The organism is Salinicola sp. LHM (genome assembly GCF_034479735.1).
Lineage (GTDB): Bacteria > Pseudomonadota > Gammaproteobacteria > Pseudomonadales > Halomonadaceae > Salinicola > Salinicola salarius.
In genome coordinates this window covers 2,697,633-2,754,203 of sequence record NZ_CP140261.1, presented here as the reverse complement: position 1 = coordinate 2,754,203, position 56,571 = coordinate 2,697,633, and the positions used below count along the sequence as shown (strand labels likewise).

Genomic DNA, 56,571 nt, shown 5'->3' with positions numbered 1-56,571 from the left:
TGGCATCGGTAGAGATCATGCCGCCGATCGTGGCGCGGTTGGAGGTGGAGAGCTCCGGGGCAAAGAACAGCCCGTGGGGCTTGAGCGCGGCGTTCAACTGATCCTTGACCACGCCGGCCTGAACCCGCACGCGGCGGTTCTCGACGTCGATCTCGAGGATCCGGTTCATGTAACGGGAGACGTCCACCACCAGCCCGTCGGTCAGCGACTGGCCGTTGGTGCCGGTGCCGCCGCCACGCGGGGCGAGCACGATGTCGCGGTGCGCCTCGCGTCCGAGCAGGCGGGCGATCAGTTCGAGATCGGCAGCGTCGCGCGGGTAGAGAACCGCCATCGGCAAGCGCTGATAAATGGAGTTGTCCGTCGCCAGCACGGTACGGTTGGCGGCATCGTCGGCGATGTCTCCCCGGAAACCCGCATCGGCCAGCTCCGCGAGGAACCGGCGATAGCGCTCGGGCAGGGTGAGATCGGCACTGGCCGGATCTAGGCGTGTAATCATCGTCATGCATCAAGCCATCACGTCGGGCCGGTCGGGCGGCCGTCGCCGGACGGATTCCATCCGGCAGGTTATCGGTTCTTGGCGCCGGGGCGCTCGAGGGCGGATAGTTTAGCGCGCCAAGCGCGGCAGCGACACGAATCCCCGGTGGCGCATGGTGCCGGGATGGGGTTTTCCCTACAATATCTCCCTCGCAAGAGTGACCATCGAGACGTTACCTGCTGTCCTGCGTCTTCGGTCAGTCTCCTGTCGTCACGGTTTTCGATTTCAAACTGTCTATTTCAAACAACGGAACCCAGTCATGCTCGATCCGAAGCTGTTGCGTAGCGATCCGCAGTTCGTCGCCCAACGCCTGGCCCTGCGGGGCTTCACTCTCGACACCGAACAGCTCGAGTCGCTCGAGTCCCGGCGTCGCGAGCTGCAGACGCGGACCGAGCAGTTGCAGAACGAGCGTAACGTGCGTTCCAAGTCGATCGGCAAGGCCAAGGCCGCCGGCGAAGACATCCAGCCGCTGCTCGCCGAAGTGGGTCAGCTCGGCGATGATCTCGACCGCGCCAAGCGCGAGCTGGGCGAAGTGCAGCAGGCCTGGGACGATCTAGTGGCCGGGCTGCCCAACCTGCCTCATGAAGACGTTCCCGAGGGAGCCGACGAGAGCGACAACGTCGAGCTGCATCGCTGGGGAACGCCACGCGAATTCGACTTCGAGGTTCGCGACCATGTCGATCTGGGTGCCCGGTTCGGCTATCTCGATTTCGAGATGGCAACCAAGCTGACCGGCTCGCGTTTCGCCGTGATGCGCGGGCCGATCGCTCGTCTGCACCGGGCGCTGGCCCAGTTCATGCTCGACAAGCAGACTCGGGATCATGGCTACGAAGAGTGCTACGTGCCTTACATGGTCAACGCCGAGACGCTGACGGGCACCGGCCAGTTGCCCAAGTTTGGCGAGGATCTGTTCCGACTGAGCGACAGCGACTACTACCTGATCCCGACGGCCGAAGTTCCGCTGACCAATTTCGTGCGTGACGAGATTCTCGATCACGCGTCGTTGCCGTTGAAGTTGACCGCCCACACCCCGTGCTTTCGCAGCGAGGCCGGCGCCTACGGTCGCGACACCCGGGGCATGATTCGCCAGCACCAATTCGACAAGGTCGAGATGGTTCAGGTGGTCGACCCGGCGACCAGCTACGACGTGCTCGAAGAGATGCGCGGTCATGCCGAGGCGATTCTGCAGGCGCTGGAGCTGCCGTATCGCGTGGTGACGCTGTGTACCGGCGACATGGGCGCCAGTGCCACCAAGACCTACGATCTGGAAGTGTGGCTGCCGAGCCAGGCGACCTACCGGGAAATCTCCTCCGTTTCCAACTGCGAGGATTTCCAGGCGCGGCGAATGCAGGCGCGCTTCCGCAGCCCGGATCAGAAGAAGCCGCAGCTGGTGCACACCCTGAATGGCTCGGGCCTGGCGGTGGGGCGCTGCCTGCTGGCGGTGCTGGAAAACTACCAGAACGCCGATGGCAGCATCGATGTGCCGGCGGCGCTGGCGCCGTACATGGGCGGGATCACTCGCTTCAACGCCGACTGATTCTGTCGCCGGCGATCCTTCATAGCCAAATGGCATGAGGGATCGTTTGGTTATAACTCTACAAAAAAGCGTTACTTCATCGTGCGCATGGGAAACCGTACACTTCATCCATCGAGGATGGCGTTGCCGGCTATGCTTCAATTCTATGCTTTAGTCCTATGCTTCAGCCGCGCGTTCTTCGACCGGATACGCTTCAGCCCGACGCGCCACGTTCTTCTTCCCGACCAGCGGCCCGACTCGTGACAGACTCGCTCACTCTTCAATACGACCCCGCCTGTCTCGATGTGCATCTCATCGGTGGCGGCAGCGAAGCGCTGACACTGGCGCAGCGTATCGCCGGGCTGGTGCCGGCGGTGATCGTGCACGCCAATTCGGCGATGCCGGCCCTGGCGCGCCTGTGCCAGGCGCAAGGATGGAAGGTGGACGACGCGGAACCGGTGCCCGCGGCCGGTCAGCTATGGCTGGTCGCCAGTGGTGACGGCGAGCGCGATCGTCGAATGGCGACGCTGGCGCGGCAGGCAGGCGTGGCCGTTTTCGTGCCTTCTCATCCAGCGCTATGCAGCGTCCGGCTGCCGCCGAGAGTGACCGTTCAGGACGCGGCGGCACCCGCCGGCATGCACTGGCAGCGGGGGCATGTCTCGTTGGTCGGCGCCGGGCCGGGCGATCCGGAACTGCTGACGCTGAAGGCGCTCAAGCAACTGCAGCGCGCGGACGTGGTGATTCACGACCGGCTGGTCAGTCAGGAGATTCTGGCGCTGGCCAGGCCGGAGGCGAAGCGCTTCTATGTCGGCAAGGCGCGCTCCCGGCACAGCGTGCCGCAGGAGGGGATCAATCAGGCGCTGGTCGATTGGGCGAAAGCGGGCAACCGAGTGGTTCGCTTGAAGGGTGGAGACCCATTCATCTTCGGTCGCGGCGGCGAAGAGCTGGAGACGCTGGTCGAAGCCGGAGTCGATTTCGACGTGGTGCCGGGGATCACCGCCGCGTCCGGCTGCGCGGCCTACGCCGGGATACCGTTGACCCATCGCGATCACGCCCAGTCGGTGCGCTTCGTCACTGGTCATCTCAAGAACGGCAGTTGTGACCTCGACTGGCCGGCACTGGCCCGCAGCGGCCAGACTCTGGTCTTCTACATGGGCCTGGGGGCGCTGGATCTGATTCGCGAGCGGCTGGTGGCGCACGGGCTCGATGCCGCCACGCCGATGGCGCTGGTCGAGCAGGGCACGACGGCCAACCAGCGTGTGCATCTGGGCACGCTCGGGCATCTGCCCCCGAGCCTCGATCAATATCAGCCAAGACCGCCGACATTGATCGTCGTCGGCAGCGTGGTCGCGCTGGCGTCTCGCCTCGACTGGTTCCAGCCGAGCGACAGCGGCAGCCTCGGCTGGGTCGAAGGCAAGCATCCCATGCCGTTATCGAAGGCCGATAGCGCCTGAAGAGTGCTGGCCCCGCCATTTACTCCGAACCCGTTACCCGGCATGGTATTTTTCTCCGATTCACGATGAGAGGGTGAGGGTGCCTGTGCGCGTACTATTTGCAGCCGAGGAGGATGCCTGGGCCGGCATTCTCGCCAAGTTCCGGCAGGCTCTGCCCGATGTCGAGTTCGTGGCGGCCGGCGGATACGAGTTGAAGACCCTGGCGGGTTTCGATGCGCTGATTCCGACCATGAGTCGCGTGGATGCGCCGCTGTTGGCGACGGCCGACCGCCTCAAGCTGATACAGCAGATCGGCGCCGGCCTGGAGGGCGTCGACCGGCAGGCGGCCGAGGCGCGGGGCATCGAGGTCGCCAATGTGCCGACGGATATCTCGGGCAACGCCGATTCCGTGGCGGAGCTGGGCATCTGGATGATGCTGGGGCTGGCCCGACAGGCGAAGCGAATTCCCGAGTTTCTGGCCGACCGCCAACTGGGCGGACCGATCGGGATGGGGCTCAAGGGCAAGACAGTGGGCATCGTGGGGCTGGGGGGCCTGGGCCAGGCGCTGGCCAGGCGGCTGCACGCTTTCGACATGACCCTGCTGGGGATCAAGCGCCACGCCGATCCCGCGGTCGCCGAACGGCACGGGCTTGCCTGGTTGGGCACGCTGGAAGAGCTGCCGACGCTGCTGGCGCGGGCGGATTTCGTCGTCTTGACGCTGCCGGATACTCCGCAAACCCATCATCTGATCGATGCGACCTCCCTGGCGACCTTCAAGCCGGGCAGCTTTCTGATCAACCTGGGGCGCGGCGGGCTGGTCGAGCGGGATGCGCTGTTGCAGGCGCTGCGTTCGGGCCGGCTGGGTGGTGCCGGGCTCGATGTGTTCTGGGAAGAGCCGCCCGACCCCGCGGATCCGATATTCGCCCAGAACGTGATCGCGACGCCGCATGTCGGCGGCATGACCGATGTCTCGACCCAGGGTATCTTCGAAATCGCCTGCGATCGGCTGCGCGCCCTCGCGCGCGAGTGTGGCTGACCCGGGTCTTCTTGCTCTTCAGACCGAGAGCGATATTGGCGGTTTTTGCCGGCGGATCAAGCGGATAGAAGACAAGCCGTCGTTGACGCCATCTCTCGGCCCTTCGACAATAAGCCTTCGCGACGGGGAGGAGCGCATGAACGTTGAGCAGTTGGATATCCGAAGCCATATGGCGCAGTTCGCGCCGTTCGACAATCTCCCCGATGCGTTGCTCGATCGCATTGCCGGCGAGGTCGAGATTCGCTACTTCCAGGCTGGCAGCGAGCTGCTGGTCAAGGACCAGCCGATCGACTCCCTGTGGTACATCCGTAGCGGCGCGGTCGAGATGTATCAGCGCAGTGGCCGGCTGTTCAATCGCCTGAGCGAGGGCGATATCTTCGGCTACTCGGATCTGATGCGCAGCAACCGCCGGGTGCGCTACCCGGTCAGCGCGATCGAGGACACGCTGATCTATTTCATCCCCGGCGATGTCTTCGAGACGATCTGCGAAGAGGACGACGACTTCGCCGAGTTCGTGGAGACCGGTGGCCAGCGTCTCAAGGTGACGGTGGAACAGCAGCGCGACGACAGCGGCCTGATGACGACCCGGGTGCGCAAGTTGATCAGCCGGCAGCCGCAGATGGTCGAAGCCTCCACGTCCCTGCAGCAGGCGGCCCGGCAGATGCGCGATGCCAACGTCACCTGCGTGTTGGTGGTGGACGTCACCGAGACGCAGTCCGCTTATACGTTCACCGGGCGTGACGGCCGATACTGGCAGCTCAACGGTATTCTCACCGATCGCGACTTCTGCACCCGCGTGCTGGCGGAGGGCAAGTCGTCCGACACGGCAGTGGGCGAGGTGATGTCGCGAAAGTTGATCGTGACCCAGTCCGACGAGTCGGTCTACGAAGCGATGCTGAGCATGCTGCGCAACCAGGTTCACCATCTGCCGGTGCTGCATCGTCGCCAGCCGGTCGGCGTGCTGCATCTTTCCGATATCGTGCGTCACGAGACCCACAGCAGTCTGTTTCTGGTCAACAACATCTTCGTTCAGAATACGCCGGAACAGCTTGCGAGGCTGTCGCCCGAGGTTCGCACGGGATTTGTGCGCATGGTCGCCGACGGCGCCAATTCGGAGATGGTCTGCCGGGCGCTCGCAACAATTGGCCGGGCTTTCACGCAGCGCCTGATCGAGCTGGCGGAAGCCGAGCTGGGCCCGGCACCGATACCCTACTGCTTCATGGTGCTGGGGTCGATGGCGCGGGAGGAGCCGACCATCAATGCCGACCAGGACAACGCGCTGGTTCTCCATGACGACTACGATCCCGAGCGGCACGGAGAGTATTTCGAGGCGCTGGCCAGGTTCGTCTGCGATGGCCTCGACGCCTGCGGCTATCCGTACTGCAAGGGCGACGTGATGGCGACCAATCCGCGCTGGCGAAAGCCGCTGGCGGTCTGGAAGCAGTATTTTACCGAGTGGATGGACGAGCCCAACGGCGAACGGCTGCTGCACAGCTCCATCTTCTTCGACCTGGCCCCGGTGCATGGCGAGGCGCCCATGGTCGAGTCGCTGCAGGATCTGATCGCCGAACTGGCCCCTCAGCGCCCGGTGTTTCTCGCGGCGTTGGCGCGCAATGCCAAGAACCGGACACCGCCGCTGGGCTTCTTCCGCAAGTTCGTCATGGAGCAGGATGGCGAGCACCGCAAGTCGATCAATCTCAAGCGCCGTGGCACCGCGCCATTGACGGATCTGGTGCGCGTCCATGCGCTGGCCTGCGGCTCGAAAGCCCAGAACAGCTTCGCCCGTCTCGACGATATCGCCCAGACGAAGCTGTTGGCGGACGGCGTCACCGAGCGTCTACGCTATGCCTTCGAATTCATGTCGATGGTGCGCATTCGCCATCAGGCCGATGCAATCGAGCGGGGCGCCGAGCCCGACAACAGCATCGATCCGGAAAATATCGACAGCCGTGAGCGTCATCATCTCAAGGATGCCTTCGAAGCGATCAGCAACGCCCAGAAATTTCTCTCCTTCCGCTACACCATGCCGTCCAGGCAGGGGGCGTCGAAGGGTGCTGCCCAGTCGGGCGGCAAGGCCTCGTCCCGGAGTCTTCGCTGATGCCGCGCCTGGGTTCGAACGGAAGCACTCGGCCGAACTGGCCCGACTACATGGCGGCCCGCGCGCAACAGACCCGTGTGCCGCGGCTGGCCAGCTTCTTCGCGCAGGGTACGCTGGACCCCGACATGCCGATCGGCGAGGCGCCGCTGGTGGCCATGGACTTCGAGACCACCGGTCTCGATGGCAGTCGCCATGACATCGTCAGCGTCGGCGTGATGCCGTTCACCCTGTCGCGAATCCGTCCCGCGGATGGCAAGTACTGGGTATTGTCGCCGCGGCGCCAGTTGAGCGATGAATCGGTGGCCTTTCATCACATCACCCACGCGGAAGTGGCGGATGCCCCCGATTTTGCCTCGATCATCGACGAGCTGCTGGCCCTGCTCGCCGGCCGGCTGGTCGTGGTGCACTATCGCCAGCTGGAGCGGACTTTCCTCGATGCCGCGATTCGGGAACGGCTGGGCGATGGCCTGCTGATGCCGATGATCGACACCATGTCGCTGGAAGCACGGATTCATCGCCAGTCCTGGTGGGCCAGGCTGCGGCGCTGGGCGGGGCGGCCCATGGCCTCGATTCGTCTTCACGAGAGTCGCCAGCGCTACCATCTTCCCGCCTATACCGGGCACCACGCTCTGGTGGACTCGCTGGCCACGGCGGAACTGCTGCAGGCCCAGATTCTCTATCACTACGATTGGGACACGCCGGTCAGCGCGCTATGGCGGTAGGCCGGCACGAGCCGGGAAGGGATAACGAGACTTCAACGCAAAACGGGCGGCTCCATGAGCCGCCCGCTTTTTTCGATTCACCGTCTACGATGCCATCAATAGCGGGGTTCGGAACGCAGCCCCTGAATGATCGCATAGCATGCGGCCAGCAGAACGATGGTGAACGGCAGGCCGGTAGCAATGACCGCGGCCTGTAGTGCCGTCAATCCGCCGCCCAGCAGTAGCGCGATGGCAATGGCACCTTCGATCAGCGCCCAGAACACGCGCTGCGGCTTCGGTGCGTCGACCTTGCCGCCGGCAGTGATCGAGTCGATGACCAGCGAGCCGGAGTCGGAGGAGGTAATGAAGAACACCATGACCAGAATGATGCCGACGAACGAGGTGATCGTCGTCAGCGGCAGCTGGCCCAGCATGGTGAACAGCTGCAGCTCCAGCGCGGCATTCTTGACGCCTTCGAAGCCCTGGTTGGCAAGCTGGTCGATCGCGGTGTCACCGAAAGCCGTCATCCACAGAACGGAAACGACGGTGGGCACCAGCAGCACGGCGATCAGGAACTCGCGCACCGTACGACCCCGGCTGACGCGGGCAATGAACATGCCGACGAACGGTGACCAGGAGATCCACCAGGCCCAGTAGAAGGCGGTCCAGCCATGGACGAAGTTGGTATCGTCACGGCCGAACGGGTTGGAGAGCGCCGGCAGGTTCGTGATGTAGGACACCATGTTCTCGAAGAAGCCGGTAGCGATCAGCAGCGTCGGGCCGACGATGATCACGAACAGCAGCAGCAGGAAGGCCAGGCCCATGTTGATCTGCGATAGGCGCTGGACGCCCTTGTCGACACCCAGCATGACCGACGTCAGCGCAACCAGCGTGATACCGATGATCAGCAGCACCATGGTCACGTCGGTATTGGGGATGCCGAACAGGTAGTTGAGGCCGGCGGAGGCCTGGGAAGCACCGAGACCCAGAGACGTCGCCAAGCCGAACAGCGTGGCGAACACCGCCAGGATGTCGATGACGTGACCCGGCCAGCCCCAGATCCGCTCACCCAGAATCGGGTAGAAGATCGAGCGCATGGTCAGCGGCAGGCCCTTGTTGAAGGAAAATAGAGCCAGCGACAGCGCGACGACCGCGTAGATGCCCCACGGATGCAGGCCCCAGTGGAAGATGGTGGCAGCCATGGCCAGGGATTGCGCGGCGGCCTGATCGCCTTCTGCGCCCCCCAGCGGTGCCCAGGAATCACCGGAAATGGACGTGCCGAAGTGCGTGATCGGTTCGGAGACGCCGTAGAACATCAGCCCGATACCCATGCCCGCTGCGAACAGCATGGCAAACCAGCCGGCATAGCTGAAATCCGGTTTGGCATGCAGGCCACCGATTCTCACCTTACCCAGCGGTGTGAAGATCAGTACGACGGAAACCAGCACGAAAATATTGGCGGCGAACAGGAACAGCCAGCTCAGGTTGTCGGTCAGAAAGCCTTTCGCCCCGTTGAACAGCGGGCCCATCTGATCCGGCAGCGCCAACGTGATGATGACGAAAAACAGAATCAGCAGCGACGAGATCGAGAAGACCTTGCCGTGCAGATCGACGTTGAAACCAAACTTGTTGGTCTGGATATTGTCCTGCCCAATCACATAATCGGTATCGATGAGATTGGCGGGACCCTCGGGTGCCGGTATGCCTTCTTGCGGCGCATCCGGCTGATTGTCGGTGTCTTGAGCCACTAGCCGTCTCCATTCTTTGATGAGTCTATTCAAGGTCGCACTCGCGTGGCGAATGGCGACGATCCCTTGCGCTCCCTTGCGTCGTTCGGGCGTCATGCCAGAGAGCGCTCGGCCGGTGGGCAGAACTCTCAGTCTGACGTATCCGCGGGAACACGCAAGTTGCCAATTATCCTGAATCAAGTCGGTCGTTCCAACCGTCTCGAAGTAATCTTAGCGCTTCCTGCCGCAGATACGGTGAAAGACGTCGCCAATGGCAGCGTTCGGCACGGGAGGGAAGGCCGGATGCAGTATGGGAAGCCGATAAGCGCAGGCGCTTTTCAGGCAAGGTCTAGACCAAGGTCAGAGTGAAGGCCGCCGCTCTTCTCCCTTATAGTCATGGCCATATTGAAACGAATGTTTGAAGCCCGCCGGGAGAGTTCCAATGGCCGATTATCGTGCACCGCTCGAAGACATGCGCTTCGTTCGCGACGAAGTGTTCCATGCCGAGCAGGAATGGCAGGCGATGCCGTCCACCGCCGAACTCAACGCCGAACTCGCCGATGCCATCCTCGAAGAGGCCGGGCGCCTCGTCGAGGCCGAGCTGTTTCCGCTCAACCAGCGCGGCGACGCCGAAGGGTGCCTTTTCGAAGGCGGCAAGGTAAGGACGCCGGCCGGGTTCAGAGAGGCCTTTCTCGAACTGGCACGAGGCGGCTGGTGCGGACTGGGAGGCAATCCCGACCATGGCGGGCAGGGTCTGCCGAAGCTGCTGACCCAGGCTTTCGACGAAATGCTCTATGCCAGCAACGCGAGCTTCGCGCTCTATCTGGCGCTCAACAACGGCGCCGGACTGCTGCTCGATGCCTACGCCGACGAGGCCACCAAGGCGCTCTATCTGCCGCGGCTCTATGCCGGAGAGTGGCTGGGCACCATGTGTCTGACCGAGCCGCACTGCGGCACCGACCTGGGGCTCATCAAGACTCGCGCCGTGCCCGATGGCAGCGGCGGCTATGCCATCACCGGCAGCAAGATCTGGATCACCGGCGGCGAGCATGACCTGACCGAGAATATCGTGCACCTGGTACTGGCCAAGTTGCCGGATGCGCCGGCAGGTGCCAAGGGTATCTCGCTGTTCCTGGTGCCCAAGCGTCGCGTACACGAAGATGGCTCGCTCGGCGAGCCCAACGGTGTGGTTTGCGGTGGGCTCGAGCACAAGATGGGGATCAAGGGCAGCGCCACCTGTGTCATGCATTTCGAAGAGGCCAGAGGCATCCTGATCGGCGAGCCGCACCAAGGGCTGGCGACCATGTTCACCATGATGAACTACGAGCGGCTCTCGATCGGACTCCAGGGGCTGGGGTTGGGCGACGTCGCCTATCAGGGCGCGATGGCGTTCGCCCGCGAGCGGCGCCAGAGTCGGGCGCCCGGCGGCGCTGCCGAGCCGGACCAGACTGCCGATCCGATTCTCGTCCACCCCGACGTGCGACGCATGGCGCTCGACGCCCGCGCCTGGAATGAAGGAGGCCGACTGTTCGCGGCGTTCGTGGCAAGCGAGCTCGACCGGGCCAAGTACCATCCCGATGCTGAGGTGCGTGACGCGTCGGCGGACCTGGTTGCGTTATTGACCCCGGTAGCCAAGGCGTTCCTCACCGATCGCGGCTTCGCGGCCACGGTGGAGGCGCAGCAGCTCTATGGCGGCAATGGCTACTGCGTCGAATGGGGCGCGGAACAGTACGTGCGCGATGCCCGTATCGCGATGATCTACGAAGGCACCAACGGCATCCAGGCGATGGATCTGGTCGGGCGCAAGTTGACGCGCAATCGGGGAGCATACGTGAAGCGCCTCGTCGAGCGGGTGCGGGAAGACCTCGGCGGCGGCGATGATATCGAGCCGGCGCTGCGGCCGTTCCGGGAGGCGGCGATGCGTGAACTGGAAAGGCTCGAGCGGGTCAGTGCCACGTTGATCGAGGCCGCCGGGAAGGAACCGGCTGCCGCGGGGGCGGCGGCCCACGATTACCTGCATCTGCTGGGCCACGCTCTCTATGCCTGGATGTGGTTCAAGGCCGCCCGCGCGGCAAATCGCGGTCTGTCCGGAAACGGCCCGGCCGGGAAAGACTTCTACCAGGCGAAGCTGGTCGTGGGGCGGCACTTCCTGGAGCGCCAGCTGCCGCGGAGCGAGTCTCTGGAGCGTCAGATCGCTGCCGGCCCGGAAGGGTTGATGGCACTGGATCGGCACCTGTTCTAATTCTGCCTCTGCCGATTGTCTCGGCCCCGTCGGGCCCCAGTCCCATCGACTCCTGGGCCATGCGGCGCGCATCGGGCGTCGCCTCTTCGTTTCTTATCGCCTCTTCGTTTCTTATCGCCGTGTCGGTTCGAGAACGTTTCGAGCCGACCTCGGCGGCCTGCCGGGTTGTTCATGCACTCTCATGAAGCGCCAGCCATGATGGCGCTGTCTTTTTGTTCAAAAATGGTGCGGCGACCGCGCGGCATCGGCGGTTCATGCACCATTAACGACAATCCTGTGGTGCCCAGGGAATTTTGTTTGCACCAAATTCTTGCCCATTGATGGAATTTACCGCGCTTTTCTCTCTTTTTTGTATACAAGAATGGCGAGGAAGACGATCAAGGCACGGAAAATGCATAGGGTTCTCGGATCGATAGCCGCGCCTGGTGCGCGAATATCCATGATCGCCAGGCCGATCACCAAGGGTCATGACCACGACCAGGAGAATCCGATGACAACAACCTCCCTTCGCAAGTTGATTGCCACTTCCGGGCTGACGCTGGGCCTTGCCGGCTTCGGTAACGTCGCCCTTGCCCAGGCGCAGGACGAAGGCCCGATCCGTGTCGGCATTCTGCATTCGCTTTCAGGCACCATGGCCATCAGCGAGTCGACGCTCAAGGACGAAATGCTGATGCTGATCGACAAGCAGAACGACGCCGGCGGTCTGCTCGGTCGCCAGCTAGAGCCGGTGGTGATGGACCCGGCATCGGACTGGTCGCTCTACGCCGAACAGGCTCGCGACATGCTGACCGGCGACGATCGCGTCGACGTCATCTTCGGCAACTGGACCTCGGCCTCTCGCAAGGCGGTGCTGCCGGTGGTCGAGGAGCTCAACGGGCTGCTGTTCTACCCGGTGCAGTACGAAGGCGAGGAGTCCTCGGAGAATATCTTCTACACCGGCGCCGCGCCCAATCAGCAGGCGATCCCGGCCGTCGACTACCTGATGAGCCAGGGCGTCGAGCGTTGGGCGCTGCTGGGCACCGATTACGTCTACCCGCGCACCACCAACAAGATTCTCGAAGCCTATCTCAAGGCCAACGGCGTCGCCGGCGACGACATCATGATCAACTACACGCCGTTCGGTTTCAGCGACTGGCAGTCGATCGTCTCGCAGGTCAAAGATTTCGGCAGCCAGGGCAAGAAGACCGCCGTCGTCTCGACCATCAACGGCGATGCCAACGTGCCGTTCTACAACGAACTCGCCAACCAGGGCATTTCGGCGGGCGACATTCCCGTTGTCGCGTTCTCGGTGGGCGAGCAGGAGCTGACCGGTATCGATACCGCACCGCTGGTCGGGCACATGGCGGCGTGGAACTACTTCATGAGCGTCGACAGCGACGCCAACTATGACTTCATCGACGACTGGGTCGCCTACACCGGCAATGACGAAGCGGTGACCAACGATCCGATGGAGGCGCATTACATCGGCTTCAACATGTGGGCCCAGGCAGTCAAGAAGGCCGGGACCACTGATGTCGACGCGGTCAAGGATTCGATCATCGGCGTGACCGTGCCCAATCTCTCGGGCGGCGCTTCCACCATGATGCCCAACCACCACATCACCAAGCCGGTGATGATCGGCGAGATCCAGGACGATGGGCAGTTCAGCGTGGTCTGGCAGACGCCGACGACGGTTGCCGGCGATGCCTGGTCGGACTACCTGCCGGACTCCAAGAACCTGATCAGCGACTGGAGAGCACCGCTGCGCTGCGGCAAGCTCGACGTCGAGTCGATGACCTGCGAAGACGGCCCGGGCGCCGAATGAAGCCAGGCCGCCGGCGCTCGAACGGGCGCCGGCGGCATCGAGCAGAACCTGGGGCGGACACCGCACCGAAAGGGCGGTGTCGAGGAACGAACATGATCAAGACTCAACACTTGGCAGGCCGTTGTCTGACGCGCCTGCTGATGCATTCCGTGCTGCTGTGCCTGCTGATGGCATGGGGCCTTTCCGTCAGCCAGACGGCGGCGGCCGCTGTCAGTGATGCGCAGGCCCGAGCGCTGCTGGAAGCGCTCGACACGCGCAGCTTCCAGGCCAAGGGCGACGCCGCCCAGGCGATCGCCGAGAGCGGCGCCGAGCAGAAGACGCGCTGGCTGCAGGCACTGCTCGACGGCCGCCTGGGCAAGGAGCGTCGCGGCGAGCGTTTCTACATCATCACCGATGACAGCGGCCGCGAGTGGCCGATCATCGATGCCATCACGTTCGAGGACGCCGGTACCGGCACACGACGCACGGTCGAGGCGTTCAAGATCAACAACGATCTGCGCACCCGTATCCAGGGGCTGCTGGCCTCGCTCTCCCTGAGCGCCGGCGACGAGGCTTCTCGGCTGGCGGCCGCCGGGCGTATGATCGGCGAAGTCACGGCCGACAACGCCGATAGCGTTCGCGCCATGCGCGACGACGAGGAGAGCCAATCCGTTCGCGGCCAGCTCGATGTCGCGCTGGCGCTCTACGATGTCCAGCAAGGCGATATCGACGCGCTCGACACCCTGCGCGGCAATCTCGATACGCGGGTGCGCAACACGTTGACCCCGATCGCCGCCGGTGATTCCGAGCTCGCCGCCGAGGCGCAGTCGGTCCTTGGCGGCATCGAGAGCAAGCGCGCCTGGTACGACCGTGCACAGACGCTGTTCTTCGGCCTCAGTGCCGGTTCGATTCTGGTGCTGGCGGCGATCGGTCTGGCGATCACCTTTGGCGTCATGGGCGTGATCAACATGGCCCATGGCGAGCTGATCATGATCGGCGCCTATACCACCTGGATGATCCAGCAGGCACTACCGGGGCAGCCGGGACTGGCGCTGGCGCTGGCCATTCCCGGCGGCTTCCTGGTTGCCGGTGCGTTCGGGGTGGTGATTGAACGCACCGTGATCCGCTTCCTGAAAGGCCGTCCGCTGGAGACGCTGCTGGCCACCTTCGGCCTCAGCCTGATCCTGCAGCAGCTGGTGCGCAGCGTGTTCTCGCCGCTCAATCGTCGCGTCACCTCGCCGGACTGGCTGCAAGGGGCGTGGCAGATCAACGAGGCGCTGTCGTTGACCCTCAACCGGCTGGCGGTGCTGCTGTTCTGCCTGGTGGTCTTTGCCGGCCTGTGGGCGCTGATGCGCTATACCCGGCTGGGGCTGGAGGTGCGTGCGGTAACCCAGAACCGGGCGATGGCCCGCGCCATGGGCGTACGTGCCACCCGTGTCGACATGCTGACGTTCGGGCTGGGCGCTGGCGTCGCCGGGCTGGCGGGGGTCGCCCTGTCCCAGTTGACCAACGTCGGCCCCAACCTGGGGCAGGGCTATATCGTCGACTCCTTCCTGGTCGTGGTCTTCGGCGGGGTCGGCAACCTGTGGGGAACGCTGGTGGCCGGCATGTCGCTCGGCGTGATCAATCAGGTGCTGCAGCCCTGGGTCGGCGCGGTACTGGCCAAGATCATCGTGCTGGTCGGCGTGATCCTGTTCATCCAGAAGCGCCCGCAGGGCATCTTTGCACCCAAGGGGCGGACCTCATGACGACCCAAACCTTATTGCACGAACGTGATCGGTCGCGTCAGGCGTTCCTTTCCCGCTCGACGCTGTTGACCAGCCTGGTGCTGATCGGCGGCATGCTGGTGGTGCTGGTATTGAACGCCTTGCCGGAATCGAGCGCCTGGCACGTCAGCAACGCCACGGTATCGCTGCTCGGCAAGTATTTCACCTACATGCTGCTGGCGCTGGCAGTGGATCTGATCTGGGGCTATCTCGGCATTCTCAGCCTGGGACATGGCGCCTTCTTTGCCCTGGGCGGCTATGCGATGGGGCTCTATCTCAACGCGCAGACCTCACCGCTGCCCGGCTGGCAGTCGATCATGGCCTACTTCCCGGTGGCGGCACTGGCGATCCTGCTGGCGCCGGGTCTGCTGGCGCTGGTATTCGGCTGGCTGGCGTTTCGCTCGCGGGTGACCGGGGTCTACTTCTCGATTATCACCCAGGCGCTGACCTTCGCGCTGATGCTGGCGTTCAATCGCAACGAGATGGGCATGGGCGGCAGTACCGGGCTGACGCGTTTCTACGAGCTGCTGGGCTTTTCGCTCGCGAGCGAGGGGATGACCGTAGCGCTGTTCGTGGCGTCCGGCATGGCAGTGCTGCTGGCGTTCTGGCTGTGTCGAGCGATCACGGTGTCACGCCTTGGCCGGGTCAGCGTGGCGACCCGCGATGCCGAGGCCCGGGTGCGCTTCATCGGCTACCGGGTCGACCACGTCAAGCTGGCGCTGTTCGTGGTCTCGGCGATGATCGCCGGGGTGGCCGGTGCGCTCTACGTTCCCCAGGTGGGGATCATCAATCCCAGTACCTTCGCGCCGCTGTTCTCGATCGAGGTGGTGGTATGGGTGGCGCTCGGCGGGCGGGCGACGCTCTATGGCGCGCTGCTGGGGGCGCTGGTGGTCAATTACCTGAAGACGGTGCTGACCGGGGTGATGCCGGATGCCTGGCTGTTCATTCTCGGGGGACTGTTCGTGCTGGTCACGATGCTGCTGCCGCAGGGCATTGCCGGGGTGATCTCGGCCTGGTGCGGGAAGCGTCGCGATGGAGAAGAGCAGGATCGACAGGAGGTGAGCGCATGAGCGTGATCGATAGCACTCGCTTCGACAGGTTGCGGGAATTCGCACGCCCGGATCGTGTTTTCGACTTCATGGCGCCGGCGCAGTCTCCGGTGGACGTGCGCCACGGCCCGATTCTCTACCTGGAGGACGTCAGCGTCAGCTTCGACGGCTTTCAGGCCATCAATCGGCTCAACCTGACCATCGATGACGGCGAGCTGCGCTGCATCATCGGCCCCAACGGGGCCGGCAAGACGACGATGATGGACATCATCACCGGCAAGACCCGACCGGATCACGGCCAGGTCTGGTTCGGCAGCCGACACAACCTGCTGACGCTGGACGAACCGCAGATCGCCAATCTGGGAATCGGCCGCAAGTTCCAGAAGCCCACGGTCTTCGAGGCACTCGACGTGACCGAGAACCTGGAACTGGCGATGGCCGGCGACCGACGGGTCTGGAAGACCTTGCTGGCTCGTCTCGACCGGGAAGGCCAGGCGCGTATCGACGAGGTGCTCGAGACCATCGGCCTGGCCTCGGCGCGGCATCGCCTGGCCGGCGTGCTGTCGCACGGGCAGAAGCAGTGGCTCGAGATCGGCATGCTGCTGATGCAGCGGCCCCGCCTGCTGCTGGTGGACGAGCCCGTCGCCGGCATGACCGAGCCGGAGATGCACCGCACCGCCGAGTTGCTGACGCGCCTCGCAGGCCAGCAGTCGGTGGTCGTCGTCGAACACGACATGGGCTTCGTGCGTTCGATCGCCAGGCAGGTTACGGTGCTCCACCAGGGCAGTGTGCTGGCGGAAGGGACCATGGACGAGGTCGCCAGCGATCCACGGGTGATCGAGGTCTATCTCGGCGGCGACGAGGAGGCGGCCTGATGCTGAGCGTCGACAAGCTCAATCAGTACTACGGGGAAAGTCACATCCTCCGCGACCTGTCGCTCGATGTGCCCGCCGGCCGCTGTACCTGCGTCATGGGACGCAATGGCGTCGGCAAGACGACGCTGCTCAAGACCGTGATGGGCGAGGTGGCGGCGCGCAGCGGGGCGATTCGCTTCGACGGCGAGGAACTGCTCAAGCGAAGACCCGAAGCGCGGGCGGGCTTGGGGATCGGCTATGTGCCCCAGGGGCGTCAGATCTTCGCCACCCTGTCGGTCGAGGAGAACCTGCGCATCGGCCTGCCGGCGAGAAGAGACAGGCAGCGCCGGATTCCCGAGCGTATCTACGAGCTGTTCCCGGTGCTCAAGGAGATGCGCTATCGTCGCGGTGGCGACCTCTCCGGCGGCCAGCAGCAGCAATTGGCGATCGGTCGGGCGCTGGTGCTCGACCCCAGGCTGTTGATCCTCGACGAGCCGGGCGAGGGCATTCAGCCCAACATCGTCGCGCAGATCGGCGAAGTCATCCGGCGTCTCAATCGCGAGGATGGCCTGACCGTGCTGCTGGTCGAGCAGAAACTGCCTTTCGCCCGGCGGTACGCCGACAAGTTCATGATCATGGATCGTGGCCAGGCGGTGGCCGGTGGCGATATCGCCGAACTGAGCGACGACCTGATCAAGCGACATCTGACAGTATGACGGTAGATCCTTCATGCCACTGGCAGGCGGCCCCCGCCGATTCGGGGCACCGGTTCGATGCGACCCGGCGTTGGGAGGCGTCGCTGTCGCTCGCGTTTGCGGTTCGCACCATGGACGCGGCATCCAACGGCGCGGCGCCAATGAGGCGCACGCGATTGACCCGAGCGCGACATCACGGCCCCTTGCGGGTGCAGCGGTCGTTCTATCCGGAATCGCCCCGGGCCGGGCTGGCCGATCCGTGCCATGTCTACCTGCTGCATCCGCCGGGGGGGCTGGTCAGCGGCGATGCCCTCAAGATCGACGTGAACGTCGAGGCTTCGGCGCATGCCGTGCTGACCACGCCGGCGGCGACCAAGCTCTATCGGGCGGACAGTCACGGCGTGGTCTGGTCCCAGACCAACCGGCTTGAAGTCGAGGATGGCGGGTTGCTGGAGTGGCTGCCCCAGGAAACGATCGCCTTCGACGGTTCGAAAGGGGAACAGCGCACCGAGATCTCGCTGACGGGCAATGCGCGCTGCCTGGGGTGGGAGATCATGGCGCTGGGGCGTCCGGCCAGCGCTCTCCCGTTCGAGAGCGGCCGCATCGAGCAGCGCTTTCAATTGCTTCACGACGGTCGGCCGCTATGGCTCGAGCGGCAACCGCTGGACCCGCTGCACCGGCGCTTTTCGGGGCGGTGGGGGCAGGGCGGCGCGACGGTCCAGGCGACACTGTGGGCAGCCGGCCTGACGGATCCGAGCCAGGCGGTGAAAGCGGTGCGAGACGCGCTGTCGGCAAGCCCGAACTGGGCCGTGACCCAGCGTCATGGCGTGCTGCTGCTGCGTTATCTCGGCGATTCGCGCAATGAAGCGTGGGCGCTTTGCCAGGCGGCCTGGCATGTGCTCAGGCCGCTACTGGTCGGCCGCGAGGCGTGCGAACCGCGGATCTGGTACACGTAGTCATCATGCCGACGGCGACGGATACTGGTCGACGAAGCCCGACGCTGTCGTTTGCGCTGCCCGAAGCCGGCGCAGTCGTAGCTCGTAGCTGCTGTTTAGCGCCCCGAAGCCGGCGCAGTCGTAGCTGGAAAGTCGAATGAATATTGAACAACGCGAAAAGTCAGGGAGCCGTCGCGATGGAATTGACCCCGAGAGACAAAGACAAGCTGTTATTGTTCAGCGCCGCGCAGCTGGCGGAACGGCGCCGGGCCCGTGGGCTCAAGCTCAACTACCCGGAGGCGATGGCGCTGATCAGCTTCGAGATTCTGGAAGGGGCGCGTGACGGGCGCAGCGTGGCCGAGCTGATGAGCTATGGGCGCGAGATCCTGACCCGCGAGGACGTCATGGACGGTGTCGCCGAAATGATTCATGAAGTGCAGGTCGAGGCGACCTTCCCCGATGGGACGAAACTGGTAACCGTTCACGATCCCATCGTCTAAGCGCACTGGAATGGCTGCGCTCGGCCATACCGCGTTTAATCTCGGCTTCCCATGCTCATTGAGCACCCAGTCAACTCCGCTGGCTCGCCGAGATTCGCCTTGTCTGGCCTTCGCTCGCTCATTCCCTCGGTCACTGCGGTTTAGTAAACAAGAAGGACGGTAAGCATGATTCCCGGTGAAATGCAGATTCAGGACGGCGAGATCGAGCTCAATGTCGGTCTCGAGACGCTCACGCTGGCGGTGGCCAATACCGGTGACCGGCCGGTGCAGGTGGGCTCTCACTATCACTTCGCCGAAACCAATCCGGCGTTGACCTTCGATCGCGCCAGGGCCCGGGGTTACCGTCTCGATGTGCCGGCGGGGTCGGCGATTCGCTTCGAGCCGGGACAGACCCGTGAGGTAACGCTGGTGCCCTACGTCGGCGGACGCCGCATCTACGGTTTCCGTGGCGACGTCATGGGCTTGCTGGATGGGTCCGCTGAAAACGACGGGGGTATCAACTGATGGTCAAGATCACCCGACAAGCCTATGCCGACATGTACGGCCCGACCGTCGGCGACCGGGTACGCCTAGGCGATACCGAACTGTGGATCGAGGTCGAGCGCGATGCCACCGTCTACGGCGACGAGGTCAAGTTCGGCGGCGGCAAGGTCATCCGTGACGGCATGGGACAGAGCCAGCGACACGACGATTCGGTCATGGATACGGTCATCACCAATGCCCTGATTCTAGACTGGTGGGGCGTGGTCAAGGCGGATGTCGGCCTGCAGAAGGGCCGGATCGCCGCCATCGGCAAGGCCGGCAACCCCGACGTGCAGCCCGGGGTCGAGATCGTCATCGGTCCGGGCACCGAAATCATCGCTGGCGAGGGCAAGATCCTGACTGCCGGCGGTATCGACGCGCATATCCATTTCATCTGCCCGCAGCAGGTGGAAGAGGCGCTGATGAGCGGCGTCACCACGATGCTCGGCGGCGGTACCGGGCCGGCCACCGGCTCCAATGCTACCACCTGTACGCCGGGCGAATGGCATCTGGGCAAGATGCTGCAGGCGGTCGATACCCTGCCGATGAACATCGGCCTGCTCGGCAAGGGCAACGCCAGCCTGCCCGAAGCCCTGGAAGCGCAGATCGTCGCCGGTGCGATCGGGCTCAAGCTGCACGAGGACTGGGGCACCACTCCCGCGTCGATCGACAATTGCCTGAGCGTGGCGGAACGATACGATGTCCAGGTGGCGATCCATACCGATACGCTCAACGAATCCGGCTTCGTCGAGGACACGATCGCCGCGTTCAAGGAACGCGGTATTCACACCTACCACACCGAAGGCGCGGGCGGCGGCCATGCGCCCGATATCATCACCGCCTGCTCGAAGGACTACGTGCTGCCGTCGTCGACCAATCCGACCCGGCCGTATACGGTCAATACCATCGACGAGCATCTCGACATGCTGATGGTTTGCCACCATCTCGACCCGAACATTCCCGAAGACGTGGCCTTCGCCGATTCGCGCATTCGCCGCGAGACCATCGCCGCCGAGGACATCCTCCACGACATGGGCGTGATCTCGATGATTTCGTCCGATTCGCAGGCGATGGGGCGGGTCGGCGAAGTGGTCTGCCGCACCTGGCAGACTGCCCACAAGATGAAGGTGCAGCGTGGCCTGCTGCCGGAAGACGAAGCGCTGGGCGCAGACAATTTCCGTGCTCGGCGCTACATTGCCAAATACACTATCAACCCGGCGCTGACCCATGGCATCGGCCACGAAGTGGGATCCGTCGAAGTCGGCAAGCTGGCGGACCTGGTGCTGTGGAGCCCGGCATTCTTCGGCGTGAAGCCGGCGCTGATCATCAAGGGCGGCATGATCGCGGCCGCACCGATGGGGGATGCCAATGCGTCGATTCCGACACCGCAACCGGTACACTATCGGCCGATGTTCGGCGCTTTCGGCAAGGCCGCCAGTGCGACTCGCTTGAGCTTCGTCAGTCAGGCGGCGCTGGATGCCGGGATCAAGGCAAGGCTGGGGCTGGAGAGCGAGCTCGTTGCGGTCAGGCAGGTACGGGGCGTGCGCAAGAGGGACATGAAGCTCAACGATGCCTGCCCGCATCTCACCGTCGATCCGCAAACCTACGAAGTGCGTGCCGACGGCGAGCTGCTGACCTGCGAACCGGCGACCGAACTACCGCTGGCGCAGCGTTATCATCTTTTTTGAGTGGGATATTCAACCGTCGGCCAGGGCACTTTTTCGATTATCTATCGTCTGGTTATTCCGGGTGCCCGGTATTGGCCTTCATGAGGCGAACAGACATGTGGAAATTGATTGAACGGCTGGAGGCGACGTCCGACGCCGAGGCCCTCGACAGCGTAACGCTACCGTTCGAACTGCGAATGCGGGGACGGTTGAAGGCGATCAGCAATGGCGGGCGCGAGATCGGCATTTTTCTGGATCGCGGACCGGTGCTGCGGGATGGGGCGCTGCTGCGCGCCGAAACCGGCGAGATCGTCGCCATCCGGGCCGCTGATGAGTCTGTCGTGACGGCATCGGTCCCGTCCGGCCTGGCGCTGGCCCGGCTCTGTTATCACCTGGGTAACCGGCACGTGCAACTGGCGATCGGCCACGGCGAAGGGGGCGGCTGGGTACGCTTTCCGCCGGATCATGTTCTCGAGGCGTTGGCCACGAGACTGGGCGCGACGCTGGAGCGACACAAGGCGCCGTTCGATCCCGAGCCGGGCGCCTACGCCGAGGGTCTCGGTCACGGACATGGGCACGATCATGGTCACCATCACGATCCCGCGGACGGCCATGGGCAGGTCTACGACCTCCAGCCACACCTGGCCCACCGTCATGGTCATAACCATGAGCATTGAGCGGTGGTAGCCGATGCGTGAACGTGATCCGCTGGCGCTGATGGGATTGATGCAATTGGTCAGTCCGGCCTTGCCGATCGGTGCCTTTGCCTGGTCACAAGGTCTCGAGAGCGCCTTCGAACTGGGCTGGGTGAGCGACGAAGAGAGTCTGGATGCGTGGTTGTCCGGCGTGCTGGAAGATGGTCTGACGTCATGTGAGCTGCCGGTTCTGGCTCGGCTTCAGGCCGCCTGGACGGTGGGAGATCACGAGTCGCTGCAGTACTGGAACGACTGGCTCCAGGCCAACCGCGAGACCGCCGAGCTGGCAGAGGAGGACCTGCGTCTGGGGCAGGCGCTGGCCCGCCTGCTGGATGATCTCGATCTGTTGCCGGCTTCCGGCTGGTTACCGCAGCGCCCGGCCTACGTCACGCTGTTCGCCTGGCTGGCCCATCGGCGCGGCATTGCCGTGGAGGATGCCCAGCTCGGCTTTGCCTGGGCATGGCTGGAAAACCAGCTGGCGGCTGCCTGCAAGGCGCTGCCATTGGGGCAGACGGCGGCGCAGCGGCTCATCGAGCGGCTTCGGCCCGAACTGGCCGGTGCCGTCGAAACGGCCAATCGGCTCACGGATGCCGAGCTGGGTCCGGCCCTGCCGGGCCTGGCGCTGGCAAGCGCGCTGCACGAGACCCAGTATTCACGGCTGTTCCGCAGCTGACGAAGACGCCGTCCGAATACCGCGATTCATTCAGCGTCTTCGGACGAGACAGCAGTTGAAGGTGAAGGGAATAGGAGAGCAACAAGATGAAGCACTGTTTACGCGTCGGTGTCGGCGGTCCGGTAGGCTCCGGGAAGACTGCGCTGCTCAAGCAGCTCTGTCTGGCGCTGCGCGAGCACTACGATATCGCCGTGGTGACCAACGATATCTATACCCGCGAGGATGCCGATTTCCTGCTGCGCCACGATGCCTTGGCCGCGGACCGCATCATCGGCGTGGAAACCGGGGGTTGCCCGCATACCGCGATTCGCGAGGATGCCTCGATGAATCTGGCGGCCATCGATGACCTTCACTCGCGCCATCCCGCGCTGGAACTGGTGCTGGTGGAATCCGGCGGCGATAACCTGGCCGCCACGTTCAGTCCCGAACTGTCGGACCTGACGCTTTACGTGATCGACGTCTCCGCCGGCGACAAGATTCCGCGCAAGGGCGGGCCGGGCATCACCAAGTCGGATCTGCTGATCATCAACAAGATCGATATTGCCGATTACGTTCACGCGTCGCTCGAGGTGATGGAGCGCGACGCCAAGAAGATGCGCGGCGAACGTCCTTTCGTATTCACCAATCTGCACGACGGCGTCGGTGTCGAGACGATCGTTCGTTTCATTCTCGATCGCGGCATGCTGCCGGATCGACGCAGTGAGGCGTGCCGAGCCATCGAGGATCAGGCGTTGCTGAGCGCCAACTGACTTGCGTCCGTATCATTCAAGGAGAACCATCATGATGTCATCCACCTTCACTGCCCGACGTCTGGCCTGGCTGGCCGCGCCGGTGGCGATGCTGGCTGCCTCGGCGGCCGTGGCGCACCCCGGCGCGCTGCCGCACACCCACGGCGGCAGCTTTCTGGCAGGCCTGATGCATCCGCTGTCCGGCCTCGATCATCTGCTCGCCATGCTGGCGGTCGGGCTGTGGAGCTGCCGTCAGGCATCCGCACTTCGCCGTGCCATGCCGCTGCTGATTGCGCTGGGCATGGTCGCCGGTGCCGGGCTCGCCTGGGGTGGCGTGCCGCTGCTGGGCGTCGAGTTCGGTATCGCCTCCAGCGTTCTGCTGGCAGGGGTGTTGGTGGCCAGTCTGGTCAAGCTCCCCAGCGCGCTGGGCGGAACGCTGGTCTTCGCGTTCATCCTGCTGCACGGCCACGCCCACGGCAGCGAGCTCGCACCGGGCGCGTCGGCGGCGCTCTATGCGCTCGGCTTCGTCATCGCCAGTGTGGGTATCACGCTGCTGGGTCGCTTGACCGGCAGTTGGCTGATGCAGCGCGACAACCGCTGGATGCGCGGTATCGGTGCCGCTATCGCCGCCGCCGGCGGTGCGCTGATGCTGGGCTGATTGTCGGCCGAGCCGCGTCGTATCAGAAACGGAACAGTTCTCTGGGGCCTTCGGGTCCCAGCCTCTGGAAGCCGCCCGACTTGGGCGGCTTTCTCTATGGAACCCGGTTGCCTTCGATCTTCGGCCGGTCGTTCCGGAGCCGCGCGCTTCGTGATGATCGATCAGTGCCGCGGATGACGTACCCGGCGGTAGCCGGCATTGATGAAACAGTAGCCGCCATAGGCGATGAGGCCGACGGCCACGGCGCCCAGAAGCCAGTCGCCGAAGGGCTGATGAGCCAGCAGGTCCAGGGCCGCGCCGAGACCTTGCGCGTCGCCGGGCGAGAGACGCCACGCAGCTAGTGCGAGCAGCCCACCGATCAGCAGGAAGGTGACACCGCGGGCCGCCAGGCCGAGCCGGGCGATGGCCTCGAGCAGGGGTAGGGGTGGGTTGGGTCGGCTTTGCAGATGCCAGTTCTTGCGATAGGCGCGTCGCCAGGCGCGCACCAGTTGATGGAAACCGACGCCGACGAAGACGAGGCCGATGGCCAGCAGCAGCCAGCGGCCGCCCGGAATTCCCATGAGCCGTTCGGTGTTCTGGGAGGATCCGCTGCCTTGGGACTGGGAAAGGCTGTGAAAGATCAGCGTGGCACATTGCCAGGCCAGCGTGGCATAGAGGCCGCCACTGATCGCGAACCCCAGCCGTTGAAGCCAGCCTTTCCAGTCGTTGCCCTTGCGCTCGGTATCCCAGAACGCCTGGGCCAGACGCCACAGGACGTAAGCGGTGAGCCCCAGGCCCATCAGCGCCAGCAGCACGCGTCCGAACGGCCACAGCGCGATTTTGCGAATGACGTCCGAAGCGCCACTTTCGCTGCCGCCAAGTCCTATCGTGGTGAGTAGCGCCAGCCAACCGATCGTCAGGTAGATGATTCCCTTGGCGACATAGCCTGCCGATGCGGTATGTTGCAGCCACTCGCGCAGGCTGAAGTGAATCCTTTTCATGCCGTTCCCTATGATTGAGCGCTACTAGCCTAGAAGAGAAAATGGCTTCGCGATACGGCGGCCGGGCCTCAACGCTCGGTGCGGTATGATTCTATGGCGCTTCGGACTTGCGGCGCCAGACACTTCAGGGACGAGTCTCCTCGAAGGCGAGACCCTTCAAAGACGAGACTCTTCAAAGGCCAGATTCTTCACAGGCCAGACTTTGCAAAGGCTAGACACATCGATGAAACATTATGTCGTCCGCCCACGTTCGGGTAAGGGATGGATCCTGACCCTGGCGTTCGTGGCGCTGATCGCTCTGGGGCTGTGGCCGGTGATCGGCTGGTTCAACCAGCCGCGGCTATGGCTGGGGCTGCCCTGGCTCGCAATATGGACCTACGTGATCGTGCTGGGGTGCTGGCTGGCCATGCTCCTCGCCAATCGCTGGCTGCGGGTGCCATCACATGACGACTAGTCTGTTGCCGCTGTGGATCACCCTGGGGTACATCGGCGTTGCGCTGTTCATCGGGTTGCGCGCCCGTGGCGGGCACCTGATGGATAGCCTGGAGGAGTGGGGCGTTGCCGGGCGAAGCATGGGGCCGATAACGCTCTATCTGCTGATCGCGGCGGGCAGCATCAGCGCCTACACCTTCATGGGCGCGCCCGGCTGGGCCTACAGCAAGGGCGTTGCCGTCTTCTACGTGGTGATCTATCTCTCCTATCTGGCGCTGGTGGCATGGTATTGCGGCCCCAAGGTGTGGGCCTTCGGCCAACGTTTCGGGCATGTCACCCAGGGCGCGGCGATCGCCGACCGCTATCAGAGTCCGCTGCTCGGCGGGTTGGCGGCCCTGGTGATGTCGATCGGCTCGCTGGCCTATGCGGTGCTCCAGACGATAGGGTCCGCCTATATCCTGTCGGTGATGAGCGGTGGGCGGATCCCGGTCTGGGCCGGCGTGATCGTGATTCTGAGCGTCATCGCGATCTATCTCTATGTCAGCGGTCAGCGGGCCATCGGCCTGACCAACGCCTTTCAGGGCATCTTGATGCTGGTCGTGGCCTGGACGGTCGGGCTGTGGGCGGCTCATCACGCTACCGGCGAGATGGGGTTCGCAAGCGTCTTCGAGCGCCTGGCTGTCGAACGGCCGGCGTTTCTGACCCTGCCGGGGGCCGATGGCAAGATGAGTTTCGCGTTCTGGACCACGTCGATCATCGTCTCGATGCTCTCGTTCATGCCGCCGGTCTGGAGCCAGTGGATGAGCGCGCGTTCGGCCGACACGATCCGGCGCAGCGCGACCTGGCTGCCGACCTACTATATCGTCGTGCTGCCGATGGTGGTGGTGGGCTTCATCGGCATCACCGCGCTCCCCAATCTGGGCCGGGCCGATACCGTGGCGCTCGAATTCGCGCTGCAGAACCTGCCGAGCTGGCTGGTGGGTCTGCTGGGCGCGGGAACGCTGGCCGCTGCCATGTCATCCTGCGAGCCGTTTCTGCATTCGGTATCGATGGCCTATGCCAAGGATATCGCTCAGCCGCTGTTTCGCCTCGGCGATGCGGCCACCGCGCGCCTCGCTCGTCGCTTGCTGATTCCCATCATGGCGTTGATCGTGGCGCCGGTGGCGATCAGCGAGCCGAGCAATCTGATCATGATCCTGTTGGTGGGGCTGGGGTTCGCGACGCAAGTGTTGCCGGCCTTCATCGGCATGTTCCTGTGGACCCGCGCGTCACGGTGGGGCGTGCTGGCCGGGATCTTGAGCGGGTTCAGCGTGACGCTGGCGTTCACCCTGGTCTGGCCCAATCCGCTCGGCATTCACGCCGGGTTCTGGGGGTTGATGATCAACCTGCCCCTGTTCGTGATCGTCTCCTGCCTGACGCCGCCGGTGAGAGACGACGTGGTGGAGCGCTTCTTTGAGCTTGCCATCCCTGGCAGGCTCCCTTCGGGACGCCGCTAGGCGGTGTCGAGAATCGCTCCCGACGATTTTCTGCCGTCGGCGCGCCAACGCTTTCTAGAGCGCCTTCGTCGCGCTGATCCCGCTGGCGGCGAGCGTCGATCAGACGACGTTCGTCGCCAGAATCTTGCGCAGAAACCGTTGCGTGCGCTCGTCCCTGGGCCGGCTGAACAATTCCGCCGGCGGCGCCTGCTCGATGATGCGGCCCTGGTCCATGAATACCACGCGATCGGCGACCTCGCGGGCGAACTGCATCTCGTGAGTGACGACGATCATGGTCTGATGTTCCGCGGCGAGCTGCTTCATCAGTCCCAGCACTTCCTCCACCCATTGCGGATCCAGCGCGGAGGTCGGCTCGTCGAACAGGATCACGTCGGCGTTGGCCGCCATCGCCCGGCCGATGCCCACGCGCTGTTGCTGGCCCCCGGAGAGCGAGGCGGGGTAGGCATCGGCCTTGTCGGCCAGGCCGATGCGCTCGAGAATCTCGCGGGCTCTGGCGTAGGCCTTGGCCTTGGGCATGCCGTCGACCACGATCATGCCCTCGGCGATGTTCTGCAGCGCGGTCTTGTTGGCGAACAGCGCATAGTTCTGGAACACGAACGCCGTGCGCCGTCTCAGCGCGAGGATCTGTTCACGGGTCGCCTGCGTCGCGTCGAAGCTGAGATCGCCAACGGTCAGATGGCCGGCATCGGGCGTCTCGAGAAAGTTGATGCAGCGCAGCAGGGTGGACTTGCCGGTTCCGGAGGGGCCGACGATGACGATGATCTCGCCGCGCTCGAGAGCGAGATCGATGCCGTCGAAGACGACATGGTCGCCGAATTGCTTGCGAATGCCCTTGAGTTCGATCATCGCTGATACGCCCGGTTGAGCCGTTGTTCCAGCCATTTTTGCACCCAGGAGAGTGCCTCGACCACGATCCAGTAGATCACCGCGACCACCAGGAAGGCCTCGAAGTAGAGAAAGCTGCCAGCGGCTTCCTTCTGGGTTGCCCCCATCAGCTCGGTGACGCCGAGGGTGAAGGCCAGCGATGTCGACTTGATCATGTCGATGAAGTAGTTCATCAGTGTCGGCGTGGCGACACGGGTCGCCTGTGGCAGCACGATCCTTCGCATCAACTGTGCACGTGTCATGCCGATGGAGAGTGCCGCTTCGGTCTGGCTTCGGTCGATACCCACGATGGCAGCGCGGATCGACTCCGCCATGTAGGCGGAGAAATGGAGCGTCAGACCGAGAATGGTGGCAGTGATGCCATTGATCGCGACCAGGAAGGTCAGTACCTGGGGCAGCCCGTAGTAGAACAGGAACAGCTGAACCAGCAGCGGCGTGCCGCGAAAGAACGAGATGAACAGCAGCGCAACGGCGTTGAGGCCGGGAATACGGGTCACCCTTACGATCGCCAGCAGGCACGCCAGTACCAGCGCACAGGCCATGCCGGCGGCCGCCATGGCAAGGGTCAGTGGCAGATAACCGAGAAGAATGGGCACCAGGCCCAGCATGTAGTCGAAATCGAGTGCGTGCATAGGGCTTGGTGCTCCGCGCTTGGCGACCTTGGATAACGGAAAAGCCCATGACGCCGGTCAGCGTCATGGGCCGTCGATGCGAGATTCGGTCAGGGCTGGGTAATGTCGTTCCCGAACCACTTCTGAGAAAGTTCGCTCAATTTGCCGCTGTCGCGCAACTGGGCCAAGGCGTCGTTGATGCGGTTCCTCAGCGCCTCTCCCGCCTCGTCGTCACGGAACGGATAGGCGTTCTCGATTTTGGAAAAAGGCTGGCCGGCCAGCTGTAGCGGCAACGGCTTGTCCTTGATCACCTGAGAAGCGCTGACACGATCCATGACGAAGGCGTCGGCACGCCCCAGGGCGACGTCCTGCTCGATATTGGAGTCGTAAGTCTTGATCGTAATGTCATCGGCATAGGGAAGCTCGTTGAGCAACTGCTCGTAGTTGGAACCGAGATTGACCGCGACCGTTTTGCCCTTGAGGTCCTCGACGCCGTGGATGGCATCGTTACCCTTGCGGACCACGATCTGGGCACCATCATAGACATAAGGTTCGCTGAAGAGATATTTCTCCTGGCGTTCCGGCGTGATGGTGATCTGGTTGGCGATGGTATCGATCCGCCTGGAGTCCAGCATGCCGGCCAGCCCGGAGAAGCTGGCGGTCACGAACTGGACATCGTCGCCGGTGATCTCGCCGATCGCGTTCATCAGGTCGACTTCGAAGCCCTTGAGCTTGTCCTGTTCGACGTAGGTGAACGGGTAATAACTGCCCGACATGCCGACTCGCAGCGTATCCGCTTGAGCCGTCATAGCACTCAGGGAGGTTAGTGCCAGAGCCAGCGCCGTTCGGCGCCATGGGAGAATTTGAGAGGGTCGTTTTGGCATGTGAGCAGATCCTTGACGGAGAGTAGAGGGTGAATGAATCAGCGTCATTGGTTGAATCCAGTGACGGCAGGATAGCGGAATTTCAATTTTGGTAATAAGAAAAATAATTTATATGCCCATTCGTTTGGGGCTATGGGACCGTCTATGGGCATCTATACCTAGGATCATAGACTATGGCTCCATTCTACGGACCCAGAGAGCAGACAAGCGAGGCGATCGGATGAATCGGCGAGCCCTCGCGTGACGCCCCGCGAGAGATTGCGGTGAAACAATCTGTACTGATCTTTGCTGTCTGTAATGTATTGATCTAACATTTGCCCAGTTCTTTCTGTGAAGGCTGCTGCAGGGACGTGACCAAGGGACTTGCGCTCGGCGTTGGTTAGTGGCATGGGCCAAGGAACGAGCCGAAAGGCTCAGGATCGCTCAGGAAGGGTTGGCGCATGGCTGGCGAAAGTGTTGCATGGTCTCTTTCGCCTCTGGCATTGAGTTCCATGGCACTCGTTTAGGCAGGTGTCCCGAAAGCCGGCGTCCTTCCGTCGGTTTTCTTCTCCAAGGAGGCTCGATCCTCTTCAGAGGATTCTCTCTTCTCTCCAACTCTTTCTCGATGCCGGTGTGGCTTTCATTCCCGGCAGCAAGAATTTGATGAAAACTTGACCTGAAGATAACTCTTGTATAACTTTAATTTCGTTAGCTGATTCACCAGCCCAAGGATGGGGTCGAGGACGTATCAGGTGAGTTGGATCCGCAGTCAGGGAAGACTGCCAGCCTGTCGGACTCAGGGAGAGGATGACAAGGCTAAAGTATTACCGTGAGCCACGCTTCGTCAGGATGACGCAACGCAAGCAGTAACACGCAGGCAGTAACAACAGGACAGGAAGTCCAGGTTCAGGTGGTGAGTCAAAGGCGGGCCGAGAGGCCCGCCTTTTTGCTGTCAGATTTTTCGCTTTCGGTATCGCAGCAGTACCGATTCTTCATTGATCCGTTGCACGTCGCCCTGGTACCAGTGTCAGGTGTTGCGGTTTCGCTGCGCGTCGATCATGCCCGGATCGGTGTGCCATAACCGCTCATGGCGTGTTCCGGCGTGCGGCTATCGCAGGCTGCGCCAATGCCATCACTGGATTGTGCCGTGGGGTAGTAATCCGTTGATTGCAACCACCATTGTTCTTGATGACGCCAGGAAAGTTCTGATAGATACTGCGCCGGATTCATCTGCAGGGGCCAGCTGGCACCCTGCCCAGCCTGTTGGCAGCACCGGATGCGCTGCCGGAGATATGGCCGGCTTTTGGCCTTGTACGAGATTTCGCCGTTGCTGAAAGCGCTCTGGGCCCGCCTGGTCGTGGCCTCTCTTCTCCCGGTCATTGTAGTGACGATGATGCTCTATCCCTTCTTCGCGGCTTACCTGGAGGAGCGGTTGGATGGTACGCGCGGGGCCGCCGAGGCCTTGCTGGGAGCCAAGTATGCAGTGCTGCTCCAGGACATGAACGAGAGCTTCAACCAGGTGTTGGCGACGGCGGAGTTTCCTCTTCTGCGTCATTACCTGGCGAGCCGCCAGAGTGCGCTCCCCCCGCCTGCTCAGGACATCGAATCCCGGCGCGAGCTGAAACAGCTGGAGGCGCTGTTTAACACCTTGCTGACGCACTTTGGCCGTTATACCCGCCTGACGCTGCTCGATACCCATGGGCGTGAGCAGCTCTCTTCCACCACGGCCCAGTTGCAACCCGTTCCTCCGGTGGTCAATCACGCCGCGACGGAAGCCTTTCAGGAAGCCATGCAGTTGCAACCTCGCGAGCTCTACATATCGCCACCGCATCCGGGGGCGAACAGTAACGGTGATGGGACCAAGACGGCCGTCATCGATATCGTCACGCCGGTGTTCGACGACAACGGCGTGCGGCTAGGCGTGGTGTTCTTCGCTCTGGACTGGTTCCGCATTACGGCTAGCCTCTCGCAAGCCATGGAGGCCAATCATGCCCAGGCGCTGCTGGTAGACGCTCAGGGCCGCTGGTTGCTTCCTGATACCGAAGGCATATCGTTCGGGGAGACGCTCGCGACCTCCTGGCCGGATACGTGGCAGGCCATGACTTCGCGCAATCGGGGAGAGGCGGGCATCGGCGAGCAGATCCTGTGGTTCCGCACCCACGACATACGCATGAATCACTATCGCAGTCAGGCGGGCATGATCATGAGCCAGCCGGATACGCAGCCTTGGCGGCTCGGAATCGTGACACCCAGGCCCAGCCTGCCGGGCCTTCTGCTGGAGAACCCGGCGCAGATATTGGCCATCGCGCTGGTCTATCTGCTGTCGGTTGCCGTCGGCATTTTCTGGGTGCTCAGCCATGATCGGCAGCGTAGCCTGCGGCAACGGGCGCTGCTGTTTTCCCGAGAGGCGCGTCAGTATGCTGGCGAGGTCCAGGATCTCTACGAGAACGCGCCTTGTGGCTATCACTCGCTCGATAGCGAGGGAAGGATCGTCAAGATCAACCGCACCGAGCTCGAGTGGCTGGGGTATCGCGCCGACGAGATCATCGACCGGCGTCTGTATCGCGATTTCGTCACCCCGGAAACCCGAGAGGCTTTCGATGCCGCCTTTCAGCAGGTGCTGGGCAAGGGGCAGGAAGGGGCGGCCGAGTGCGAACTGCTATGCCGCGACGGCACGGTCCTTCCGGTGGCGATCCAGGCCACTGCGCAGGTCACCGAAGATGGCTTCCAGTACGCCCGTACCACGGTCTTCGACCTGAGCGAGCGCAAGCGGCTGGAGGCACGTCTGGAACGGCAGGCCATGACCGATCCGCTCACCGGGCTAGGTAACCGACGTTATCTTGAGGGACAGGCGGCGCTGGAGATCGCGCGTGCACAGCGAAGCGGGGCGCCGCTCAGTCTAATCGCTATCGACCTGGATCACTTCAAGCGCATCAATGATAGCTATGGGCACGACGTCGGGGATCTGGTACTGCAGGCCTTTGCCGATACGGCGCGCGGCCAGTTGCGCGACGGCGACGTGCTTTGTCGCATGGGCGGGGAGGAGTTTGCCGTGCTGCTGCCCGATACCGGCGACGACGAGGCCATGCAGGTGGCCGAGCGCCTTCGCCAGACAGTCGTGGCGACACCGGTCAAAGTCGGGGGCGATGTCAACGAGGAAGGGCAGTTGGCCTATTCCGCCTCACTGGGCGTAACGCTGGTCAATGCCGGTGAAACTTCACTGAAACCAGCCATCAAGCGCGCGGACCAGGGGCTTTACATTGCCAAGGAGGCGGGGCGTAACCAGGCACATTGGCAGCCGGTCTAAAAGACGACGGCTTGCTTGCCGATAAGGATAAATAGGCCACCACGCTACCGTTGCGTCATTGGCCCCCCGAGCGCCGAAATTGCTGCCAAAAAGGTTGCCCCGCCCAATAAGAGGTATATAGTCGCCTATATAGTAAAAAAATACATAAGTCATTGATGTATATTAATAAAAGCCGATATTTTGCGCGCAGGTACTAATATGGCCGCCTCGATACCCTATGAAAACCCATCGGCGAATGTGATTCGTGCCCTTCTGCAGCATACGCATGAATTATCCATATACACCAAGGACATGGCCTACCCTCTCAAGGCAGAGATAGCGGAGCTGGACCTGCAGACAGGCCGCCTGGTGCTGGAGGTGGAGTATGCCGGATCGGAGATCGAACGGTACCTGACCCGTGGCGGCGTAAGCTTCGATCTGGAGGCGCTGAAAGGGCCGCAGGGCATCGAGCGCGAGACCTACAGTCTCAGCAACGTCGAAGCCAAGCTGCTCAAGACGGACAGCGCACAGTACCGCCTGGAGTGCCAGCTTCCGGAATCGGTCTTCGTGCACGAGAATCGAGGGGCGGTTCGCATTCCGTTCATCCTCGGCATGCAGGCCCGCGTGGGCCTCGAGGTCTACCTGCATGAGCTCAATGTGCCGGGGAGGCTGCGCAATCTGTCGATCGGCGGTTGCATGGTCGACATCGATCTGGCGGAAAGCGTTGCGATCAGCGTGGGGCAGGAAATTCCGGGAATAACGCTGGAATTCCCCAATGGCGAAAGCTTCTTCTCCGAAGGCAAGATTCGCCATATTCGCCCTTTCGGCAATCATGGCTATGCCGCGGTCGGGGTACAATTCGTCAATACCTCGACCTCCCAGACGGAGGCCCTGTTTCGGTACGTCAATGAATCGGAGCGAGAGGCCGCCTACCTGACGGGATCCAACGAAAAACTGACCCAGCACGCTCCATTGTTCGTCCCGGGTGCCAAGGAGAGAAAGATTCTGCAGCGTGAAGCCCAGGAGCGTGAAAAACGCGCTCGCCAGTCGCCGATGGAACGCGGCGTCACGGACATCGCTCATCAGCTCCAGGTGGGGTTGATGTACATGAAAACCCGCGACCTGTTTCCCGTCGAGATCTTCTACGATTGCGTCGATACTCTGCGCTATCTGGTGGAGCAGGACCGCAAGGCTTTCCTGTATTCCCTGGCGTTCCTGCGGGATTATCCGGACTGGGTCAGGCATGCCGTCCAAGTGGCGGGCCAACTGACCGACCTGCTGCTGGTTCGCGACCCACACGCCCCCCAGATTCGCGAGGCGGTTCTGGGCGTTTTGCTGCATACAATGGGCAAGCCGCTACTGATAAGCGCAAAGTTGCCTTCGCTCAAGGTAAACATGAACCCGGCGCAGAAGGAGATACTTCGAGGGCATGTGGGGGTGCTGTGCAACAAGCTGCGTGAACTGGAGTGGGAGCCCAGCCCTGTCTGCCGCGATGTGATCGAGAATGCCAACGAACGTCTGGATGGCTCCGGCTACCCGGCAGGCAAGCGCAACGAACAGCTTTCGGAACTGATTCGGGTGATCGGGGTGATCAAGATGATCAACAAGCTGATGCATGCGCGCAACGGTATTCCCCCACGTTCACCCATCGATGCCTACCGCATGATTCATGAGGCGGGCAAGGCTTATGACAAGACGGTACTGGTAGAGTATATCCAGCTGTATGGGCTGTACCCGATTGGTAGCCTGGCCAAGTTCTCGGGCGGCTTCCTCGTCTGGGTCATGGATATCGACGGCAAGGGAATGCCGTGCCAGGTCCACGTCGTCAAGAACCTGAGTTTTCCGGATACCAACATCAGCAGCGTGCTCGACAAAAGTGACTTCTTGCAGATCGGCAAGCTGGAAGACATCGTCAACCCGGCGGATTACGGGGTAAAGACCGCCAAGATCTAGACGAAGCGTCAGGTATAGAAGGCGAACTTCTCCGCATGGCGCGCACGGTCTGGCGAGGTTCCCGGTGAGGGAAATCCCCTGGATTGACTAGCCAATTCAGTCTTCTGCCTCGGCAGTGTCGGTCGATAATGACGCTGGGGACAATCCCCTGCGTACTTACCCGGCCTTCGGGCCGGGGCTTTTTCACTACGCGATCACCGCCTTTTCTTCCTCGTTCTGCCCGCTCGTGATTTCCGCTCCCATAATGGTTGCCGGTGATAGACCCCGGAACCGGGGAGGCCGGCGTGGCTATGGATTCCTCGCCGGCTGAAGTTCAGGTTGGCGCCGCGAGGGCCGACCGATAGCGTCGGTCCATGGTTATCGAGCCGGATCCGTAGCCCGGGCGCCAACCGCAAGGTACGATGAAAGCGAAGCCCCATTCGGTATCTCCTGAAAGTCTCTTCACGATTGACTACGGCTGACCTGGTTCGTTCGCTGGCTTTTCAGCGTTCGCCACCGTTGGCTGGCGGGAACGATCAAGGCCAGTACGGCACACGCGACGGCGGGAGAGAGCACATCGAAGACCGAGTCCGGTGACCAGTGATGCAGCAGTCCATAAAAATGGCCGACACTGTTAGGACCGCCACCGGCGTACTCGTGCTGGGCGATCTCGCGCCCCAGAAATACTGCGACGATCAACGAACCGCCGACCCAGCGGCCGACGAATGGCCACAGCAGGCATTGAATGCCCGCTGCAATGATGGCGTGTTCGAGATGCGTGATATTCATGGGAACCTGCCTGAGTCTCGGCATTTGAGCATAGCCTTCATCCCAAGCCTGACGCATCGATGCGAGACTGATTTATCTAATTTCGTGGTGGCTGCCTGACCCGGCTGGCCCCTGGCGTGACGTGGCGGCAGGCGGGCAGAACGCGGTCGCGCAGGTAGCGCTGATTGGCGGCGCAGACGCTCAGACCGTCGCCACCGTAATGCTCGAGGCAGATCACGCCGCGAAAGCCGGCTTCTACGGCAAGCTTCATTGTCTGGCGATAATTGATTAGGCCGCTTTCCATGGGGGCGGGGAAGGCGACGTAGTGGCCGCGTTCGACATCCTCGTCACGCATGTAATTCTTGGCATGCCAGAAGTTCGACCACGGCAGCACCTTGCGAAAGGCGTCGAGCCACGGCTCCACCGGCCGATGCAGTCGGATCAGGTTGCCGATATCCGGATTCAATCCCACCGAATCGAGGCCGATCTCTTCGACCATGGCCACGGCCGAGTCGGCGCTGCCGAGATAGGTGTCTTCGTACATCTCCAGCGACAGCACGATGCCGAGTTCTGCGGCGTGCTGCCCGAGTTCGCGGATGCGTGTCACTGCCTTCTGCCACTGAGCCCGATCGTCGGGATCGTCGCGATGGCCTTCGACCGTCCAGAACCACAATTGGCGCTGCTGGGCCTCGGTCAGCGGCCGATGCAAGCCGATCGAGACGGTGCCGATGCCGAGCCTGGCCGCGGCCTCCAGCGAGCGGTGGCTGTAGGCCAGGTGGTCGTCACCGTCGCGTTCATCGATCACGCTCGAGCGCACCACCGAGATGGAGCTGGGTTCGAGACGTGCCGATTGGATGACGCTGGCGAGCGTGTCGAGCTGGCCGGTCGACATTTCACCGGGGCGAAAGCAGTTGTCGGACAGATCGACACGATCGAATCCCGCCTCGGCGATCTCCTGAAACAGGGGCTGCCACTGCTCGACGCTGGCTTCCTGAAGTGGAGAGCCATCCGCCAGACGGTTGGAGAACGGCAGCATGGCAGCGGCGATTGGCCAATCGGTAAGGTCGGAAGTCATCTCGGGTTCTCGACAGGGTCGGTGGTGAAAGAGGTAGCGGCGGTAGAAGGCGCGGCGGTGGAAGACATGGCGGCAGCGAAGAACAGCGCGTCTTGCCTCTGGCGCAGTTTCCAAAGGCACGAGCTTTCGTCGATCGCGACATCGCGCAGACGAATGGGCTCACCGGCACGCACCGGGCGAATCAGTACCCGGTTGGCAGCGAGATAGTAGGGCAGCGCGGCGTCGTCACCGAGCGGGCTGGCCGGCACCAGCGCCGACGACACCCTGTCGATGCTGTGGTGATGGCCGTGGGCGGTGAGCGTGGTGCCCTCGGTCAGATCCGATGCGGCCATGGCGATCAGATCGACATGCGGCCGCGGCTGGCTGACGCTGCTGGGGACGCCGCGTCGCACCATTTCCAGTAGCGTGGTGGCGGCTTCGAGCCCGAGCAGGTGGCGCGGCAACGGTAGCATCGCGCTATCGCCACGCAGGCTGATCAGATGGCCTTTTTCGGCCAGCATTTGCCAGCTGGCGCGATCATGCCCGCGCACGACCACGAATACCCCACCGGCGAGACTGAATTCATCCGGACGGCGTAAGCAGTGGAATACTTCCAGTGCGGGCGTTCGCGTCAACAGACCGCCTTGGGTCGTCGGCACGAACAGCTCGGCAATTTCGCCGAGACGGGCGATGGGATAGTGCAGTGCCGGACGATCCGGCATCAGCCCGGTGGCGTTGGCGACGATCGCCATCTCGCACAGATCCGGCACCGCATGCTGCGGCAGCGCGCCAGCGATTCGGGCGCGGTCCGCCACCCACTGGTGATGACCTTCGCTGTCCAGCCCCGCGGGCAAATCCCAGCGCTCCCCGAAGCCGGGCACGTCGATACGCCGACCGTTGCTGGTCAGCGTCTCTGCCGTCGGATCGAAGACGAAGTCGTATTCGCTCGATTTGCCGGCAGCGAGGATTTCCAGCCCCACCGTTTCGGCCCAACTGATCAGGCCGATCGCCAATGCCGGTTGATCGCCATCCACCGGGCTGATCACGCAGCCACGCTTGCGCGCCATGGCCGCCAGCCCGGGGCCGACCACGCTGTCGACTTCCTTGGTCACCAGCGCCACGTGGTGCCCGGCTTCGATGGCGAGTGCGGCATGGCGGGCGCCGGCTTCGGGATGCCCGGTAGCCTCGATCACTACGTCCAGCGACAGCTCGATCACGGCTTCCAGACGGTCGCCGACTATCCAGTCGCCGCCGTCCCAGGCTCGTCTGGCTTCTGCCGGCGTGCGGCAGTGGCGGATTCGCCCCGGCTCGATACCGGCATCGGTCAGTGCGCTCGCGGCGAGAGCCGGATCGAGATCGAGAACGATGCGGGTATCGATGCTTGTCAGGTGGCGGGCATGAACGACGAAGCTACGACCGAACCCGCCGGCGCCGATCACGCAGCAGCGGATGGGATCGTCGCCATCGAGATAGTGAGAGAGATGCATGGGGACTTTCCTCGAATTGAAAACGGGCCTCGAATTGAAAACGGGCCTCGAATCGAACGCGGATTCGACTCAAACGCGGGAATCGGACGTGGGAGACTTGGGCGCCTGCGGTTTCTGCCGCTGCAGCCGCTGACGCCAGCCGCGCAGGCCGAGCACCTTGGAGATCAGCGGCCAGGCCAGCATCAGCACGCCGAGCCCCATGATCGTGCTCACCAGCGAGTTGGACCAGAACACGGTCAGCGAGCCGTCGGACATCACCATCGACTGGCGGAAGGCTTCCTCGGCGCGATGGCCGAGCACCATGGTCAGCACCAGAGGCGCGACCGGATAGTCGAGCTTCTTGAACAGATAGCCGAGCAGGGCGAAGAACAGCAGCAGCCAGAAATCGAAGGTGGAGTTGGCAACCTGATAGACGCCGGTGAAGATCACCGCGACGATGACCGGCCCGATGATGGCGAAGGGCACCCGCAGTATCGAGGCGTAGAGCGGCACCGTCGCCAGTACCAGAATGACCGCGACCACGTTGCCCAGGTACATGCTGGCGATCAGGCCCCAGACGAAGTCCGGGCGCGTGACGAACAGCATCGGCCCCGGCGTGAGCCCCCAGATCATGAGCCCGCCCATCATGACCGCTGCCGTGGCGGAGCCGGGCACACCCAGCGCCAGCATCGGCAGCAGCGCCGAGGTACCGGCGGAGTGATCCGCCGCTTCCGGCGAGACGATGCCGTTGGGCTCGCCCTTGCCGAAACGTTCCGGGTGCTTCGAGAAGCGCTTGGCGATGCCGTGGCTCATGAACGAGGCGGCAGTCGGTCCGGCAGGGGTGATGCCCATCCAGATCCCGATCAGGATGCTGCGAACCAGCGACACCCAGTATCGTGGCAGCTCGGCCATGGTGCGCAGGATATCCATGATCCGGATCCGGCTCTTGATGCCCTTGAAGCTCAAGCCCTCTTCGGTCGTCACCATCAGCTCGGCGATACCGAAAAGCCCCATGACGGCGACCAGGAAGCTGATGCCCTTGACCAGATCGGGAATGCCGAAGGTCAGGCGCAGCCCACCGGAGACGCTATCCATGCCGACCGTGGCGAAGGCCAGCCCCAGCATCATCGAGACCAGCGTCTTCGAGGGCGCGCTGGAACTCATGCCGATGAAGCTGCAGAACGCCAGGAAATAGACGGCAAAGTATTCGGGCGACGAGAACTTGAGGCCGAATTGGGCGACCCAGTTGGCCAGCAGCGTGATCATCACCACGCCGGCGAGGGCACCGAGGCCGGCGGCCATGAACGCCAGCGTCAGCGCGCGCGTCGCTTCACCGTTGCGCGCCATCGGGTAGCCATCGAAGGTGGTGGCAACCGATGAAGGCTCACCCGGGATGTTGAACAGAATCGAGGTGGTGGAGCCGCCGAACAGCGCGCCCCAGTACATGCAGCTCAACAGGATGATGGCCGATACCGGATCCATGGTGAAAGTCAGCGGCAGCAGCAGCGAGACGCCGTTGGGCGCGCCCAGACCTGGCAGCACGCCGACCAGCATGCCCAGCATCACGCCGATCACCATGATCATCAGATGATTCCAGGTGAGGATGGTGGCGAAACCTTCCATCAGCAGCGAGAGATTGTTCATGATCGATTCCCTGAAGATGGACGCTTAATAGATGCCGAACGCATGTTCCAGCGGCCCTTTCAATAGCGGCACCTGGAACACGAGCTCGAACAGCAGATAGAAGCAGATGCTGATGGCGATACCGCTGACCAGCGATCGCCACCAGGCGTAGTGACCTTGCAGTCGCATGGCGAACAACACATAAAGGGTGGTGCCGACGTAAAGCCCCAGCAGCAGGGAGATCACGGCGAAACCGATGATCGGCAACGTGAAGCGAGCCAAGGAGCGGAGCCGGGCGGCATCCAGGAAGGTTTCATCCTTGTGGCGGTGACCGATGACCGTGCGCAGCAGATTGACGAGGCTGCCGGCAACGACCAGGACGCCGATCCAGAACGGGAAGTAGCCTGAATCCGGCCCGCTTGGTGTCCAGCCGATACCGACCTGCCAGGCGCCATAGCAGATCGCGACACCAATGGCGGCGGTCAGTAACGCGGTGGCGATCTCCATGCTGTAACGGGAAATGCCGTTGTGGGTCATGCTCTCTCCCTCCCTCTGGAAAGCCGGGCAGCGCGAGGCTGCCCAGCGACATCAACCAATCAACACCGACATCGACTCAGGAAGCGCTCCAGCCTTCCTGCTCGAACACCTTCTTGACGGTGCTGGCATTGTTGTCGATGTACTGCTCGAGCTCTTCTCCGCTCAGGAACTGGCTGGTCTGGACGGTGCGGGTGACGTAGTCCTTCCATTCCGGAGTTTCGCTGACCTTCTTCAGCAGCTCCTGGTAGTAGGTCACCGCTTCTTCGGGAGCGCCGGCTGGCAACCAGACGGTTCTCGGCATACGGTATTCGCTGATGTCGATGCCCTGGGACTGGCAGGTGGGAATGTCGCCCCAGCCCTTGTCCTCGTAGACGGGTTCGCCCTTGGGCAACGGGTCGGGGCTGAACACGCACAGGGGCTTGATCATGCCGGCCTGCCACTGGCCGAGATTCTCGTTGGGGTTGTTGACGTTGGCATCGACATGACCGCCGGCCAGTTGCACCAGCGCCTGGCTGCCGCCGTTGAAAGGGACGTAGCGGAATTCGGTGCCGGTAGCCTCTTCGATCATGCTGACCAGCGTCTGGTCGGTGTCCTTGGACTGGCTGCCGGCGAACTGCATCTTGCCGGGGTTCTGCTTGGCGGCGTCGATGAAATCCTTGGCGCTTTCATACTCGGCATCACCGTTGACCCAGATCAGGAACTCGTCCATCGCCATGGCGGCCACTGGCTGCAAATCCTCTGCCGCGTAGGGCATCTCGCCGACTTCCGGCAATAGATATTCGTTGTTGGTGCCGAAGGTCAGTTTGTAGGGATCATCCTTGGACGACGCCGAGTAGACATAGCCCTCGGCACCGCTGCCGCCGCCCTTGTTGGAGACGATGATCGACTTGTCCATCAACTGATGCTTGCCGATGATCGACTGCACCGTGCGCGCGAAGGTATCGGTTCCGCCGCCGGCGCCGGATGTCACCACGAACTCCACCGGGCGTTCCGGCTGCCAGGCCAGGGCGCTGCCGGAGACGGTGAGCGCGGCGAAGAACAGGGCAAGAGGTTTGAGCTTGAGGACGGGCCGGGCCTTGGACGCACCTGAGGATAGGGGCTTGGGCTGATGGGCGGTAAGCGGGTTGAGCTGGTACATGGCGTTTCTCCTGTCGTTTCTCGCGTTGTTGCTATTGTGAGAGTCGCTTGTGATCCGTGGTTGAGTCCTGCATGTCGCTGCTTTCAGCGTGCCGGCCGGCGCCGGCTCCGGTGAAACTTCCGGCAGTCGCGAAACGTCAGCCAGCTGCCTGCTGACGGGCTCGGCTGGCCATGCGTGCCGCCAGCAGCAAGGCTTGCCGCGAGGCGCCGAGGTCGGCGATACCACGACCGGCGATGTCATAGGCCGTTCCATGGGCCGGCGTGCAAACCGGGAAGGGCAGGCCGCCGAGCATGGTCACGCCGCTATCGAAACCCATCATCTTCATCGCGATCTGGCCCTGGTCGTGGTACATGGTCAGCACCGCGTGGAAGCCTTCTTTCACGGCGCGAAGAAAGACGGTGTCGGCCGGGAAAGGGCCTTCTACCTCCATTCCCAGTTCACGCGCGCGCTGGATCGCCGGTTCGATGATCTCGATCTCTTCCATGCCGAAGCTGCCGCCGTCACCGGCGTGGGGATTGAGGCCCGCGACGGCAATGCGTGGATGATCGTGCCCGGCCTGCTGCAGGCAGCGGTGCGTCAGCATCAGCTCGTCGATGATCGAGTCCGGCGTCAGTGCCGCGGCGACGTCCTTCAGCGGAATGTGGGAGGTCACGCGAGCGTTCCACACCGATTCCAGAATGTTGAATTCCCGCGCCTTGCCTTCGAAGCCGATGGCGTCGGCCACGAAGCGGATTTCATCGTCGTAGCCAGGGTTGGCGTAACGCATGGCTTTCTTGTTGAACGGGGTGAAGCAGACGGCATCCACCTGGCCGCCATGAGCCAGTGCGAGCGCGTGCCGGAAATTGGCCGAGGCGAATTCTCCACCCGCTGGCGTCGCCTTGCCTTGGTCGACCTCGTCCGGGGCCAGATGGGCCAGGTCGATGAAAGCCGGCGTCGACTCGAGGTCGATGAGCGAACTTGTCTCGTCGACGGGATGCAGCGTCGGTGCGACACCGGCGACGCGGGCACCTTCGTCGAAGATTCGGCGATCACCGATGATGACCAGGCGCGCGGCACGGTTGACGGCGTCGTCCGCTGCCAGTCTTGCCGTCAACTCGGCGCTGATGCCGGCGGGGTCGCCCATGGCCAGGGCGATGATCGGCAGCTCGGATGCGTCGTGACGCGGGGGGGAAAGAGCCATGGTGTCTCCTCGTCGTTGGGAGCAGCACTCGTGGGAAGTGCTCGCGTGAGGAGGAGATTGCGCTCAAATCCAAAATGTATACATTATACGTTGGTATGGAGGCAGAAACTGGTCAGCGCGCAGTATGATGGCCTCAGACTTTCCGCGGAGGCGCCCTTCACTGAGCGTTTCCAGCTGAATCGATACATTCATGCACCATTCCACTACCGGTCTGACATTCATGAAGAAGACAACCGTGTCCGCCACGTCATCGCCTCGATCCGCGATTGCCCGGCATTCGCTTCATGATGCGATTACCAGCCACCTTCGTGACATGATCATCGAGGGGGAGCTCGAACCGGGTAAGCGCATCTATGAAGGCCCGCTATGCGAGCGCCTTGGCGTATCGCGGACCCCCCTGCGGGAAGCGCTGCGCTATCTGGCGAGCGAAGGCCTGGTCGAGCTGACACCGCAGCGTGGGGCCTCGGTTCGCCGGTTCTCGGCCAAGGATATTCAAGACATGCTGGTGTTGATTCGCACGCTCGAGGAGCTGGCGGGGCGCCTGGCCTGTATCGAAGCGAGCGACGAGGAGATCGCCGAGGTGCGAAAGCTTCACGACGAAATGCTGGATTACTATCGGGAGGAAAATCGGCTCGATTACTACAAGACCAATCAGCGTATCCACTCCGCCATCGTGGCGTTGAGCCATAACGAGTCGCTGATTCAAGTTCATGCCTCACTGCAATCGAAGCTCAAGCGCGTAAGATTCATCGGCCACGAAGGGCGGGAAAAGTGGGCGGCGGCGGTCGCAGAGCACGAGTCGATGATCAAGGCACTCGAGGGGCGTGACGCGCCAGCCCTGGTTTCCGCGCTGAGCGAGCACCTCGAACATGCCTGGGAGCGAGTGCGTGATGTCGTGTCGTGATCACTGGCAAAGGATCAAGAAGGGAATTTTCGATATCGCATATGCATGTAACCGTTTGCCTTATCCGAAATCTCTTACATGAAGAATCAGATCGTAGAGCTATTAACTTCCAATCCGTGGCGCTATGATTTTCTTCCGTTGTAGATCCTTGGGCTCCCCGGCTTCGGTCGGGGGTTTTATACAGGAACTGACCCTCCATTCCCTTTTCAGTCGTCAGTCAGCTAGTCAGAAATGTAGCCCAGGTAGCGCTTTTGATTATCAGCTTTCATGGGTACAAAAGTGATCTCCAAATTAGAGATGTTATTTAACACAGGATAATTATTTTGGGTGAACGATTTTAACCGGATCACAGGTTGGCAATGGAGCTTTTCCTTATTGACCGGGTAAATTCATCCCATAATTGAAGCGAATGGATTGAAGAGCAGCGGTAACTGCCGCATCCAGGGGTAGCGGCATTGAAGCGATCTATTGGATAGATCGACTTTACTTCCTTTCAAGGACGGCGGTAGAGGAACCCGTGAAGGAAAACGGAGCCAGGGAAGCGGTACGGGGCAGCCCGCGACTTTCAGCAAGTCAGGCCCATGCTGATCGAAAGCTCGGCCGGTCAGCGATGATCGGTCGGGCTTTCTCCTGTTCGGAAGGCGATGCCATCTCGCATGTCGTTGCCGGTGTGGAGAAGCTTGCAAGTCTAAGTGGTTGGATTTACTATCAAAACCATTGCGGGTGTAGCTCAATGGTAGAGCAGAAGCTTCCCAAGCTTAAGACGAGGGTTCGATTCCCTTCACCCGCTCCATCCTTGTTTGTCCGCCACCTTCTTCTCTGTGCTTCTAACCGATTGTTCATCAAGGACAATTGTCGTCCATTGCCTGGCCTGGCTCTGCTTTGGCGCCGGATGAAGGATGAACCAACGCGAATCTGCAGTAGATCCGCTACGCTGATGAGGACAGCTCAGTAAAGGAGAAGTCCCATGGCAGAAGCCCTTACCCAATGCCCGAAATGTGGTAACATATGCGACGTCAACTACTTTGGCCGCTTGGCGACAATTAAAATGGCCGGTTGGGTGGGGTAGTTGTCGTCAGTCCGACGACCCAGCTTTTCCTCCTTGTAATTGTCGTTGATAAGCACGCTTACGGTAGCTCTCCCCGCTCAGCTCCATCAGCGTGGCGTGGTGCACCAACCGGTCGATGGCGGCCACGGCCATCATGCTGTCGGGGAAGATACTGTCCCAGGCGCTGAACGGCTGGTTGGCGGTGATGATCAGGCTGGCCGACTCGTAGCGATGGGCGATCAGCTCGAACAGCACTGACGTCTCGGCCTCGCTGCGTTGGACGTAGCCGATATCGTCGATCACCAGCACGGCGTACTTGTCGAGCTTGATCAGGGCGTCGCTCAGGCGCAGTGCCTGCTTGGCAGCCTGGAGCTCCTGGACCAGGCTTGAGGCGGTGGCGTAGCGCACCCGGTAACCCTGGTCGACCAGCGTATGCCCGAGCCCGGCCGCCACGTGGCTCTTGCCGACGCCGGAGGGCCCAAACAGCAGCAGGTTGTGAGCCTGGTCGACCCACTGCGTGTCGCCGGCCAAGGCGCTCAGTTGCTGGCGCTGCTCGGCCGCGATGGCGTCGAACTCGAAGGACTCCAGCGTCTTGCCCACCGGCAGCCGGGCCTCCTTGAGGTGCCGGGCCAGCCGGCGTCGCTCACGCTCGGCCAGCTCGTGCTCGCATAGGGCGGCCAGTGTTTGTGGCAGGCTCCAGTTTTCGGCTCGGGCGCGGGTTTCCAGCTGGGGCCAGCAGGCGGCCATGGTGGGCAGGCGGAGCTGTCGCAGTAGCAGCGGCAGCGTCTGGGCATCAGGCATGGCAGCACACCTCTGTGGTCGGCACGCTGGGCACCAGATGGTTGTAGCTGGCGATGTCATGCTGAGTCACCTGGGGGAAAACCAGCGTGGCGCTCGGCGTGGCGGCGAAGCGGGCCTGGAGCTCGGCCAGCGTCGGGCTCTTCCCGCGCGCCAGGGCGCCCAGCCAGTAACTGGCGATCGCCTCGGCCTGGTCCTGCTCGGCGGCCAACGCCAGAGCGCCAACGATGCGCTTGCAGGCCTCGGCGACCGGCAAGGCGGCGGTCAGCCGGGCGTACAGCTCGCGCCACTCCGCACTCGGCAACAGGTCGTCGCGGAACGTCAGCCCCGCCAGCGCCCGGGGCTTGCGGACCAGCCAGCCGATCACATGGCGGTAATCGATGACCCGCAACCGGCCGCTTTCCGGCGTGGCATGCAGCCGCCTCAGCGTCAGCAATGCTTGCTGTGCGTGATGCAGCACCAAGCGATCATCGTAAAGGTGCACCCGCAGGTTCTCGCCGATCAGCCGGGACGGCACCGAGTAGAGCACCTTGCGCACCTGGATGGTGCTGGAGGTAGTGACGCGCACCGTCACCTCGCTGTAGTCGGTACCGGGCCGGCTGGGCAGTGGCTGCAGCGCGCCACGCTCGACGGTGATCCGGGCCGCGTTGCGGCGGTTGATCGCGGTGGTCACCTCATCGAGGAAGGCCTGGTAGTCATCGAGGCTAGCGAAGTCCTGGGAGCCGCGCAGCGTCAGGCGCTGTTGCAGGCGCCGCTTGAAGTGGCCATGTGGCGACTCGATGCTGGCGTTTTCATGGCCGCGCCCTGGGTTATTACGGGTGGCCGTCATGCCGTAGTGAGCGCACAGGGCAGCATAACGCTCGGTGAGGTCGGCTTCCGCCTCCCGGCCGAGGTTGCGGAAGGCCGCCGACAAGCTGTCGGTGCGGTGCTCCGCGGGGACACCGCCAAGCCGCTCCAGCGCACGGGTCAGGCCTTCAGCCAGCGCCGGGTAGCTCTCGCCACCGAGCACCACCCGGACATAACACCAGCCGCTGTAGGCCAGGCGGAAGTGGTAGAGCCGGTGATCAAGCAGCTCCCCTGCCACGGTAATGACAATCCCCTTGAGCTCGGTGAAGTCGGAGAGGCCGCGCAGCCCGGGGCCATGGGTTTGCGGGAACATTACCTCTTTCTCCGGGCCGTGCGCGGCTCGCCAGCCCTTGACCCGGCGCTGCAGGGTTCGCAGCAGGCTGTCCGGGTACTGGCCGGGGTGCTGCTCCTGCAACCACTCCAGCAGGGTCAGTGCCTGCAAGCCCGGGGCGGCGGCCAGCTGGGGGACGAGCGTGGTCTCCCACACATCGGCGAAGGGGTCGGGCCGGGTTCGCCAGTGCCGTGATGCCGGCGGCTCGGAGGACTCGGCCCGGCGTTCGAGGCGGCGAGCGGTTCTGACGGAGAGGCCGGCCTTGGCGGCGGCGACCTCCTGGGTCTGGCCTTGTTGACGTTGCGACATATAGAGCGTGACCTGTTGGCTGGTGACCGCCATACCGGCTCCCTGGTGGGTCGGGACAAGCGGTCAAGCTTAGGGCAACCGGTCACAGTAGTTGTCGTCGGCCGGCCAGAGTAATTGTCGCTCTATAGTAACAAGACGCTTGACGTTCCCGCTGGCGATGCACCGGATCAGGAGGTTCGTTGCACGTCCTGCGGTGCCGTCGTCGGCAAGAGATCGGACTTTACCAGTGACATGCAGAAGCGAGAGGAGACTTTCGTCAAGGAGGAGGTCGCCGATAAAGTCGATAGGTCGCTTCCGGGCAGCAATACGACGAAAAAGTGAATATCGACTCGCGAGCGATGATCAATAACGCCACCCGCCAGGAGTGGCGTTGCAGGTCACTTCCTGTCATTCACGTCTGGGGCGGCCTTGTGGCCCTATCGGATTCTTGAGAGCCAGGCGAATGGCCTTGTCTCTATCGATGCCCTGATCGGTCAGTTTCTTTACCCGCGTCTTGAGTGTGCCTAGCGGCATCCCGTGTTGTTCGGCGAGCGCTGCCAGACTTTTCTTATCAGGTGTTATCCTTTTTTTTATGAGAGGCTCCACTCGATCCTTCGCCATCATCCTCATCACGACCTCATTGTCTGCCATTTGCGATACGCAACATTTCCCATTACGCATTGATACATGAACGGCAGGAGGCCAGGAAAATTTAGGCTTTATATGTCTAGCAGACGAACTTATTCAATCTAATGTTAGAACAAGGCTTCTCGAGCCCCAATCACAAGCCCAGTCTTGTTGTCTGGAGTATTTGGAAGACTTTAACGTGGGTTACGATCCGAACCGGGTTTCGGGCCGTTTTTACGCTGCTGGTACTTGTCATAGGCCTGTTTGGCCGTGCGTTTGGCTTTTTCCCGGTTCTCCGGCTTTCTTAGCCAGTTGGCGATGGCCGCGCCGATCATTTTCTTCATGTCATCCTCCTGATTCGGAGTGGTCGAAACGCCGATGCGTTGTTGCAGGATCCCACTGCGGGGCCTGGCTCAATCGACGCTTCCAATGGGTGACGTGTCATTACCGTTGAGGCGTTCGGCCTCCATCTCGGCCTCTTCAGAAAACGCGTGGCGGGAATGGATCCAGCGACGGTCGCCGCTTTCGTCATAGCGACTGTCGACGACTAGCCATTCAGGTGCTTGCTGCGTTTCGTTGATGTCGGAATGACGCACGACGAATGATTTCACGGAACCTCCCTCTCTTGACCGTGTGCTGTCTTGGCGATGATGCCAGTCTGGGCAGCTATTCCTGCTGATGCGACATCGTTGCATCGCGCTGTATCGAAAAGGGGCCGAAGCCCCTTCGACTGGTCTGGCAGGATCACTGGCTCTCGATGGCGTCACCGGCCGCGTCGCTTTGGCCTTCGGCGTTGATGTCGTCGAGCTGATCTGAATCAGGAACGTTGGTCGTTTCGTCCGTCTCCGACTCCATGGAGTTCAGAGACTCTTCCGTGGCCTCGCTGTGGCCCCCCGACGCCGTGTCCGACTGCTTGCCGCTGGATTCGGTGACACCGCTACCTTCGGTCAAGGGCTCTTCATTGGCCTCGTAGGCTTCTTCCATCGCCTCGCTCTGCGCGAGCGCGTGACCTGCTGCACCCATCAGTAGCATGGCCGTCAAGGAGGCAGTAATAAGGTTCTTTCTCATGACAAGGTCCTTTTGCTAGAGAACTACGTGGTAAGAGAACTACGTGGTAAGAGAACTACGTGATAAGAGAACTACCGTGACAAGAGCACGACAGTGTCGAAAATGACGATACCGAACACGTCAGAAGGTGAACACGGCAACCATCATCCACGGTGTCGCGCACCTTCACTATAGTTCATAAACCCGATCTGACGGGAGAATCCATTTCAGCTGGTGCTGTTGGCGCCGTTATCGCTATAGGATGTCGTTGACGGCTTGAAGTGGAGCGGGGTCGTCGCCATCTCTCGCCATCATGGGTTCACGCGTCGTGCGTGGATCCAACGTGGCGGCCAGGAGGATCTGACCATGAATGCTCGAGATTATCTTGCCAAGCAGGGAATCGCGCTCGACAAGGAAGAGGAAAAGCCGCAGTCGCTCGAGGAGAAAGCCTGGGCCCGCGCGCGGGAAGCCGTGGAGCATGGTCCTCGCAGCGGCACCCCTCATGACTGGGAGGACTGGGAGCGGCATCACGAGGCGCTGGCTTCCGGTTCGCGATCGATCAGCGCCAAAATCAGCTCGCGTCGCTCGCCTCGCGAGACTCCGGAAGACGATCACGAGTGAGAGGAGCACCCAGGTCGGCAGCGTTGGAGGCGAAAGAACGCTATGCTGTGACCGGGTGAACCAAGATTTTTCAACGAGATGTCGTCATCTCGTCTACTTTGAAAATCCAAAGGTTTCGGTTTCTCGAAGCACTGGATTATCGAAGTACTGGATTTATCGAAGTACTGCAACGGATTGTCGAGCACAAACGATGTCGTTTCGAGCAAAGGAGGCCATATGGACATCATTCGCATCATCTTCGCCATCATTCTGCCGCCGGTAGGGGTATTCCTGCAGGTGGGGCTGGGGCTGCAATTCTGGATCAACGTCGTGTTGACGTTGCTGGGGTACATACCGGGCATCATCCACGCGATCTGGATCATCGCGACGCGCTAAGGCAGCGCAGCGACGCGTTCATCGGCTTCCTTCGGGAAGCCGATGTCGTTTCAGCGGGTTCGATAGTGGTAGAGAATCCGTTCGTCCTTGCGTGGCCCGACGATGCGCCACGCGAGATCGATCCCGTCATCCATCAATGTCAGCCTGGCGCTATAGGCATCGGCGGCACATTGATGTACCTCCGCGCTGACCAGGGTGTCATCGTTTTCGACGATCAGGTCGAATAGCGAGACGGCAGCGTCAGCACCGCGGCGCTCATGCGAAAGCGCGATTCGATCCGGATGGATATCCCAGCGGTAGACGTTGCGCATGGGTGCGTTGCGGGTCTGGCCATCCAGCGTGAAGATGCCCGACTCGAAGAAGCGCACGCTGTGGTTCTCCCGAGTCACCTCGATCCTGCCTTCGCCACGACCATTCCAGCCTACCGCCGAGGCCTGACCCGACTGCGCGCTGAACGCGAAGCGCGAGAGGTTGGGCAACAGCGTCTCTAGCCGTATAATGGCCGTCAACTTTTCGATTTCATAAGGTTGACCATTCATGTCGTATCTCGTCGGTGTCACGGCGTTGTGGGCTTTTTCGTTCAGTCTGATCGGTGTCTATCTCTCCGGTCAGGTCGACAGCTACTTCGCCGTCATGGCGCGGATCCTGCTCGCGACCGCGATTTTCCTGCCGTTTCTGCGTCCCGCTGCACTGCGCTGGTCTTCCCGCCTCGGCTTGATGGCCATCGGCAGCCTCCAGCTTGGCGTGATGTATCTTTTCTTCTACCAGTCCTTCCTCTTGCTCACCGTGCCGGAAGTGCTGCTGTTCACCATTTTCACGCCGCTTTATATCACGCTTGTCGATGACCTGCTGGCGCGACGATTTTCGCCACGCTATCTGGTGGTAGCGGCGCTGGCCGTGGTGGGCGCGGCCGTGATCCGGTATGACGGCGTCACGAACGATTACTGGCTGGGATTCCTGGTCGTGCAGGGCGCCAACCTGAGCTTTGCGCTGGGACAGGTCGCGTATCGGCACCTGGCACGCAGCCTGCCCGATGGCGTGGCGCATCGCCACCTGTTCGGCTGGTTCTATCTGGGCGCGCTCTGCATCGCCATACCGGCATTCTGGCTGCTGGGCGACTCGGCGAAGTTGCCCACGACACCGCTGCAGTGGGGCGTTCTGGGGTGGCTGGGCCTCGTCGCCTCGGGGCTGGGTTATTTCCTCTGGAACAAGGGGGCCTGCCGCGTCGATGCCGGCACGCTGGCGATCATGAACAACGCTCTGATTCCCGCCGGGTTGATCGTCAACCTGGTGATCTGGAACCGGGACGCCGATCTGGCCCGCCTGGGTATCGGTGCCGTGATCCTGGCCGGTTCGCTGTGGCTCAATGCGCGCTGGGCGAAGCGCTCCGGGGTGGCAACGGCAACGCCAGCGGCCAGTCGTCCCTGACCACGAAGAGCCGGCATCGCCGATCATCCGGGAGGATCAGCAGCAGATGTGCAGGCCCGCCGGGAACGCTGAAAGAATGGGCCAGTTCACGGTCCAGCATCGCCAGCGGCATCGGTTCGGTCGCGGGCGGCGCGAGCCAGTGAGGCTTGGTCAGCCGATGGCCGCGAGCCCCTTCCGGCAGCGACCGGATCAATGAAGGCCAATCTTGCCAGTGACACCACAGGCCCTGTTCGGCCTTGGCATTGGCCAGTCTCGGCAGAGGCAGGCGCTGATCCCACGGATGATAAAGACATCCCGGCATGATGATGCGCTGCCGCAATGCTCCGGTGGCGCCTAGCCTCTGGCGCTGCCGTTCGGCGGCCGGAGATCGGCCTCTGGGTAGCTGATGAGACGCCAGGCGATGGCATTTGATGGCCAGGGAGTCGAAGCTGCCGATGCCGATCCAGCGCGCGGCGTTTCGGTCATCACCCGGCCCTTCGGGCAGGCCGAGGAAAAACTTGATCGCCAGCTCGGCATGGAAGGTCAGCAGATCGTGGCAACCTCTATTCGCTTCTGCCGGCGAGCTCTCGGTCCCCCTGGAAGCGTAGAGCAGGTCCAGCTCGCCAAGGGTCTGCCTGCTCTCGCGCAGCGCCATGTTATGGGCCAGAAGCCGGGTGCGCGGCGCATGATCCAGAATCCACTGCCACAGCGTTTCGTGATAGATGCCCAGACGCTGTGATCGGCGGATCAGGCGTCTTTGCTGGAAGCGCTCCCCTTGATCCTCTTGCTGGCGCAACCAGGTGCGCCTTCGTTGCGGTTCCTCCAGCCCGAGCTCTGCCAAGGTGGGCCGGCCGGCATAGTCGAGCGTCGCCATGTCCGGCGCATGCAGCAGCCAGGCGATATCGCGGACCCAAGGCTGACGAAGCGATGCCAGATCTTCCCGCAGCGCATCATCGAAAGGGGGGAAGGCATCGAGAGGGGCGAAGGCATCGAGCAAGAGGAAGACTCCGTGGGATCGTGCATTGGCCGGCATGACGCTATCTGCGTCGGTGGGGCGCGTTCTCTTCGCTGGCTTCGCGTCGTTATCCGGGCTCGCGATAGAAGTTGAATTCGTGCGTCCGCGCCGTCCGCACCAGGGTCGACATCCAGCCGGGCGAGATGCTGCGGTGATGGAAGAACAGCGCGCCGTGGGTGATGTCGGGAAGCGTGCCATTGAGCGCACGGCGCGCCACTTCTCTCGCCGCCGCGTATTGCTCGGGCTCGGTGGCTTCGTCGGGACGGCCATCGCACCACCACGAGAACTGACACTGCCCGGTCTCCGAGCCTTGCTGGACGATGTCGCACAGGCTCGATGGAAATTCCGGATTCCCCAGCCGGTTCATGATCACGTTGGCCACCGCCTGCATCTCGCGCTGATCGGTGCCCTTGGCTTCCCAGTAGATCGATCTCGCCAGGCAGGTAATGGCATCGTCCAGCGGTGCCAGGCCGCGGGGGTCGACTGCCTCCGTACCCTCTGGCGTCAGTCGTGCCGCGTCCGGGGCCGGTTCGATCTTGTCCGTCTCGGCGACGCGCTGTTCGAGCTGCTCAGCTTTCTGGCGGGCGATCTCGGCTTTTGTCAGTGGCGGTTCGGCCAGTGCCGACTCGCCTTGCAACAGAAGCCCCGTCAGCAAGAGTGCGCCCGCCAGGCGCCGATATCGATCAGCCGGCCTGATCATCGTTGCCGATCGTCTGGATGACCTCGAAGCCTTCGAACTTGGGCGGCCCGAGATAGAGGCCCTCGCGGCGGCTCTGGCCAGCGTTGGCGTGGGCGGCACGGAAGGCTTCCGAGTGCGTCCACGCCTCGAAATGCTGGCGGGTGCGCCAGAGGGTATGGGAGGCGTAGAGAACGTGATCTTCCTCCGCGGGACCACGCAACATGTGGAATTCGACGAACCCGGGCAACCCCTGAAGGTGCGTTTCGCGCTCCAGCCACAGCGTCTCGAATTCCTCGGTGCGCTCCGGATTGACGCGAAAGCGGTTCATGGCGATGAACATGAATCGACTCCTGACTGAGAAAATCGGCCCCGGGAGGGAGCCGTATGAACGAACCGAAGAACGATGTCGCCGCGCGTTTTCGGACATGACCGAGCAACATTGCCAGCATCCGGTGGCAAAAGTCGAGCCGGCAAGGGGGGCCTCACGTCGTTCGAGTCGTGCTTAACGCTGCTCGAACCGGAGTAGCGTCCCCAGTACGCCGGACGCGATGTCGGCCTGGGTCTCGCTGTGACGGTGGTAGTCGATGCCCTGGCTGTCCCAGCAGGCGATCGCCGCATCCAGATCTCGGCAGGTAAGCGTAAGCGCCACGGCGCGCGGCGGTTCCGGTTCGATATCGCCGAGGGTCGGGAAGGTCGCTGACAGTGTCTGGCGATCGAGCAGGTGACAATCGCCCTTGTGGGTATGAATGGTCCAGGCGGTGTCGCTGCCGCGAACCGAGCTGTCGCCGTGAATGCGTCGGAAATGCTCGATGTCGTAAGCCGGGTCGTCGCTGACGTACCAGACATCGGCAATCGAGGTTGCGGTATTGGCATGAGCTTCCTGCGTCGGATCGACACGAAACAGCTCGGGGCGCAGTTGCTGGCAGAGGAACTGGGTCAGAAAGGGACGTTCCGGATCGTGCAGCATGTCTAGCGCCACGCTCACTTCCTCGTTGCGGCCGCCGGGCAGATGCGCCATGCGGCGGAAGATGATCGGGCAGGCCTCGGAAAATCCCCGTGCCGCCACCAGAGCGTGATCGCGCTGGATGCTGTCGCTGTCGAGCGCCACCATGGCGATGCCGTCACCCACCGTGATCAGGCGCGCCTCGATCAGACGACCGAACTGGAAACCGTTGTCGTCCTGATAGTCCAGGCATTCCGGGCGACCGATGCCGATCAGCTCGATGAAGTTGTTGCTGAAGAACAGCAGATGGTTGTCCGTGCCCCAGGGGTGCCGGTGGCGCGAATTGACGTTGAAGCCGAGATCTCTCGCCGCCTGGGCGGCGTGATCGAGATGATTGACCGCCAGTAAGGGGTGATCGATGCCGAAGCTCATGAGCCTTTCATCCGTGGTGTGGTTGTCTGCAGTATTGCCCAATATCGGGATTCCTGAAGGCAGGGTACGGAATAAGTCTCCGGTTTTCTCACCTCAGCGCCGCCATGGCGCGGTCGATGTCGTCCTTCGTGTTGTGCCAATGCGGCGAGATCCGCACCAGGGCGCCTGTCGTCGGCAACCTGACGTTCAAGGGCTCCGCGGCGGTATCACACACCTTGGCAACGATGCCGGCCGCATCGAGCTTCTGGTGAATCTGTAACGGTGCGGCGTCCGGCAGATGAATCGTGGCGATGCCGCTTTCCGGCTGTTGCAGCAGCGGCCGAAACCCTCGTTCGCGGGCCAGTTCGTAGATCCGTTCGGTCAGCGTCGTCAGGTGTTCGCGCAACGCCTCCAGCGTGATCTGCTGCAGTTCTTTGATCGCCGTTGTCAGCGTGACCTGATTCATGATCGAGACGTCCGAGGCATCGAAGCGCCGCGCCTGGGGGAGGTCGAGAAAACGCTGGGTCTCCCGGTCCAGGCGCAATCCCGCCAGTTCCGGCGCCGGATTGGGATGCATCATGGCCACTGCCGGCTGGCTGACGTAGAGCAGCGCCATGCCGCGGGGGCCACGGAGCCACTTGCGAGTGGTGGCGACCAGCACGTCGCAGCCGAGCCGGCGCACATCGACTTCGGTCTGACCCAAGCCCTGGGCAGCGTCCACGATCAGCGGGCAGTGGGATGGTCGGGGCAGATTTCCCAGCGCTTCGACATCGTAGCGACGGCCCTCGATGCTGGTCACCAGCGGCGTCAGGATCGCCGCGACGTCCTCGCCGATCTGGTTCGCAATCGCGGCCATGTCGAACCGGCCATCGGCATCGGTCGCCAGCAGTTCGATATGGCGCGGCGGCTCTCCGCCCAGGCGCCTCAGCATGACGATGTTCGAAGCCCACTCGCCCGGGGCGACCAGCAGCCGCCGACCGGCGAGATCGAGGCTCCCCACCATCTGCCCCATGAGCTGCGAGGTGCTCGCCCCGAATGCGACCTGCGGCTCTGGCGCCCCGATCCAGCCGGCCAGCCGGGTTCGTGTCGCCTGCAGATCCCAGATGGCGCTTTCGAGGCGCTGGCGCGGATAGACCGCCATCTCCGCCTCCAGCCAGTCCCGCAGGCGTGCCGATACCGTCGGGCTTTGCAGGCCGACGGACGCATTGTTGAGGTAGCACAGATCGGATGGCTGCACGGGAGTTCCTGCCTTGAGGTCGGGTTCTCCCTGTATGCTGCCGGGGAATCGCTACCCGCGCCACCTCAGTGGGTGCGAATCGAGCAGGATGCCTGCCTCGTTCCAATCGCTCCAGCCCGTAAAAGGAATAGGCATTTCCTCAAAGAGCCCTGTCAGACGATCCTTCCAGCGGTGCTTTTCTTCCTCGAGCCTCTTTCTGAATGCATCCGCTGCCTGATATTGCAGCCCACCACCCTGCACGCCATAGATGGGATGAGGAGGCAAGACATCAAAACCGACGTAATAAAGTGAACAATGCAGCGGCCATATCAACTTGGCTATATCGCCACTTCGCCCTAGCGGAGAAAACGTCTCTGCTGGGCCACCGGTCGTGAACGAGTAGAGGGCACGTTTACCCTGTAACATGCCCCGATCGAAACGGCGTTCTCCATTATAGATACCACCGTAGACAAAGACCCGATCGAACCACCCCTTGAGCATGGCGGGCATGCCATGCCACCAAAGCGGGAACTGGAAGATCACCAGATCGGCAGCCTTGAGCTTGTCGACTTCCCGGCGTACGTCGGGCGCCAATTGTTCCGACTCGAAGGCATAACGCTGTTCTGTCAGTGGCTGGAATACCGCCGAATTGGTGGGCGCCTCATAGTGACGAGAATGCTCGACGGGGTCGAATCCTTGAGCATAGAGATCAGAGAGTGCTACGGCGTGGCCGGTCGAAGCGAGACATTCCCGCGTGATTCGTGTCATCGCTCCGTTGAATGATGACGGGTCAGGATGACAATGAACGATCAGTACTTGCATGTTGTAAATGCCTGAAAGGAGTGGCATTACACATTATTTATTGCGATAACGCACTGCAATAAGGTGTTTCGGAAATCTGTTTTTGCATTTGTGCAAGGAGGTGGTATGTCGGGATCGTGGCGCTGGGATGATTTGAAAATCGTGCTGGCAATCGCCGAGGAACGGACGCTAGCGGGCGCTGCGCGTCGGTTGGCAGTCAATCACGCAACTGCGTTTCGACGGCTAAAGGCGGTAGAGTCGAGCTTCGGCACACGTCTCTTCGAGCGCCAATCCGGGACTTATACGGCCACCGCCATGGGGGAACTTATGGTCGACTCTGCCAGGCGCGTAGCGGCGGAAGCCAGCAACATCGAACGCAAATTGGCCGGTCGGGATCAGCAACTCGAGGGCACGCTGCGAATTACTACGACAGATACGTTACTTACAGGAGTATTGACCAATTCACTGGCCGACTTTCGCCGGTTGCATCCGGCGATCTCTCTTGAAGTCGTGGTATCCAATCGCACGCTAAATATCACTCGACGGGATGCGGATATCGCTATTCGTCCGACCAATCGGCCGCCCGATACATTGGTCGGTCATCGTCTCGGCTGGATCGACATGGCGGTATATGGAGATATCGAAGGAATGGCCGCCGATAGCTCAAACTGGGTGGGGGTAGATGCCAGAATGGGATACCCGGCGTTGGATGCTTGGTTGAGCAGTCAGGCGGGCGTTATCGGTTATCGCGTCGACAGTATGTTGGCCATGCTGACAGCCGTCCGAAGCGGTATCGGGAAGGGCGTTCTCCCTTGCTATCTGGCAGAGAACGATGTCGGATTGGTCAGGAAAGGGAAACCGATTCCGACGTTGCGGACCGAATTATGGATGCTGACGCATCCTGATCTCCGACGAAATGCCCGGGTCATGGCACTGTTTGATTTCCTGCGTAAGAGGATGCAGGAACGAGGCGACTTTGCGCGCTTGCCAGCCCAATAAGTGTGAGCAGGGCGGGCTGGTGGGTTCATCCACCGAGTATCCAGAGAGAGCGCGATCGAATGAAAGGCGCGAGGTGTTCTGTTTTTTGGATGACTGAAACGGGATCAGCCATTCGCAACGAAAAACGGGGTGGGCCAAGGCCCACCCCGTC

General features: G+C 62.4%; 54 protein-coding genes and 1 tRNA gene (1 of these 55 cut by a window edge). 29 read left to right on the top strand and 26 right to left on the bottom strand.

Going from position 1 to position 56,571, the window contains the following annotated elements; all coding sequences use genetic code 11:
• Window positions 1-496: the start of an FAD-binding and (Fe-S)-binding domain-containing protein gene (locus R5R73_RS12595; protein ID WP_322529596.1), read on the bottom strand. The gene continues 2,756 nt to the left of window position 1, outside the view; 496 of the gene's 3,252 nt are visible here — the first part of the coding sequence; its start codon is at window positions 494-496; its stop codon lies beyond the left edge, outside the window.
• A 298-nt stretch (window positions 497-794) separates the two neighbouring features.
• On the opposite strand from R5R73_RS12595, the gene serS reads away from it, so the two are divergent.
• From serS to R5R73_RS12570, 5 genes are all read left to right on the top strand, one after another.
• Entirely contained in the window at window positions 795-2,072 is a 1,278-nt protein-coding gene (serS, locus tag R5R73_RS12590) for a serine--tRNA ligase (RefSeq protein WP_322527706.1), read from the top strand.
• A 614-nt stretch (window positions 2,073-2,686) separates the two neighbouring features.
• Complete coding sequence (gene cobA, locus R5R73_RS12585) at window positions 2,687-3,505, top strand: uroporphyrinogen-III C-methyltransferase (protein ID WP_071231333.1); 819 nt, start codon at window positions 2,687-2,689, stop codon at window positions 3,503-3,505.
• Between the two features lie 85 nt (window positions 3,506-3,590).
• A complete protein-coding gene (locus R5R73_RS12580; protein ID WP_276232450.1) occupies window positions 3,591-4,520 on the top strand; it encodes a 2-hydroxyacid dehydrogenase in 930 nt (309 codons plus the stop codon).
• A 136-nt stretch (window positions 4,521-4,656) separates the two neighbouring features.
• The gene (locus tag R5R73_RS12575; protein ID WP_322527704.1) at window positions 4,657-6,618 is read left to right on the top strand and encodes a DUF294 nucleotidyltransferase-like domain-containing protein; all 1,962 of its coding nucleotides are present in this window, start codon (window positions 4,657-4,659) and stop codon (window positions 6,616-6,618) included.
• Window positions 6,618-7,340, top strand: a complete 723-nt coding sequence (locus tag R5R73_RS12570) for a 3'-5' exonuclease (RefSeq protein ID WP_322527703.1) — start codon at window positions 6,618-6,620, stop codon at window positions 7,338-7,340. Before R5R73_RS12575 ends, R5R73_RS12570 begins: the two co-directional genes overlap by 1 nt.
• A gap of 95 nt (window positions 7,341-7,435) precedes the next feature.
• Here the strand turns inward: R5R73_RS12570 and R5R73_RS12565 are convergent, their stop codons facing one another.
• Window positions 7,436-9,067 (bottom strand): BCCT family transporter, encoded by a 1,632-nt coding sequence (locus R5R73_RS12565; RefSeq protein ID WP_071231297.1) that lies wholly within the window; start codon window positions 9,065-9,067, stop codon window positions 7,436-7,438.
• A 421-nt stretch (window positions 9,068-9,488) separates the two neighbouring features.
• On the opposite strand from R5R73_RS12565, the gene R5R73_RS12560 reads away from it, so the two are divergent.
• The 14 genes from R5R73_RS12560 to R5R73_RS12495 all read left to right on the top strand — a co-directional run bounded on the left by R5R73_RS12560 (window position 9,489) and on the right by R5R73_RS12495 (window position 23,813).
• Entirely contained in the window at window positions 9,489-11,288 is a 1,800-nt protein-coding gene (locus R5R73_RS12560) for an acyl-CoA dehydrogenase C-terminal domain-containing protein (RefSeq protein WP_322527702.1), read from the top strand.
• A gap of 490 nt (window positions 11,289-11,778) precedes the next feature.
• Window positions 11,779-13,092, top strand: a complete 1,314-nt coding sequence (gene urtA / locus R5R73_RS12555) for an urea ABC transporter substrate-binding protein (RefSeq protein ID WP_110635894.1) — start codon at window positions 11,779-11,781, stop codon at window positions 13,090-13,092.
• Between the two features lie 92 nt (window positions 13,093-13,184).
• The gene (urtB, locus tag R5R73_RS12550) at window positions 13,185-14,819 is read left to right on the top strand and encodes an urea ABC transporter permease subunit UrtB (protein ID WP_322527701.1); all 1,635 of its coding nucleotides are present in this window, start codon (window positions 13,185-13,187) and stop codon (window positions 14,817-14,819) included.
• A complete protein-coding gene (urtC, locus tag R5R73_RS12545) occupies window positions 14,816-15,907 on the top strand; it encodes an urea ABC transporter permease subunit UrtC (RefSeq protein WP_322527700.1) in 1,092 nt (363 codons plus the stop codon). The genes urtB and urtC overlap by 4 nt, the downstream gene beginning before the upstream one ends.
• Window positions 15,904-16,761, top strand: a complete 858-nt coding sequence (gene urtD / locus R5R73_RS12540; protein ID WP_071231292.1) for an urea ABC transporter ATP-binding protein UrtD — start codon at window positions 15,904-15,906, stop codon at window positions 16,759-16,761. Before urtC ends, urtD begins: the two co-directional genes overlap by 4 nt.
• On the top strand, window positions 16,761-17,456 hold the full coding sequence (gene urtE / locus R5R73_RS12535) for an urea ABC transporter ATP-binding subunit UrtE (RefSeq protein WP_110635821.1): 696 nt from the start codon (window positions 16,761-16,763) through the stop codon (window positions 17,454-17,456). The genes urtD and urtE overlap by 1 nt, the downstream gene beginning before the upstream one ends.
• Entirely contained in the window at window positions 17,453-18,391 is a 939-nt protein-coding gene (locus R5R73_RS12530) for an urease accessory protein UreD (RefSeq protein ID WP_071231290.1), read from the top strand. The genes urtE and R5R73_RS12530 overlap by 4 nt, the downstream gene beginning before the upstream one ends.
• A gap of 176 nt (window positions 18,392-18,567) precedes the next feature.
• Window positions 18,568-18,870 (top strand): urease subunit gamma, encoded by a 303-nt coding sequence (locus tag R5R73_RS12525; protein WP_110635824.1) that lies wholly within the window; start codon window positions 18,568-18,570, stop codon window positions 18,868-18,870.
• Between the two features lie 165 nt (window positions 18,871-19,035).
• Window positions 19,036-19,374: an urease subunit beta gene (locus tag R5R73_RS12520; RefSeq protein ID WP_322527699.1), complete on the top strand. Its 339-nt coding sequence runs from the start codon at window positions 19,036-19,038 to the stop codon at window positions 19,372-19,374.
• Complete coding sequence (gene ureC, locus R5R73_RS12515; RefSeq protein WP_322527698.1) at window positions 19,374-21,080, top strand: urease subunit alpha; 1,707 nt, start codon at window positions 19,374-19,376, stop codon at window positions 21,078-21,080. Before R5R73_RS12520 ends, ureC begins: the two co-directional genes overlap by 1 nt.
• A 95-nt stretch (window positions 21,081-21,175) precedes the next feature.
• Window positions 21,176-21,736 carry an urease accessory protein UreE gene (gene ureE / locus R5R73_RS12510; RefSeq protein ID WP_071231286.1) on the top strand — a complete coding sequence of 187 codons (561 nt, stop codon included), beginning with the start codon at window positions 21,176-21,178 and terminating at the stop codon, window positions 21,734-21,736.
• A 13-nt stretch (window positions 21,737-21,749) separates the two neighbouring features.
• Window positions 21,750-22,427 (top strand): urease accessory protein UreF, encoded by a 678-nt coding sequence (locus R5R73_RS12505; RefSeq protein ID WP_276232442.1) that lies wholly within the window; start codon window positions 21,750-21,752, stop codon window positions 22,425-22,427.
• 86 nt (window positions 22,428-22,513) lie between these two features.
• A complete protein-coding gene (gene ureG / locus R5R73_RS12500) occupies window positions 22,514-23,176 on the top strand; it encodes an urease accessory protein UreG (RefSeq protein WP_071231284.1) in 663 nt (220 codons plus the stop codon).
• A 31-nt stretch (window positions 23,177-23,207) separates the two neighbouring features.
• Window positions 23,208-23,813 (top strand): HupE/UreJ family protein, encoded by a 606-nt coding sequence (locus R5R73_RS12495; protein WP_322527697.1) that lies wholly within the window; start codon window positions 23,208-23,210, stop codon window positions 23,811-23,813.
• Between the two features lie 161 nt (window positions 23,814-23,974).
• On the opposite strand, the gene R5R73_RS12490 is transcribed toward R5R73_RS12495, so the two are convergent.
• Entirely contained in the window at window positions 23,975-24,793 is an 819-nt protein-coding gene (locus R5R73_RS12490) for a DUF1206 domain-containing protein (RefSeq protein WP_071231282.1), read from the bottom strand.
• Window positions 24,794-25,016: 223 nt separating this feature from the next.
• On the opposite strand from R5R73_RS12490, the gene R5R73_RS12485 reads away from it, so the two are divergent.
• Window positions 25,017-25,247 carry a hypothetical protein gene (locus tag R5R73_RS12485; protein ID WP_071231281.1) on the top strand — a complete coding sequence of 77 codons (231 nt, stop codon included), beginning with the start codon at window positions 25,017-25,019 and terminating at the stop codon, window positions 25,245-25,247.
• Complete coding sequence (locus tag R5R73_RS12480) at window positions 25,237-26,721, top strand: sodium:solute symporter family protein (RefSeq protein ID WP_322527696.1); 1,485 nt, start codon at window positions 25,237-25,239, stop codon at window positions 26,719-26,721. Before R5R73_RS12485 ends, R5R73_RS12480 begins: the two co-directional genes overlap by 11 nt.
• Window positions 26,722-26,820: 99 nt before the next feature.
• On the opposite strand, the gene R5R73_RS12475 is transcribed toward R5R73_RS12480, so the two are convergent.
• The 3 genes from R5R73_RS12475 to R5R73_RS12465 all read right to left on the bottom strand — a co-directional run bounded on the left by R5R73_RS12475 (window position 26,821) and on the right by R5R73_RS12465 (window position 29,026).
• Window positions 26,821-27,567, bottom strand: coding sequence for an amino acid ABC transporter ATP-binding protein (locus R5R73_RS12475; RefSeq protein ID WP_322527695.1), 747 nt, complete (start codon window positions 27,565-27,567; stop codon window positions 26,821-26,823).
• Complete coding sequence (locus R5R73_RS12470) at window positions 27,564-28,238, bottom strand: amino acid ABC transporter permease (protein WP_071231278.1); 675 nt, start codon at window positions 28,236-28,238, stop codon at window positions 27,564-27,566. Before R5R73_RS12470 ends, R5R73_RS12475 begins: the two co-directional genes overlap by 4 nt.
• 89 nt (window positions 28,239-28,327) lie before the next feature.
• Window positions 28,328-29,026, bottom strand: a complete 699-nt coding sequence (locus R5R73_RS12465; RefSeq protein WP_276232439.1) for an amino acid ABC transporter substrate-binding protein — start codon at window positions 29,024-29,026, stop codon at window positions 28,328-28,330.
• 1,363 nt (window positions 29,027-30,389) lie between these two features.
• Between R5R73_RS12465 and R5R73_RS12460 the strand changes: the two genes are divergently transcribed.
• Both R5R73_RS12460 and R5R73_RS12455 read left to right on the top strand, forming a co-directional pair.
• Complete coding sequence (locus R5R73_RS12460) at window positions 30,390-32,387, top strand: diguanylate cyclase (RefSeq protein ID WP_322527694.1); 1,998 nt, start codon at window positions 30,390-30,392, stop codon at window positions 32,385-32,387.
• 291 nt (window positions 32,388-32,678) lie between these two features.
• Complete coding sequence (locus R5R73_RS12455; protein ID WP_322527693.1) at window positions 32,679-34,319, top strand: PilZ domain-containing protein; 1,641 nt, start codon at window positions 32,679-32,681, stop codon at window positions 34,317-34,319.
• A gap of 194 nt (window positions 34,320-34,513) precedes the next feature.
• On the opposite strand, the gene R5R73_RS19295 is transcribed toward R5R73_RS12455, so the two are convergent.
• The 8 genes from R5R73_RS19295 to R5R73_RS12420 all read right to left on the bottom strand — a co-directional run bounded on the left by R5R73_RS19295 (window position 34,514) and on the right by R5R73_RS12420 (window position 42,064).
• Window positions 34,514-34,738: a DUF4236 domain-containing protein gene (locus R5R73_RS19295; protein ID WP_110637058.1), complete on the bottom strand. Its 225-nt coding sequence runs from the start codon at window positions 34,736-34,738 to the stop codon at window positions 34,514-34,516.
• 22 nt (window positions 34,739-34,760) lie between these two features.
• The gene (locus tag R5R73_RS12450) at window positions 34,761-35,087 is read right to left on the bottom strand and encodes a hypothetical protein (protein ID WP_110637055.1); all 327 of its coding nucleotides are present in this window, start codon (window positions 35,085-35,087) and stop codon (window positions 34,761-34,763) included.
• A gap of 76 nt (window positions 35,088-35,163) precedes the next feature.
• A complete protein-coding gene (locus R5R73_RS12445) occupies window positions 35,164-36,141 on the bottom strand; it encodes a sugar phosphate isomerase/epimerase family protein (protein WP_322527692.1) in 978 nt (325 codons plus the stop codon).
• Window positions 36,138-37,607: a flagellar biosynthesis protein FlgA gene (locus R5R73_RS12440; protein ID WP_322527691.1), complete on the bottom strand. Its 1,470-nt coding sequence runs from the start codon at window positions 37,605-37,607 to the stop codon at window positions 36,138-36,140. Before R5R73_RS12440 ends, R5R73_RS12445 begins: the two co-directional genes overlap by 4 nt.
• Window positions 37,608-37,676: 69 nt before the next feature.
• Entirely contained in the window at window positions 37,677-39,230 is a 1,554-nt protein-coding gene (locus R5R73_RS12435) for a tripartite tricarboxylate transporter permease (protein WP_322527690.1), read from the bottom strand.
• Between the two features lie 24 nt (window positions 39,231-39,254).
• Window positions 39,255-39,746: a tripartite tricarboxylate transporter TctB family protein gene (locus tag R5R73_RS12430; RefSeq protein WP_276232575.1), complete on the bottom strand. Its 492-nt coding sequence runs from the start codon at window positions 39,744-39,746 to the stop codon at window positions 39,255-39,257.
• A gap of 76 nt (window positions 39,747-39,822) precedes the next feature.
• Window positions 39,823-40,884, bottom strand: coding sequence for a tripartite tricarboxylate transporter substrate binding protein (locus R5R73_RS12425; RefSeq protein WP_322527689.1), 1,062 nt, complete (start codon window positions 40,882-40,884; stop codon window positions 39,823-39,825).
• 136 nt (window positions 40,885-41,020) lie between these two features.
• The gene (locus R5R73_RS12420) at window positions 41,021-42,064 is read right to left on the bottom strand and encodes a 4-hydroxythreonine-4-phosphate dehydrogenase PdxA (RefSeq protein ID WP_276232577.1); all 1,044 of its coding nucleotides are present in this window, start codon (window positions 42,062-42,064) and stop codon (window positions 41,021-41,023) included.
• A 190-nt stretch (window positions 42,065-42,254) separates the two neighbouring features.
• Between R5R73_RS12420 and R5R73_RS12415 the strand changes: the two genes are divergently transcribed.
• Window positions 42,255-42,968 carry a GntR family transcriptional regulator gene (locus R5R73_RS12415; RefSeq protein WP_322527688.1) on the top strand — a complete coding sequence of 238 codons (714 nt, stop codon included), beginning with the start codon at window positions 42,255-42,257 and terminating at the stop codon, window positions 42,966-42,968.
• A 719-nt stretch (window positions 42,969-43,687) separates the two neighbouring features.
• A tRNA-Gly gene (locus tag R5R73_RS12410) sits at window positions 43,688-43,761 on the top strand.
• A 282-nt stretch (window positions 43,762-44,043) separates the two neighbouring features.
• Here R5R73_RS12410 and istB read toward each other — a convergent pair.
• The 5 genes from istB to R5R73_RS12385 all read right to left on the bottom strand — a co-directional run bounded on the left by istB (window position 44,044) and on the right by R5R73_RS12385 (window position 47,974).
• Entirely contained in the window at window positions 44,044-44,817 is a 774-nt protein-coding gene (istB, locus tag R5R73_RS12405; protein WP_322527534.1) for an IS21-like element helper ATPase IstB, read from the bottom strand.
• Window positions 44,810-46,333 carry an IS21 family transposase gene (istA, locus tag R5R73_RS12400; RefSeq protein WP_416221188.1) on the bottom strand — a complete coding sequence of 508 codons (1,524 nt, stop codon included), beginning with the start codon at window positions 46,331-46,333 and terminating at the stop codon, window positions 44,810-44,812. The genes istB and istA overlap by 8 nt, the downstream gene beginning before the upstream one ends.
• Before the next feature lie 767 nt (window positions 46,334-47,100).
• Complete coding sequence (locus tag R5R73_RS12395) at window positions 47,101-47,250, bottom strand: hypothetical protein (protein ID WP_276232579.1); 150 nt, start codon at window positions 47,248-47,250, stop codon at window positions 47,101-47,103.
• A gap of 69 nt (window positions 47,251-47,319) precedes the next feature.
• Window positions 47,320-47,517 carry a hypothetical protein gene (locus R5R73_RS12390; RefSeq protein WP_110634316.1) on the bottom strand — a complete coding sequence of 66 codons (198 nt, stop codon included), beginning with the start codon at window positions 47,515-47,517 and terminating at the stop codon, window positions 47,320-47,322.
• A 133-nt stretch (window positions 47,518-47,650) separates the two neighbouring features.
• Window positions 47,651-47,974, bottom strand: coding sequence for a hypothetical protein (locus tag R5R73_RS12385; RefSeq protein WP_139284309.1), 324 nt, complete (start codon window positions 47,972-47,974; stop codon window positions 47,651-47,653).
• 345 nt (window positions 47,975-48,319) lie between these two features.
• On the opposite strand from R5R73_RS12385, the gene R5R73_RS12380 reads away from it, so the two are divergent.
• Window positions 48,320-48,574 carry a hypothetical protein gene (locus R5R73_RS12380; protein WP_322527687.1) on the top strand — a complete coding sequence of 85 codons (255 nt, stop codon included), beginning with the start codon at window positions 48,320-48,322 and terminating at the stop codon, window positions 48,572-48,574.
• Between the two features lie 216 nt (window positions 48,575-48,790).
• Complete coding sequence (locus R5R73_RS12375) at window positions 48,791-48,949, top strand: YqaE/Pmp3 family membrane protein (RefSeq protein WP_071232076.1); 159 nt, start codon at window positions 48,791-48,793, stop codon at window positions 48,947-48,949.
• Window positions 48,950-48,999: 50 nt separating this feature from the next.
• Here R5R73_RS12375 and R5R73_RS12370 read toward each other — a convergent pair whose 3' ends face one another.
• Complete coding sequence (locus R5R73_RS12370) at window positions 49,000-49,488, bottom strand: DUF6314 family protein (RefSeq protein WP_071232077.1); 489 nt, start codon at window positions 49,486-49,488, stop codon at window positions 49,000-49,002.
• On the opposite strand from R5R73_RS12370, the gene R5R73_RS12365 reads away from it, so the two are divergent.
• Window positions 49,487-50,377 (top strand): EamA family transporter, encoded by an 891-nt coding sequence (locus R5R73_RS12365; protein ID WP_322527686.1) that lies wholly within the window; start codon window positions 49,487-49,489, stop codon window positions 50,375-50,377. The two genes, R5R73_RS12370 and R5R73_RS12365, sit on opposite strands and share 2 nt — an antisense overlap.
• Here R5R73_RS12365 and R5R73_RS12360 read toward each other — a convergent pair.
• The 6 genes from R5R73_RS12360 to R5R73_RS12335 form a co-directional block, all read right to left on the bottom strand.
• Window positions 50,313-51,353, bottom strand: coding sequence for a DUF1853 family protein (locus R5R73_RS12360; RefSeq protein ID WP_322527685.1), 1,041 nt, complete (start codon window positions 51,351-51,353; stop codon window positions 50,313-50,315). The genes R5R73_RS12365 and R5R73_RS12360 overlap by 65 nt on opposite strands.
• An 85-nt stretch (window positions 51,354-51,438) precedes the next feature.
• Complete coding sequence (locus tag R5R73_RS12355) at window positions 51,439-52,071, bottom strand: cell wall hydrolase (RefSeq protein ID WP_322527684.1); 633 nt, start codon at window positions 52,069-52,071, stop codon at window positions 51,439-51,441.
• Window positions 52,055-52,390: an antibiotic biosynthesis monooxygenase family protein gene (locus R5R73_RS12350; protein ID WP_071232080.1), complete on the bottom strand. Its 336-nt coding sequence runs from the start codon at window positions 52,388-52,390 to the stop codon at window positions 52,055-52,057. The genes R5R73_RS12355 and R5R73_RS12350 overlap by 17 nt, the downstream gene beginning before the upstream one ends.
• A 162-nt stretch (window positions 52,391-52,552) precedes the next feature.
• Window positions 52,553-53,467, bottom strand: a complete 915-nt coding sequence (locus R5R73_RS12345; RefSeq protein WP_322527683.1) for a VOC family protein — start codon at window positions 53,465-53,467, stop codon at window positions 52,553-52,555.
• Between the two features lie 46 nt (window positions 53,468-53,513).
• Window positions 53,514-54,641, bottom strand: coding sequence for an aminotransferase class V-fold PLP-dependent enzyme (locus tag R5R73_RS12340; RefSeq protein WP_322527682.1), 1,128 nt, complete (start codon window positions 54,639-54,641; stop codon window positions 53,514-53,516).
• 51 nt (window positions 54,642-54,692) lie between these two features.
• Window positions 54,693-55,442 carry an NAD(P)H-dependent oxidoreductase gene (locus R5R73_RS12335; protein WP_322527681.1) on the bottom strand — a complete coding sequence of 250 codons (750 nt, stop codon included), beginning with the start codon at window positions 55,440-55,442 and terminating at the stop codon, window positions 54,693-54,695.
• Between the two features lie 105 nt (window positions 55,443-55,547).
• On the opposite strand from R5R73_RS12335, the gene R5R73_RS12330 reads away from it, so the two are divergent.
• Entirely contained in the window at window positions 55,548-56,420 is an 873-nt protein-coding gene (locus R5R73_RS12330) for a LysR family transcriptional regulator (protein ID WP_110634346.1), read from the top strand.
• The last annotated feature ends 151 nt before the right edge of the window (window positions 56,421-56,571 follow it).

Excerpts from the sequence above, each read along its gene's own strand:
- serS (WP_322527706.1), top strand. The coding sequence starts at position 795 with ATGCTCGATCCGAAGCTGTTGCGTAGCGATCCGCAGTTCGTCGCCCAA.
- cobA (WP_071231333.1), top strand. The coding sequence starts at position 2,687 with ATGCACTGGCAGCGGGGGCATGTCTCGTTGGTCGGCGCCGGGCCGGGC.
- R5R73_RS12575 (WP_322527704.1), top strand. The coding sequence starts at position 4,657 with ATGAACGTTGAGCAGTTGGATATCCGAAGCCATATGGCGCAGTTCGCG.
- R5R73_RS12570 (WP_322527703.1), top strand. The coding sequence starts at position 6,618 with ATGCCGCGCCTGGGTTCGAACGGAAGCACTCGGCCGAACTGGCCCGAC.
- R5R73_RS12560 (WP_322527702.1), top strand. The coding sequence starts at position 9,489 with ATGGCCGATTATCGTGCACCGCTCGAAGACATGCGCTTCGTTCGCGAC.
- urtA (WP_110635894.1), top strand. The coding sequence starts at position 11,779 with ATGACAACAACCTCCCTTCGCAAGTTGATTGCCACTTCCGGGCTGACG.
- urtB (WP_322527701.1), top strand. The coding sequence starts at position 13,185 with ATGATCAAGACTCAACACTTGGCAGGCCGTTGTCTGACGCGCCTGCTG.
- urtC (WP_322527700.1), top strand. The coding sequence starts at position 14,816 with ATGACGACCCAAACCTTATTGCACGAACGTGATCGGTCGCGTCAGGCG.
- urtD (WP_071231292.1), top strand. The coding sequence starts at position 15,904 with ATGAGCGTGATCGATAGCACTCGCTTCGACAGGTTGCGGGAATTCGCA.
- urtE (WP_110635821.1), top strand. The coding sequence starts at position 16,761 with ATGCTGAGCGTCGACAAGCTCAATCAGTACTACGGGGAAAGTCACATC.
- R5R73_RS12530 (WP_071231290.1), top strand. The coding sequence starts at position 17,453 with ATGACGGTAGATCCTTCATGCCACTGGCAGGCGGCCCCCGCCGATTCG.
- R5R73_RS12525 (WP_110635824.1), top strand. The coding sequence starts at position 18,568 with ATGGAATTGACCCCGAGAGACAAAGACAAGCTGTTATTGTTCAGCGCC.
- R5R73_RS12520 (WP_322527699.1), top strand. The coding sequence starts at position 19,036 with ATGATTCCCGGTGAAATGCAGATTCAGGACGGCGAGATCGAGCTCAAT.
- ureC (WP_322527698.1), top strand. The coding sequence starts at position 19,374 with ATGGTCAAGATCACCCGACAAGCCTATGCCGACATGTACGGCCCGACC.
- ureE (WP_071231286.1), top strand. The coding sequence starts at position 21,176 with ATGTGGAAATTGATTGAACGGCTGGAGGCGACGTCCGACGCCGAGGCC.
- R5R73_RS12505 (WP_276232442.1), top strand. The coding sequence starts at position 21,750 with ATGCGTGAACGTGATCCGCTGGCGCTGATGGGATTGATGCAATTGGTC.
- ureG (WP_071231284.1), top strand. The coding sequence starts at position 22,514 with ATGAAGCACTGTTTACGCGTCGGTGTCGGCGGTCCGGTAGGCTCCGGG.
- R5R73_RS12495 (WP_322527697.1), top strand. The coding sequence starts at position 23,208 with ATGATGTCATCCACCTTCACTGCCCGACGTCTGGCCTGGCTGGCCGCG.
- R5R73_RS12490 (WP_071231282.1), bottom strand. The coding sequence starts at position 24,793 with ATGAAAAGGATTCACTTCAGCCTGCGCGAGTGGCTGCAACATACCGCA.
- R5R73_RS12485 (WP_071231281.1), top strand. The coding sequence starts at position 25,017 with ATGAAACATTATGTCGTCCGCCCACGTTCGGGTAAGGGATGGATCCTG.
- R5R73_RS12480 (WP_322527696.1), top strand. The coding sequence starts at position 25,237 with ATGACGACTAGTCTGTTGCCGCTGTGGATCACCCTGGGGTACATCGGC.
- R5R73_RS12475 (WP_322527695.1), bottom strand. The coding sequence starts at position 27,567 with ATGATCGAACTCAAGGGCATTCGCAAGCAATTCGGCGACCATGTCGTC.
- R5R73_RS12470 (WP_071231278.1), bottom strand. The coding sequence starts at position 28,238 with ATGCACGCACTCGATTTCGACTACATGCTGGGCCTGGTGCCCATTCTT.
- R5R73_RS12465 (WP_276232439.1), bottom strand. The coding sequence starts at position 29,026 with ATGACGGCTCAAGCGGATACGCTGCGAGTCGGCATGTCGGGCAGTTAT.
- R5R73_RS12455 (WP_322527693.1), top strand. The coding sequence starts at position 32,679 with ATGGCCTACCCTCTCAAGGCAGAGATAGCGGAGCTGGACCTGCAGACA.
- R5R73_RS19295 (WP_110637058.1), bottom strand. The coding sequence starts at position 34,738 with ATGGGGCTTCGCTTTCATCGTACCTTGCGGTTGGCGCCCGGGCTACGG.
- R5R73_RS12450 (WP_110637055.1), bottom strand. The coding sequence starts at position 35,087 with ATGAATATCACGCATCTCGAACACGCCATCATTGCAGCGGGCATTCAA.
- R5R73_RS12445 (WP_322527692.1), bottom strand. The coding sequence starts at position 36,141 with ATGACTTCCGACCTTACCGATTGGCCAATCGCCGCTGCCATGCTGCCG.
- R5R73_RS12440 (WP_322527691.1), bottom strand. The coding sequence starts at position 37,607 with ATGCATCTCTCTCACTATCTCGATGGCGACGATCCCATCCGCTGCTGC.
- R5R73_RS12435 (WP_322527690.1), bottom strand. The coding sequence starts at position 39,230 with ATGAACAATCTCTCGCTGCTGATGGAAGGTTTCGCCACCATCCTCACC.
- R5R73_RS12430 (WP_276232575.1), bottom strand. The coding sequence starts at position 39,746 with ATGACCCACAACGGCATTTCCCGTTACAGCATGGAGATCGCCACCGCG.
- R5R73_RS12425 (WP_322527689.1), bottom strand. The coding sequence starts at position 40,884 with ATGTACCAGCTCAACCCGCTTACCGCCCATCAGCCCAAGCCCCTATCC.
- R5R73_RS12420 (WP_276232577.1), bottom strand. The coding sequence starts at position 42,064 with ATGGCTCTTTCCCCCCCGCGTCACGACGCATCCGAGCTGCCGATCATC.
- R5R73_RS12415 (WP_322527688.1), top strand. The coding sequence starts at position 42,255 with ATGCACCATTCCACTACCGGTCTGACATTCATGAAGAAGACAACCGTG.
- istB (WP_322527534.1), bottom strand. The coding sequence starts at position 44,817 with ATGCCTGATGCCCAGACGCTGCCGCTGCTACTGCGACAGCTCCGCCTG.
- istA (WP_416221188.1), bottom strand. The coding sequence starts at position 46,333 with ATGGCGGTCACCAGCCAACAGGTCACGCTCTATATGTCGCAACGTCAA.
- R5R73_RS12395 (WP_276232579.1), bottom strand. The coding sequence starts at position 47,250 with ATGAAGAAAATGATCGGCGCGGCCATCGCCAACTGGCTAAGAAAGCCG.
- R5R73_RS12385 (WP_139284309.1), bottom strand. The coding sequence starts at position 47,974 with ATGAGAAAGAACCTTATTACTGCCTCCTTGACGGCCATGCTACTGATG.
- R5R73_RS12380 (WP_322527687.1), top strand. The coding sequence starts at position 48,320 with ATGAATGCTCGAGATTATCTTGCCAAGCAGGGAATCGCGCTCGACAAG.
- R5R73_RS12375 (WP_071232076.1), top strand. The coding sequence starts at position 48,791 with ATGGACATCATTCGCATCATCTTCGCCATCATTCTGCCGCCGGTAGGG.
- R5R73_RS12365 (WP_322527686.1), top strand. The coding sequence starts at position 49,487 with ATGTCGTATCTCGTCGGTGTCACGGCGTTGTGGGCTTTTTCGTTCAGT.
- R5R73_RS12370 (WP_071232077.1), bottom strand. The coding sequence starts at position 49,488 with ATGAATGGTCAACCTTATGAAATCGAAAAGTTGACGGCCATTATACGG.
- R5R73_RS12355 (WP_322527684.1), bottom strand. The coding sequence starts at position 52,071 with ATGATCAGGCCGGCTGATCGATATCGGCGCCTGGCGGGCGCACTCTTG.
- R5R73_RS12350 (WP_071232080.1), bottom strand. The coding sequence starts at position 52,390 with ATGTTCATCGCCATGAACCGCTTTCGCGTCAATCCGGAGCGCACCGAG.
- R5R73_RS12335 (WP_322527681.1), bottom strand. The coding sequence starts at position 55,442 with ATGCAAGTACTGATCGTTCATTGTCATCCTGACCCGTCATCATTCAAC.
- R5R73_RS12330 (WP_110634346.1), top strand. The coding sequence starts at position 55,548 with ATGTCGGGATCGTGGCGCTGGGATGATTTGAAAATCGTGCTGGCAATC.